Genomic DNA, 43137 nt, shown 5'->3' on the forward strand with positions numbered 1-43137 from the left:
TCTCTGAAACCAATCCGATTGCATGCTTTGTCGGAAAAATTGCGACTACTTTTCCATCGAACGGCGCAACGACTTTCCCTTCAATCGGATCAATAGCAAAACCTTTTCCTAGTGCTTCTGAAGCAAAAGCTTCGTCCTGTACTTCACTCAATGGAATAACTTGTCCTCTAATCGGACTGATCATCAACGTATCTTCTAAAATGACTTCTTTCATTTCTGGAATCTCAGGAATAAGCTCGTCCTTTTCAAATTTGAAACTCAAAATGTAAGTCAATACAGCCGTGGATGCTGCAGAAATCAACAAGGCAATCACGATGTTCCAGAAGAAGCGCATGGTATCATCGCCAATGTAAAGCAGGATCGCTGGTAATCCCGATGAGCCAGTAGCAAACCGATGCGTGTTGGTCAATCCAGCATAGAGACCACCTAATCCTCCTCCGATCATGGCGGAGATCAACGGATATTTTTTAGGTAAGTTCACACCATATAATGTCGGTTCAGTAATCCCCATATAAGCGGTGATTGAACCAGATGTGGCTAATTGGCGCATTTTTTTATCTTTCGTTCTAAAAGCAACAACTGCTGAGGCGGTCGCCTGTGCAATATTTGAACAAACACAGCCTGGTCCAAAAATACTATCGTAGCCAAGTTCCGCCATTTGCATGACTCCCAGCGGAGCAACGCCATTGTGAAGACCGAACATAACCATAATCGGTAAAAATCCGCCAATCAGAACGGCTGGTACCCAGCTGGCATTGACACTCAAGAAAGTAAAGAAACTAGCTAAATAGCCGCCTAGAATCCCACCGATTGGTCCTAAAACTGAGAATGCTAATGTCCCCATAACTAGAAAAGTCAGCATTGGTACGAAAACTAGTTCCACAGATTTCGGGATTACACGATTCAGGAATTTTTCAACATAAGATTGAACAAAAATTACCAAGAGAATCGGAATAACTGACCCAGTATACGTAGCAAGTGTAAATGGAATAATTTCAAAAAATCTGACTGGATCTCCCGCTGTTACTAGCGCTCCCCAGTTTGGATGCATCATCATTGCCGCTACTGATGCGGCTAAAATAGGGTTGCAGCGCAGTTTTTGTGCTTCGGTGAAGGCCAAAATAATTGGTAGGAAGAAGAACACCCCATCGGCAAACATATTCAACAAATAATACGTTTGTGATTCCGGCGAAATCACTTGAAATACCATTAATAAAGCCAGTACAGCTTTTACCATCCCCGCTCCAGACAATGCTGGAATCACTGGTTGAAATGTCCCGGCGACGAAATCAATAATCGCCGTTAAGGGTCCATTTTTCTCTGATTGAACTTGTTTGTTCGGATCAATTTCAAGATTTTTTTCAATTTCTTCAAAAACCTCTTTTACATGTGTCCCAATCACGACTTGATGCACACCCGCGTTAAAAATATATTTCGTCACACCAGTTAAACTTTCTAAACCTTCGATGTCGATTTTCGATTCATCAATGACTTTGAAACGAAGGCGTGTCTGACAATGATAACCCTCAGTAATATTCTTTTTGCCACCTAGCTTTGCAATAATATTATGAGCTAACCCTTCATATTTCTTACTCATGGGATTCTCCTTTCAGTGGAACAAGATGAATTTTTGATCGAACCGGTTAATCAAGACTTGTCTGTAATTGAACTTTATCATGCTTAGATAGCGTTTCCAATAGTTTGGAGTAACCTCAAAACGTATTCCGCTTTTTCTAAAATTTAGCTCTTCATTTGTGGAATACATTTCATGCATACAAAAAAAGAACATTCAACGGTAAGCCGGATAGGCTCAACAATGAATGTTCGTAGTTAAAATTGTTCTGATAGATCTTTAAGCGTGGTTTGTCGTTTATTCGATTCTAAGACTTTAGCATTTGCGATTTTATTTTTCTTATTCACCTCATAATCAAGCGAGTAAATTTTCGCAAAAAGAATATCTAATAAGAATAGAACTGATTCCTGCGTAGCAAAATTCGCAATCTTAGAATAAAGCTTCTCTTTACTTGAAATATTTAATACCACGTCGGAATAATCTCTGAGATAGTTTTTGCCGCCACTAGTAATACTAATGATTGGAACACCAGAACGCTTTAAAAGTTTCACGTTGCTAGTGGGATTTTCATCTGGATTATTTCCTGAGTAAGAGATGATTACAGCGCAATCTTGGTTGGTCAATGAATTAGAAATCAAGCCATTTTCACCTGACTTCGACATAAAGGCCTTTTTTTGGATCGTCAATAAATTTCGTTTGAACAGTTCCCCATAATAAAAGTTTGGACTGGTTCCATAGATGACGACATTATCAGCCTGGTTGATTAGTTCTGCCGCTCGATTCATATCCTCGACCGTAATATGTGAAACCGTGTCTTTGATGCTCTGCATTTTTAGTGTCATCAAATGCTCTACAATTTGCAGCGAGTCGTCTTCCTCAGAAAAAGGGAAATTTGGATCGACATCATCGTAGGCATTCTCATCATAATAGGCGACCTCGTGAGTAAAAGCATACATGAATTCTTTCCAACCAGAATAATCAAAATATTTGGCAAAACGAACCAGCGTCGGTTTAGAGGTAAAGGTCCTTTTGGCAATTTCATCCATACTTAAATCCTGCAGCTGATCGCGATTTTCAAGAATAAATTCGCCAATCGTCCGTCTCGCATCCTTTTGTTTGAATGCTGCCTCTTCAATTCTTTGGAACAAATACATCCCTCATCACCTCTTCATTAGATCTTTTCAGATACTGCCTTCATACCATTAGAAAACATTTGCTGTTCACACTCTTGAATCATGTGATCGTAGTTATCGAGCTTCTTTTCCAAACGATCAACGGTTCCATTGATCAATCTCTGCTTTTCTAATAATTTCTGGTATTCGTCCAGCAAAATCTTTTTACGTGCAACTAAAGTAGAATCTCCTTGCTGATATAACTCAGAATATTTCGCCAAAGAGTCGATGGATAATCCTGAATCTCGCATACATTTAATAAATTCGACCCAGTTCAGATCCTCTTCTTGAAAATCTCTGACTCCAGAATTATTTCTAGTGATTGGCGGAATCAACCCTTGTTTTTCATAGTAGCGGATGGTTGCTGGCGTCATTTCGAATTTTGTTGCAACTTCTGATATGTTCATGAACCCCACTCCTTTTTGCCTTCTTTTGTCCATTCTATCAGGATTTCTGCTAGAGTTAAAGTCGACTTTAACTCAAAAAAGACAAAGCCTTGTCCGCTTTGTCTCTTTGTTATTAAGGTTTTATATCTGTTAACCATTCTTCAACTACATTCGACAGGTTACTTTTATTTGAAGAAGTGATTTCTAATCCTTTACTGATGTTAGCTTGATTAAGCAGGTCTTTGTACCGTGCCATCGATTCATTGATGGGACTACTACCGCTCGTAAAGAAAGGATAGATTTTTTTATTCGACAAATCATTTTCACTAATCCATTTTTCAACTGGTAATGCAGGTTCGCCAAACCAAATCGGTGCTCCAATAAAAATACTGTCATATTCAGAAAAATCGACCTCCTTCGAAATAATCTCAGGCAATTCGTTGTTATTCCTTTGTGATCGGACAACTGCTAAAACATCGTCATAGACCTCAGGATAGGATTCTACCGTTTCAATTCTTAGAAGCTCACCATCCACTTGTTTATGGATCTCTTCAGCTACAGCTTCCGTATTTCCAGTTAATGAATAATATACAATGATTGACTTTACCATGTCGCCATCTCCTTTTGATTTTCTCGATTCTAAACGCACACTTGATTGACTATCTACCTTGGAATCGTCTGAATCAGAATTATTTGACCCGCACGCACTTAACAAAAAAATAAAAAGAACGAACAAAAGCAACTTTTTCATGCTTCCTACCTCCATATCATTTAGTCCAAGCATATAGGTTGAAGTACGCTTTAAGTCAAGCAAATTTAAAAAAGAGCTGTACCAATTGACTTGGCGCAGCTCCTGTTAAGACATTCTATTTTAATTGTGTCCAACCACTTTGTGCGGAATATACGGCTCTTCCAAATACAGAATATCTTCCTCTTTCAGCTTAAAATCGACAGCGTCGACCGCCGTTTCAATATGGCTCATTTTTGTTGCTCCAACGATTGGTGCAACAACTGGATCTTTTTGCAACAACCAGCCTAAAGCGATATTCACTCGATTCGTTTCATATTTATCTGCTAATTCGGCCACTCGATCAATAATAAGTTGATCCTTAGCCGCTGTTTCATCATATTTTGATTTTTGTGCCACATCTGTCGTGCTTCTCTTCGTTGCTTCTGAGCGATCGCGAATTAATCTTCCCGAGGCCATTGGGCTATATGGGGTCAAGGCGATTTTCTCCGACTGACAATAAGGAATCATTTCCCGTTCTTCTTCCCGATAAATCAGATTCAAATGATTCTGCATCGAAATAAATTTCGTCCAGCCATATTTCTCAGCAATGTTATTCGCCTTTTGAAATTGATAAGCATACATCGCTGAAGCACCGATATATCGTGCTTTTCCAGACTTAACCACATCATGCAAAGCCTCCATTGTTTCTTCGATCGGTGTATCATGATCCCAACGATGGATAATATATAAATCAACATAGTCCGTCTGCAGACGTTTCAAACTTTGATCAATCTGCGACATAATCGCTTTTCTTGATAACCCTTGACCATTAGGACCATCGAACATTTTTTGATGAACCTTTGTCGCTAAGACGATCTCGTCTCTTTTAGCATAATCCTTCAATGCTTGTCCAAGAATTTCTTCACTGCGCCCCAAAGAGTAAACATTTGCCGTATCAAAAAAATTGATTCCTAACTCTAAAGCTCTTTTAATCAAAGGCCTGCTGTCTTCTTCTTCCAAAACCCATTTGTGAATCCAGTTTTTCGGATCTCCAAAACTCATTGAACCTAAACAAATTTTCGAAACATCAAGTCCTGTGTTCCCTAGTTTTGCATATTCCATCTACTACACACCTTTCCTAGCTATTATAAGCATACACGTTAAAGTCCACTTTAAGGCAAGGGTTTTAATCAAAAATAAACTGACATAGTTTGTGAGTATTCAAAAAAGGTATTGCATATGCCTTTAATTATCTTTGATAATTATTAAATAGAAGCGATCTTATGAAAACAAAACTTTTTCAACATATGAACCGTTCGATTTATTTTGTGTATATTTATATGAACGTTATAAAAGAGTTTATCTATGGTATATTCGAACTTAACTTCTATTTTCATTTACTTTCGACAGCGTTAAAAATTTGAAAATCATGAGGTAGAAACATGAGATCAGCAATTGGTTTAGGAAATATCCTTGCATTTATCGTCTCTTATAGAAAATGGCACAGCATTCTTTGGGCCCTTTTTCATGGCTTATTTGGTTGGTGGTATGTTTTTTACTATGGATTTTTCTATTGGGGAAAATGAGCATTAAAAAAGCAGCGCGACCTTTACCATCTTTGGTCGCGCTGCATGACTATGTTTTATCTAACCTAAGACAATCCCCGCATCATTAATCGCAGCTTCAACAATCTCCATCACGATCTTACTATGTTCAAGCTGTTTTTTAACAAAAGTCATGTCTTTATTTTCAATTACTTGAGCAAACAATTTGAATTCATCGTACATCCGATGCGGATGGTCTTTGTGATCAAAGGTTTCAATTTCACCGGCAAGCGTCTGTGTACTATAGCTTTCCAGCGTATTTGTTGGTCCATTGACGATGACAGAACCTTCTGTTCCTTGAATAGTCGATCGAATCGTTGCCTCCGAGTCTTTCGCCCCGATACAGACTACCTTCACCTCACCATAATCCAGTATCAGCATACCGGAAGTATCAATCTCCCGTTCAATATTCGCAAAATATTGTACTCGATGAGGTTTTCCCAGCAGCCCTACGACTAAGTGGATGTTGTAAATATTGATATCCATCAATGCACCACCGCCCATTTTAGGATTGAAGGCAGGCAAGATTGTCCCCTCTTTAAAGGCATCATAGCGAGAAGAATATTGCGAGTAATTACATTCAATAATTTTTAGTTTGCCGATTTTTTTGCTGGCCTCTTTGATTCCTTGATAATTGGTTAAATACTGGTTCGTGATGGCCTCTACCAATACCAAATCGTTTTTCAAAGCTAGCTGCTCTAAATCCAGCAATTCCGCATGTTTTAATGTAAAAGGCTTCTCACAAATAACATGTTTGCCTGCTTCTAACGCCTTTTTGGCAAAACCATAATGCAAATGGTTCGGCACTGCGACATAGACAGTATCAAACGCATCGCTCTGCAAACACTCATCAATATCAGTATAAGATTCATCAATCCCATACTCTCCCTGTAATTTTTCAGTCTTTTCCTGACTTCTCTTTGTACCAAGTATAGCTTTCACTTGAATCCCAGGTAAATCCTTGATGATTGGTAAGAACTCTTGCACAATCTTTCCCGATCCTAAAACAGCTAATTTCACTCAGATCCCTCTTTTCTTTCACCGACTATCTAATAATTTGTTGGATACCTTTTTCCAACATCTCGATTTGCAGCAATGTTTCTTCATCTTTGACGGCTTTGGGTTTGCCATTAATTAATGTTTCATAGATATCTTCGTAGACACGGCTGTAATCTCCGATTTCCGAAACAACTTTCTCTTCATGATAAACACCTGCATCATCCATATAAGTCAGCGTACCATAATGTTCAGGCAAATCAATCCCGAAATCCTTGTTTTCTGGCATATAAAACATTTTTAAATGTTCTTCTTGACGATCTTTTGTCTCTTTAACGAAGACGCCTTTCTTTCCATAAACGACAAAACTTGGTCGTTCTTTCAAACGGAAATAACTCGATTTTACGGAAACCTTCATTCGACCATAGAAAAGATCCAAATCAAAGTAGTCATTCATTCGATCATTACCTAATAATTGGCGTACTTCGTAATGGACATCATCCGGTTGTCCGAAGTAAGAAATTACTTGATCCAATGTATGGCAGGCATGACCATAGAGATAACTCGTTCCGATCGAAAATTTCTCGACACTTTCAGGCACCTCTGGCCGATAGTAGTCATAGTGCATTTCTACTTCTAATAGATCTCCCAACACTCCGCTTTCGATTACTTTTTGAACAGTTAAAAAGTCTGAATCATAACGACGATTTTGGTAACATTGAATGAATAAGCCTTTTTCATCTGCCAAGCGGTATAACTCTTTAGCTTCCTCAGACGTTTCTGTAAAAGGTTTTTCAATCAAAACATTTTTCCCGTGTTCTAATGCCTCTTTACCTAGTTTGAAATGCAGCGGACTCGGTGTCGTCACAACTACAAGCTGAATTTCCGGATCACCATAGATTTCATTGATGTCTGAGGTATAATTGGTACCAGGATTTTTCTCCCAAGTAATCTTACCACTAGGTGAATAAATCGTTTTGACCTTAATTTTGTCGGTTAGTTTTGTAGAAATTGGTAAATGATAGCGATTGGTACTTTTTCCGTTTCCGATATAAGCGATTGTTAGCATAAATAAATTCCCCCGTATTTCATTTGATACTCTCATTATAAAAGAACTAGCCGGTTTGAACAGATTATCAAGTAAAACAGGTTATTTTATCCAAACAATCGCATCATCACTCCTAAATCCTGAACATTTATACCAAAATTTCCCGAAAAAAAGTAAAACATTTCTTCTGAAGTGCTCCAAATTAAGTTATCATAGTTGAGATATCAATTTTCACTCGCTGCTTTTAGCAGTAAAACAATCTCCGAAAAAATGATTCCATTAATACAAACTAGAAGGTGATGAAATGCTTTTAATCGACAAATTGCGATTGCAAAAGGATTTAACGAATACAGAAAAACGAATCGCGGACTATATCTTGCGAAATTTAACAACGATCCCTGCGATCAATGTCGCTGATCTCGCGAAAGATACCTACACTTCTCATTCATCAGTAATCCGTTTAGCGAAAAAGATGGGCTATGAAGGGTTCCGTGACTTTCGTGTTGCTGTTTCTGAGGTTGCCCATAGTGAACTCTATCGATCAAATCCAGTTGATGCCAATTTCCCTTTTTTGCCGCAGGATTCGACTAAGGAGATTGCTAAGAAAATTGCCGATTTAACAATCAATACCGTCCAGCGAACTTACGCGCAATTAGATGATACGGTACTTGACGAGACAGCAAATCTACTAGCTAAGGCTGAGCGCATTTTTCTATTTGCTCAAGGTGATTCGCAAATTCGGGCCCGTAGTTTTCAAAACAAATTGGTGAAGATCAATAAATTTTTGATTATTGCAGATGAATACGCGGATGAGGATTGGAACGCCGCAAGTCTTACAAGTAAAGATTGCGCCATTTTTATTACTTATCGCGCGAGGGTTCCGCAATATGAACGAATGCTAAAACATTTTATGAACGAAAATAATCCCTCCATTTTATTGACTGGTAATAGTCGCTCAAACTTGATTCCGCTAGCTACTCAATCACTCGTGTTTACTCAAGAGGAGATGGATTTCTTGAAGGTCAGCACCTTTTCTTCACAAGTTGCTTTTGAATATATTTTGGATACTCTTTTTTCATTACTCTACGCCAAAGAATTCCAGCGTAACCTGGCTGATTTAAAACAGAAAAATGAATGGATTGAAACCGGAATCTTATCGGACAAGCCAATTACAGATTAAAAAAGCTTTTCTATCTTCGAATTGAAGGATAGAAAAGCTTTTTCATTTAGCGGATACTAGCAAAATCATGATTGATGATTTCCAATAGTTCGAATTGATTCTCACTAAAAGCGAACTTCAAAATGCAGCAATTCGCTATTCGACCGTTCAATTCAACAGTACTTACATGTTCCCACTCACGCATAAATTGTCTGCACGAAGCTCCATGAGAAACCATTAGAATATTTTCTCCCGTATCTGCTTGCATCAGCTCAAGAATAGTTTGTGCTACTCGTGCACGAAAATCCTTTTCCATTTCACCGCCAAATGCCTCGAAAAAATCACCATACGGCAACGGCGGATTCAAGTACTCATGTTCCGCTTCCAAATCACCGAAATTCCATTCCTTTAAACCTTTGACTCGTGAATAATTCAAATCAGTTACCAGTTCCAACGTATCACAAGCTCTTTCTGAGGTAGAAGAATAGGCGCTATCTAACACAATTCCATTTTCGACAAAATATTCTTTTGCAATCTTGGCCTGTTTTTTTCCAAGCTCTGTTAAGGGTGAATCACACCAGCCTTGGATTTTTTTCTGTTGATTAAACAATGTCTCCCCGTGTCGCATCAAGTATAACGTTTTCATTTCATCGCTCCTTTTAATTCGTATATAAATGTTATCGTTGCGAAAATAATTTCGCAACGATAACTGCTACTTTAGATAGTTAGATCACTCAGCCATTTAATAACGGCGTCTTTGCTTTCGTCTACTTCATTGCGACTGACAGAATAGCCTTCTTCTATTATCGTCGCCTCGGATTCTTCTTTTTTAATTGAATCAATCGTACTAGAAAAACCGCTGCCTCCATGAGTATTAAATGGAATGATGGTTTTTCCAGCTAAATCCGTGTCATCCAAAAAACTATAAAGAATCATTGGCATGTCCCCCCACCAATTGGGATATCCTAGAAAAATAGTGTCATACTCATCCATATTTGCTACCTGTTCTTTCAATGCTGGACGAGCCTTCTCTTCTTGTTCCTTACTAGCTAAATCAACCAATTCTTCATGATCTGTTGGATAAGGCTTTTCCGGTTCGATTCGAAAAATTTCAGCTCCAACTTGTTCTTGAATCGTTAGGGCAACATATTGTGTATTCCCTAAAACTTTTCCATCAATTACAACTGCACTATTTTCTTCTTCTTCCGTCATATTTTCTGGTTTATCAGTTTCCGGCATCGAAAAATAGACGACTAAGGCTTTCCCGAACTTTTCAGTACCCTCCGCCTTCAATGCTGAACTTGCTGATTCTTTTCCAGTTTCACTTGAATCCTGTGTTTCATTTTCAGTATTGCCGCAAGCGGACAATACTGAAACCGTAAAAATTGTTGCTATTATCCCGAATAGTTTTTTCATTTGTATTCCACCTTCCCAGGTTCACCTTCACCGACGGATTTCATCACTCTTCCTTCAAATCGTTCTTGATCTTTAACTTTTCATTTTCATAATTAACCATATGGGTCTCAAAATTATCTAATTTGTATTTTAAATAGTCACGTGCTTCTTGCAGTGCTTTGATTTTTTCCTCCGCATTATCAAAATGCTCTTGCAAAATTGCTTTTCTAGCGCCTAATGTTTCACCGCCCTCACGCGAAAGACTAGCGTAATCAATCAACCCTTCAACCGATACGCCGGCATTCCTTAGCACCTTGGCAAAATATACCCAATTGAGATCCGTTTCAGAAAAATCACGATAACCATTTTTATCACGAGTAATCGGCGGAATCACACCGATGCGTTCGTAATAGCGTAAGGTATCAGGTGTAAGATCATATTTTTCGCTGACTTCTTTAATATTCATTTCACCCCTTTCTTACTTTGTCTTTCCAAAGCAAAAAACTTGTGTCATCAATCCTTTTTTCTATTGTACTTGTTTTGTCGGACGGATGATAACTTCATTCCATGCCGCATCTGCTGGCAAATCGATTGCCTGCTGAATCGTGGTTGCTACCCGATCAGCGGAAATCCCAAAATTTTCATAGAACTGTTCATAATTTTCCTTTAGTGCTGGGTCGGTCACTGAAGATAGCAGCTCCGTATTAATTGCTCCAGGAGAAACGATGGTCACTCGAATATTCGATCCACTTTGTGCAACTTCTTCTCGTAGTGATTCACTAATGGCCCGGACTGCCCACTTTGTTGCCGAATACACCGCGCCGCCAGCATGTGCATAGTGTCCAGCGACAGATGAAATATTAATGATCTGACCAAATTTTTGCTCATTCATATAAGGAAGCACCGCTCCAACACCGTACAATGTTCCTTTAATATTAATATCGATCATCCTGTCCCAATCCTGAATTCTTTTATCCTTGAGTAGTGAATGGGGCATTATTCCGGCACTATTGATCATGACATCGATCCTGCCGAAAGTAGTGATCGCCAATTTTACAAGACTTTCAACTTGTTGATTATTCGTTACATCGGTCACTTGATAAACGGCTTCACCATTATTTGACTGAATCTGATTCACTATCTCTTTCAAATTTCCTTCGCGGCGCGCGCCTAAAACGAGTTTATTGCCATTTTTTGCTAATAGCTTGGCGCTTGCTTCTCCGATTCCGCTGGAAGCCCCTGCAATAACGATTACTTTACTTTCTGTCATGCTATTCCCCTCCTGATGAATTAAGCATACACCTTGGAGTTCACTTTAAGGCAAGGAGGAATTTTGAATTTTAAACCAGAAATAGTTTTTGAATCAAAAAAAAGGTAAATACTTATCAAAGTATCCACCCTTTGTAATCATTAACTATTCATCATTTTTAATTTACTCATGCTCTTGTATCGTCACCCGATAACTATCGACTACACCGCCCTCAGCGATATTCACTATAACCGTGTCCATCTCTTCACGCTCGATCAGTTTAGGAAGTAAAAAGTTCTCGATCACCTCATCCTCAGTTATTCCTTTAGCAAAAAAATCGACTTGGAAAAATTCATTCTTCAAGACCTCTTTACTGGAATCAAATATATAATCTACAATGACTTGGTCATCCTTTTCACTATCTCTCGCCAGCCAATTTCGCCTCGCTAGGCTTTCTCCAAAGTTCCCCAACATGAAAACTATTTCTTCCTCATCATCCAAGTCCCATTCAAAATCAGGATTATTTTCATCAGAAAGATTTTTTATTTCCGTCAACTGTTCAGCCGATAAAGCGTATTCGGACATTTCATAGTTTTCGGTTTCTGGGGGTTCGGTAATTTTGTACAGCAGATTTCCAAACTCATCTATAATATTGAACTTAATCAATAACTCGTTCTTCAAAGTTACAATCCAAATGATGCGATTTGCTTGATAACTACCATAACTCTGCGGCCTTTTCAAATACTTTATCTTCACTTATTTTCTCCCTGATTCTCATTTTTTACTGATACCATGCATTTCGTGCTAAATAGCATCGCAAAAATGTAAATCGCTTACATTTTTAGTCTCAGTATAAGATAAACTACGCCATCTGCCTAGATACTTTTCAAAAGTTAAAAAGCTACTTATAAAAAAATCGTTTTATTATTACACAAAAGGCTGTAACCTCACTCGAAGGTTACAGCCTTTTTCTCTATTTTGATCTTCCTAAAAAGAAAGAAACGATTAAAACTAGAATGATCGCACCAATAATTGATGGTACTAATGCCATACCAGCTAATGACGGTCCCCAAGAACCTAACAGTGCTTGACCTAAGGCCGAACCAACTAAACCTGCGATGATATTCGCGATCCAGCCCATGCTGTTTCCTTTACCTGTGATAGCTCCGGCGATTGCCCCGATGACTGCTCCTATAATTAATGACCATAATAAACCCATGATAATTTCCTCCTACAATATAATTAGTTTACTCGTGTTTCTTGATTGTCTTCGATCTTCTCTTGTGCCTTATCCGCACCACGACCGATAGCATCTTTCGCTTTATCTGTTTGTTTCGAAGTAAATTCGCCGGTTGTTTTCGCCGCGCTCGTTACTTTATCTTGAACAGTTTCGCTGTCTTCTTCAAATTCGGCTTTAGTTTTGATATCCACCACATGAATATTCACTTCGATCACTTCTAAATGAGTCATCTTGGCTACTTCATCGCGAATCACTTTTCTAATTTGAGCAGCAATTTCTGTAATATCCTGACCGTATTCGATCACAACATCCATATCAACCGCTACCTGTTTTTCCCCCACTTCCGCTTCGATCCCGGAAGTAACATTTTCAGTATTAACCATTTTCTCCGCCAGATTGGAGAAGAAACCGCCGTCTACCGTCAATAATCCATCAATTTTCTCCACTGCTGTACCGATGATCTTTTGAATCACCTTATCTTCATAAAACACATCACCTTGGACTTCTGAAGTGTTGTCGCTATGAATAGAACCCGAATTATTCAGGTCTACTTGTCCTGAGACTGCTGTCTTTTCATCTACATTTTTGTTTTCGTAATTGTTTTCCATTATAAAGTCCTCCTATATTAATCTTCATGAAATACTGTTGATTACAAGATATAAAATAACCTGTACTTATTCTCTAGAGAAATAATCAATTTATTTTCCATTCATGTTTACATTAAATAGCATAACTTATTTTATTTTGTATGAACAATAATCTGCTTATAGCGTCACAATCCATCATTAACTATTCCGATTTTTGCTTAAAAATATTGAAAGAAACATTCATAGAGAAAACGCCTCAAAGTTAAATTTCCCGAGAGTCTTTCAATTACGATTAAAATAACAGATATCAAGGATTCCATTTTCAATCACACCGCTATTACATGTTTTTTTCTTCTATTATAAATGGAAGAAAATCAGCAGCCATTCTAATAGACAAACAAAAAAACACCTGAGATAGATTCATTTTAACCATGAATCTATCTCAAGTGCTATTCTATGCCTATAACTGAGAGTGCTAAAAACTAGTCTTCTTTTTTGTTTCTAGCAAGCCCAAATAGTCCGGCAATTCCTACAATTAATGCACCTAGTAACCCAAAGTGATTTTCTTTTTCACCAGTTTGCGGATAAACCTTTTCCGAGGTCTTCGCAACCTGTTCTGAGCCCACTTTGCTGATTGTCATTTCTTTTGCAGAAACATCGTTAGTATTATTCTGAGTATTACTTTCAACGTTAGTGCCTTGCAATTGATGGGGCTGATCATTAGGAGTTAGAATTGATGTCTTGTGACTATTTGTTGCCGTAGCTGGATGTTTAGCAGAAATAATTTTTATAACACCTGGAACAACTGAAATATCGAAGTTCTTAGATAATTCAGTTAAACTGAATTCTTTTCCATTAATTATATAAGTTCCTGTTTTTGGTCCAACAGACTTAATACCCATTTTTTCAAGCATTTGATTCAACAATGGATTATCAACTGTGTATTTGACTGGTACTTTTTTACCATCTTCTACATGTTCGAAAGTATCAAATTTCACAGAAGCTTTCGCTTTGTCGATTACCAATGATCCATCTTTCACCGTCACTTTGTAGTTTTTATTTTCTCCTGCAGTTACTTTAATGGCATAGGTTCCAGCATCTTTATCCTGACTGATGTCAGAGAAACTGTAATTGACTTGATCTCCCTTAACAAATCCAGTAAGTACAGGGTTCAATTCTTTATTGTACGACTGTCCATCATAAGTTTTGCGGACATTTGGACCATCAATCGTAGCTGTTGCAGGAGTAATAATTAATTGGCCCTTATGAACAGTTACATCATAGTTCTTATTTTCTCCAAGAGTCGCATTTACTTCGTACGTCCCCGCATCTTTGTCTTGGGTCAAATCTTCTACATTGTAATTCAAACTATCACCGGCAATTACTCCCGTAATACTTGGGGTAACTGGATTGGTGTACCCTTTGCCATCGTAAACTTTTGTTAGATCACTTGGAACAGTTAGATCAGCCTTTGCTTTATCTATTACTAAAGTACCGTCTTTCACCGTTACTGTATAGTTTTTATTATCGCCTGCAGTGACCTTAATCGCGTAGGTTCCAGCATCCTTGTTCTGACTGATATCTGAGAAGCTGTAGTTGATTTTTTCTCCATTGACAACACCTGTCAATGCTGGAGTCAATTCTTCATTATATGCTTGACCATCATAAGTTTTATGGATATGCGGACCTTCGATGGTTACTGTAGCCGGAGTAATAACTAATTGCCCCTTGTGAACAATCACATTATAGTTCTTGTTTTCACCGATCGATGCATTTACTTCGTAAGTCCCGACATTTTTATCCTGGCTTAAATCTTCAACAGTATAATTCAGAGTGTCACCGGCAACTACACCAGTGATGCTTGGAGTAATTGATGTGGTATATCCTTTGCCGTCGTAAACTTTTGTTAGATTACTTGGAACGGTTAAATCAGCTTTCGCTTTATCAATTACCAATGATCCGTCTTTCACCGCTACTGTATAATTTTTATTATCTCCCGCAGTGACTTTAATGGCATAGGTTCCAGCATCTTTATCCTGACTAATGTCGGAGAAACTGTAGTTGACTTGGTCTCCTGCAATGATTCCAGTGAGTGTAGGAGTCAATTTTTCTTTATACGCTTGGCCATCATAAGTTTTATGGATATGTGGACCTTCGATGGTTACTGTAGCTGGAGTAATAACTAATTGCCCCTTATGGACAGTCACATCATAGTTCTTGTTTTCACCAATCGATGCATTTACTTCATATGTGCCAACATTTTTATCTTGGCTTAAATCCTGAACCGTATAGTTCAAGCTGTCACCAGCAATTACGCCTGTAATACTTGGAGTAATCGGCGTAGTATATCCGTTACCATCGTAAGTTTTTGTTAGATTGTCTGGAACGGTTAAATCAGCTTTTGCTTTATCAATTACTAATGACCCATCTTTCACTGTTACTGCATAATTTTTGTTATCGCCTGCAGTGACCTTGATCGCGTAGGTCCCAGCATCCTTATCCTGACTGATATCTGAGAAACTATAATTGATTTTATCACCATTGAGAACACCTGTTAACGCTGGAGTCAATTCTTCTTTATACGCTTGACCATCATAAGTTTTATGGACATCTGGACCTTCAATCGTAGCTGTTGCAGGAGTAATAACTAATTGCCCCCTATGAACAGTCACATCATAGTTCTTGTTTTCTCCAAGTGTTGCATTTACATCATATGTTCCAGCTTCTTTATCCTGGCTTAAATCTTCAACAGCATAATTCAGGGTATCGCCAGCAACTAAACCAGTAATACTTGGAGTAATCGGCGTAGTATATCCTTTGCCGTCGTAAACTTTTGTTAGATTACTTGGAACGGTTAAATCAGCTTTTGCTTTATCAATTACTAATACCCCATCTTTCACTGTTACTGCATAGTTTTTGTTATCGCCTGCAGTGACCTTAATTGCATAGGTTCCAGCATCCTTATCTTGACTGATATCTGAGAAGCTGTAGTTGATTTTTTCTCCATTGATTACACCCGCTAATACTGGAGTCAATTCTTCTTTATACGCTTGACCATCATAAGTTTTATGGATATGCGGACCTTCGATGGTTACTGTGGCTGGAGTAATAGATAACTGCCCCTTATGAACAGATACTTCATAATTTTTATTTTCACCAAGTGATGCATTTACTTCGTATGTCCCAACATTTTTATCTTGGCTTAGATCCTGGACCGTATAGTTCAAACTATCTCCGGCAACTACACCAGTGATACTTGGAGTAATTGGCGTAGTATACCCGTTACCGTCGTAAACTTTTGTTAGATTGTTTGGAACGGTTAGTTCAGCTTTTGCTTTATCGATTACTAATGTGCCGTCTTTCACCGGTATTGTATAGTTTTTGTTGTCTCCCACCGTGACCTTAATAGCGTAGGTTCCGGCATCTTTATCTTTGCTGATGTCAGAGAAGCTATAATCGACTTTATCTCCGGCAACGACGCCTGTTAATGTAGGTGTTAAGTCTTCTTTGTATTTTGAGGAACTGTAATCGTAATTGTTACTGCTTTACTAACTTGATTATCGTTACTATGGACAGTAAAATTGCTAGTAGGCGACACGTTTAACGAGTTTAAATCATTGGCGGATACATAAACTACCGAAGGATTCCACCAAACGGCCCCTTGGTTAGGAGCTGAAGTCGCTAAGGTAACTGCAAATGGTGAGCCAATTCCCTCAGTCAAATCACCAACTTTATTTTTAAAAGCAACTGTAGGTGCCGTTGTTACTGCAACATCATTCGTTGTCAGTTTCCCAACAAAATAAAATGAATTCCCCAAAATACTGAAGCCAGATTTACTTGTGCTAAACATACTAGGATCAACCGTGATCACAACGTTCGAACCAATGCCAGACTGCGTAATTTTGTAATAGCTATTGTCATATTGAACCGCTATTTTATTAAATTTTTCAGTTGCTGCAGTGTCCAGTTGATATCCTTTGGGAACCGGAATAGTATAAACAATACTTTCATAGGTGCTTGCATTCAAATGGCTTGATGAAAAATTGCCTGAATTATTGGCAACTTTAGATACGAAATTTTCGCCTACTTTTACTGGAACGCTTTGTCCAGTAGTATCATTCGTAGCTTCGTATGTAACATTTTGATCGTATAATCCGTAAGTAATTGCCGCAGAAAGTGTTTGTGCCACCTTATTGTTAAGTGTAAGTGTTACGTCTCCTGTAACTGTTTTATTGAAAATCTGTAGTGTATTCACTAATACATTCAGATTGAACACACCATTAATCCCCGATTGAGTAGCTGTATAAGTAATACTGCTGCCATCACCTGCAAGTGATTTAGTAAAGCCATTAACCTCTGGTCCATCTGAAAGACGGAAGAAATTAGGAACGGTTACCTTTAATACATCATTTTTATTAATATTAGAAAAGGTCACAGCGATTGTGTTGCTACTTGAGGTACCTTCCTTTGGTTGTGAATCTGCGTCATATTTTCCGGCATAACTCGTTTGTCCGTTAAATGTGATGCTATTTCTTTGATCTTTAGTATCAATGGAATCCAAGCTGCTTAATAATTCATTAGTCACAGCTTTTTCTTTTGTGGACTGAACAAGTTTCGTTTCATTGTTCGATGTGAAGGCCGAGTCTGCCTGTTTTGTCTCTCCAACTGTTTTAGAACTTTCATTCGAAGAATCCAATGAAGCTGCTGATTTTTCCTGTTGTACCGGAGTTGTTTCAGTTGCCGGATTTTGATCTGGTCGAGTTGTTGAATCTGCAACACTGTTTTGATCCGTTGTCTTTGTAGCATTTGCATCATTTTTAACAGTTGAATCATTAATAACTTGTGATATATTATCATTTTGCTTCTCTACCGCTTGAGACGAATTATCCTTGTCTTGAGAAGTTATTTGACTCGTTTTATTTTGATCATCTGCCTGTGGTTGAACAGTCGTGTGAATGGTACTACTATCTAAATTATTATTATCAGCTGTATTTGTTGTCGAATTCACTAATTCTGGTTGCACTACAGGGGTGGTCGTGTTCGAGCTAGATCCCTCCGTTGACTCTGCGGGAACCTGTTCTGAACTCTGTTTCTGCTCTTGACTAGTTCCATCCCTGGCATTATCCACCGGTTGTGCCAACGAATCGCTCTTTTGCTTTTCACTTATCGTTACTTCATCTGCGTGGACTTCTTGTGTGGTTATCTGGGTAGAAAAAATGATCCCGCTTGTCACTGAGATCCCTATAACGATCCATCTTTTCTTACGTTTCCTCATTTTATAGTGTACTTTAACATCCATCTATGTCACCCCTTCATGCATAGTATTTCGTTTGAACATTATTATACATTTTTTATATTTTATTAATATAATAACGTTTCGTCAGGAAATCCTTTATACTTCATTATTTCCGGTTATTTTGAATAAACATTTTCCACTTATATATCACTTGTTATATAAAATATTTGTTTCATAATCAAAAATAATAGACTAATATTTATGCATTATTAAATAAAATTATTGGGATACCTGACTCACATTCTATCCTTTTTTATTTGACGATAAATCTTATCACCTGATATTAATTCTAATTTACGTTTTTTCCCTACCATTCCTCATTTTTTTATAGTTTGAAGAATTAACGATTCTTTTCATTGGAACATGGCAATTATTTAATTTTCTCATTTTCTTCAATTTTTGATTTTTATCTATTGAAAGTGCTCTCTATGTTGTTGTTTTTAATTTCAACGAGGAATATAAATAACGATAATTTTCGATTATTGTTGATGATTACAAAATGAACGTCCCTCCTAGAGAAGGATGAGGCTTTCTTAAACTACATATGCATTCTTTATAAAATTTAACGCTGCATCATTGAACTAAAAAAAAGAGCCGTTATTACACGACTCTTCTTTCATAATTATTCAATTTTTTTATTATCCGCGTTTCAAACGACCAAATAGATTGAAAACAATCGTCCAAACAACTGCGCCAATTGCTGGATAAAGCGAAGTTTTATTAAAGAATAAACTAATAAAGATCGCTGCGAAAAAGCATAATGTCGCTGGACTTGTCACTCGATAAAAAGGCATCTTAAATCCGTCAGCCAAATAATCTTGTGAGGTTTTATATTTTCGATGTGAATAAACAGCCATTGCATAAACGATAATGTACATATCACTCGAAACAGATGTCACAAAGATGAAGGCACTTCCAATCTGAGGTATCAATGTAAGCAATGGCCCAATTAGCATCAAGGCTGCTGATGCCAATATCCCCCTTGCCGGCACACCGGTTTTAGAAATCTTATCAAAGCTTCTGAAAAAAGGCGCGCGTGCTTCAGATGATAATTGATAAAAATGACGCCCCGCTGAAAAAATTGCGCTATTTAGAGCGGAGGCCGCCGAAGTAAGTACAACGAAATTTATTATTGTAGCTGCTGCTGACAAACCTGCCAAAGAAAAGACTTGAACAAATGGACTTTCTGTTGGATCAATCGTTTGCCAAGGTGTAATGCTCATAATGATTACCATCGCGCCAATATAAAAGATCAAGATTCGATAAATAGTTTCATTAACGGCTTTTTTCAGTACTTCACGCGGATTTTTAGTTTCACCGATCGTGATACTGATAAATTCCATTCCTTGAAAAGCAAAGAACACTAGCGGAAACGAAGCGACAAATGTCTTCACACCATGAGGGAACATTTCAAATCCATGGAAAATATTCCCGAAGCTGGCGATATTTCCATCTGGTGATTTAAAACCCGTCATGACTAAAATGATTCCTGTGATAATCATCGATAGGATTGCAACAATCTTAATCATCGCAAACCAGAATTCCGTTTCAGCGAAGATTCGCGCAGCGATCAGATTCAAAGACGTCAATAGAACTAGAAAAACAAGTTCGATTAAACTAGCATTCAGATTAGGAAACCAGAACTTTATATAGGTAGCGATCGCGGTTAGTTCCGCCATTGCCAAAAAAACTAAACCAATCCAATAACTCCAGCCCGCAAAATTCCCTGCACGTTCACCTAAATATTTAGTTATAAACACAACAAATGTATGCTGATCAGGATCCGCATAGAGCATTTCTCCGATTGCCCGCATCATCAAAAAGAAAAAACCGCCGATGATCAAATAAACTAAAATGATTGAAGTTCCAGCTTTACTAATCGAATTTCCAGATCCTAAAAACAGGCCTGTCCCAATCGTTCCACCTATTGCTATCATTTGAACGTGACGATTTGATAATGTTCGTTTTGTTCCATCCTTATTCACTTCTTGGTTGGACATAATAAATCACTCCTTTCAACCCTTAGAAAATTATATCCGCCAATTTTGGCCTAAACCAATTCTAGACAACTTTAAAAATACGATGATAAAATCTTTTTCTCGATTAATTTTTATACAGCATATTTTCAATCTAAATAATTTATATACCTGTCTTTTTGATTTCGCAATTAATAAAACTCGGAAAAACGTGTCTGATTATTTTTAGTTAAAAAATTTTTATTCAATGAGAAAAAATCAAATAATTCTTTTTTTGGTATATTAGACCATTTTTCGTTGTTTAAACTACGTACTAATACAAAAAAGGTCTCGCATTGTTTAAAAACAATGCGAGACCTTTAGAATATAAAAATTGCTACAACGCCTTCACCGTATCCACAACACTTTCATGTTCCACATTAGTCACATCAAAATGCAGTATTTTAAACGTTGTTTCTAAAATAAAACTGATACCGAAAACTGAAATAACTGTTCCAATACCGATTTTTGCGCCTAATAGCCAGCCAATCAGCAGAACAGTCCCTTCAATTACTCCGCGAACGATACCGATTGGTACATTAGGCATCCGTTTGCCTAAAGCAACCATTAAAGCATCGCGTGGTCCACATCCCAGTGATGCACCAATATAGAAGTAACTTCCGACACAGATAGATACCTGGCCTAATAAAAGCAGCACAACGCCGGAGAAAAAATTAGTCATCTGCGGAATAATATTAGCTGCTTGAATCATATCTACAAAGGTTCCAATCAAGATCGTATTGAGAATTGTCCCAAAACCAATTTTTTCCTTCAAAGCCACGTCCACGACTAAAATGACCAAGCCACTAATGATCAAAATATTTCCGTACGTTTGATTGGTCAGATCCGCGATTCCAATACTAAACGCCTCCCAGGAAGCCAACCCAATATTTGCTTGAATAGTTAAAAAAGAGCCCAAAGCAAATAGAAACAATCCAAATACCAACTTAATAAGCCGAACACTATACCCTTTCATTTAACCCCTTCTTTCTATTCTCGATACATCAACATTAAGATTTTCGTTTCTTCATCTGACGTATTTGCATACTTATGATTACAATTGGCCAAAAATTGAATGGCCTCGCCTTCTTGCAGTTCAAAGCTTTTTTCACCAACTTGAATATTCAATAACCCTTGTGTACAAATGATATACTCCCTGATTCCCGCCTCATGATATTCCGACATCCGTTCTGAATGAGGAGCGATCACATGTCGAAGAATTTCGAATTTTTTATCGAGATCAAACTCAAACAAATTGTACGTATCGAAACCTTCTGAGGTCGAATAATGCTTCGTCGAATCATTTTTAATCACAGAAACTTTTGGCGTTTCAACATATGTTAACTGCGCCAAAGGAATATTGATTCCCGTACAGATTTTTTCCAACATCGAGATTGTAGGACTTTTAGTGCACCGTTCAATCTCACTCAACATACTTTTACTCACACCCGATAATCGCGCTAGATCATCTAAGGTTAAATTTCTTTCCTGCCGAATACGTTTAATGTTTCGACTAATCATTTCATTGGCTGAAATCATACAAACCTCCAAATTACTATCTTGGATAAAATCCACTATAGTGTAAAGCTACTGGAATTATTTAGACTTGTCAATAGAAAGAAAAAATAAAGCAGCATTTCTTCCTAAAAAAGAAATGCTGCTTTAGTCAGAACCTACCATCAATTGATAAACTTTCAATTTTTCAAGGAGAGATTCGCTTGTTTTGCCCAATCTGAATTTTTCATTATAGCGCGGCCAACACCAATCATATCCGCTTTTTCTTCACACAATAATTCTTCTGCTACAGCAGCATCCGTGATCCCACCTGTCAGTAGAACAGGAATTTCAACATTTTGTTTAATTGCTCTTGATAAGTCACTAAAGTACCCTTGCTCGTTTGTAGTTGGGTTGGTATAAAAATTGAACCCACCTGAAATATCCAATAAACAAATTCCGGCTTTTTCAAATTCTTTTGACGCGATGACACTGTCCTCGATCGTTGTACCACCATCCAAATAGTCACTTGCGCCCAAACGTAAGGCGATAGGAAATTCTGATCCAACGTTTGCTTGAATAGCTTGAATGATTTCCAAATGCAGTTGAATTCTTCCCTCAATAGAATTTCCGTGATAGTTATCCTGTCGTTTGTTCGTCAAAGGAGAATAAAATTGATTCAATAAGTATCCGTGTGCTGAATGGATTTCCACCCCATCAAAGCCAGCTTGTTTCGCTCTTAGCGCGGCAACAGCAAAATCGGCAATAACTTTCTCAATCTCTTTCTGGGTCATTTCATGCGGTAAATTTTTATTTCTTGTCGTCTTAGGCAACTCAACCGAACTTGCGCTGAGCGGGTCAAAGCCCGTAATTTCCTTTTTTGCCAAACCACCCGCATGGTTAATTTGCGCAAATACTTTTGTTCGATTTTGATGGATAGATGAAACTAATTTTTCGAGTCCAAGTACGTCACTGTCTTTAGCAATCGACAACTGTCCCTTACTTGCTTTGCCCTCTTGACTAACAAAACTGTGTTCTGTAATAATCAAGCCGATATAGCCGCCGTTCGATTTTTCGGCATAGTATTCACAGATCTCGTCGCTTACTTCTCCGCCTTTTTTGGACTTTGATGTTGCCATCGGAGGCATAACTAATCGATTGGGCACTGCTAAGCTTCCGATTTTGATGGGTGATGTTAATAAACTCATATTCAAACCTCCTTTTCCATTTCTTGATAGAGCCGTCCATTTCTACATACCTAAGTCTATCAGTTTAACCCTAATCCTAATAGTTCCGTTTAAAAAGTTGATGCCTATTTTCAAATACAGACTCACTCATTGAAAGTCTATTTCATTTATCGCTGTAGAAAACTAAAAAAAAAGAACCAAAATCCATTTATACAGGATTTTGATTCTTTCTGATTGAGAATATCTAAATAATAAAGTGAGTCTTCCGTAATCTCTTTCAGTCTACTTCTGAAATACGATCCGTCATTACTTCACACTAATCGTCTTACTCGAACCATTTGTCTGAGAAAAATCGAGTGTAAATGTTTGATCATTTTGATTGTAGACGATACCCTCGCTCATCGTTACTACTTCCGAAAAATCTTTTGGTATTTGAAGTGTAACTGATTGAACTTTTTGCGTAGGAGCAGAAATTACATAATCCGTTTGTTCTTTATTTACTTGTCGCATAAGCGCAATTGGTTTATCTGAACGAATACCTGCAACTTCGCCTCCTGATGATTGCCAAAAATTGATGCCTAAATAATTGTCTTCTTTTAATTCTACGGCTTGAATTTCTGGGGTATTTTTTAAAATAGTCACGGGTCTTTTTTGAGCATATTCTTTTAAGCCTTCCGCATTGATCCCGGGAAGCATCGCATAAGTATACGTTTCATTGCGCGGCTGATTTCCATGATTGATTAAAAGTTTTGCGTACTCACCCGTGTATAGTTCTTCACTCGGAAAAGCTTCGTTGATTTGGCTGTAAGTTCCGCTGCGCTGTTCTCGTTTTACAGTGACAGCCTCTTTTTCTGGAAAATAGTAGCCCATGGAACTTTGCGGCTGATCAGATTGCAGCAGCAACCAAGATCTGTTACTTGGCTTCTCCATTTCAGCATTTTCGTTTTGGTCAGATAAAATTTGATAGTTAAATTTACTATTCAATAAACGGTTATCTACAACCGTTTCAATCGAGGCCGCTGTATCTCCGGTAATCCCGGAACCTAACGCTATTACTTGTCCGTCTACGATAAACCACGATTTTTTTGCTTTAAGGTTCATTGGCAAAAGTACACCATTATTTTTTGTTCCAGATTTATTCAGTGCCATTCCGACTACGGCCTGACTTTGATTCGCGACACCGCCGACCCCATCTTCTGTAGAAACAACTGTTGTAAAAGCGGAAACCTCATCTTTTAAAGGGACCGTGTCAATCGTTGTTCCTGGCAAGCGATACGGATCAATCGTCGGCCAATAGGACTTGTTGAATTGTACTTCATCATCATTGTAAAGATAGAGCATTCCATCTCCAGTATGCCACCCGCGCTTATTCTCTTTATTCCCCGCCTCAAAGGAAGATATTCGGCTGGAATATAAACCTAAACCAAGTGTATAGTCTGGTGTGTGCTGAACAAATCGGTCCATTGCTGCGTACATTTTTGTTCCGGTAAAGGGTGGTTGATTTCCTTCAATAGAAGTATCAGCCATCAACGACTGAGTCATCAGCAAATCATTATAGTTCCTAATATTAGTAAAATAATAATCTGGATTTTCTTTCATCCAGTATTTAACTGCTTCCTTCAATCTCTTTTGACTTTCCGCGGGCGCAAACTTGGCAACAATCAATAAATTATAAAGCGTGGTCGAGCCATAGCCGTTTTTGGTTTTAGCTGGAGACCTTGAGATCGAACGTCCGTTAACGGTGGGCAGCATTTCTCCTTGATAAATCAATGGAATAAAAGCTTGTTCAACGTTTTCAACAAATTGCTGAATAACTTCAGGCGCCATTGCATAGGATGAATTCTGGGTAATCGCTAAAATTTTACCTACTCCGCTAATTAAAACATTCCCGTATGAGCCTGTGTAGGGAATCGTATTATGTTGAATAAAAGAGCCATCTTGATAGAATCCGTCACCTTTCGTCACTAGTTTGAAGACGTCGATGATACTGTCTGATGCTTGTTTGATTTTTCGTTCATCCTGCTGCAAAATACCTAAACCTAGTACAGTTTGAGCTAGGTCAGTCCGATTCGCGCCTGTTGTCGAAAAATTGGGAATGAAGGCTAAATCAATAAATGTTCCTTGTGGTTTTGTATATAGCTGTTTGAAAGGATCTGGTACATAACCGCTGATTGCAGAAGTATAAAGAGTTCTTTGCTCTGGATTTAGCTGGTCATTTATTACCATTAAGATACTAATAAATTTTTGCGGAACACCGATTTGCCAATCCCACCAATTTCCGTGAAATTTTTTCCCATCATATCCCTTTTTAGTTACCATAAAATCAAGTCCTGCTGTTACGGCAGACAAAATTTCAGAGTTGTGGTAACTGCTAGTTCCATTGGTTCCATAGGCAAAGGCTAATTGCTGCAAATTTGAAAATTGACTTGTAAAGTCGGCCGAAGCTGTATCACCGGGTTTGGGTGTCCAAAGATAGGCTCTGTCTGGTGCTTTATTCAAGGTTTGATAAAGTTTTTCGGCCTCTTCGGACAATGTATTAACATACTTTACAGTTGCAGGATCGGTTTCATCATACGTATCTGATACGAGTTCTTGCTTCCACTTTTTTTGCAACTCATGAAAACTTTCTGTCTCGTCCTCAGCCGCCTGTCCCTCCACAGTCAAGAGCTGTGTTGATACTCCGAGAAAGAAAATCAGTGCGATTAACCAGCCGCTAATTGGTAAAATAAACTTTTTGATATGCATAGTTGGCTTCCTTTCACTTCCTATTTGTTGATTATGCCAAGATTCCGAAAGCACTTAATACGATTGAAAGAAGCAAAATAATCCAAATCACTCGAGTTGAATTTAGTTTTTTCTGACCTAACATCCAGTACGTCAACAAGACTAGTAAAACTGGGACTAACGCAGGCAATATTGCATCTAAAGTGTCTTGAAAAACTAATTCAACCCCATCTTTTTTATAGACAAAGGGCACTGTTGCTTTCACAACTGAAGGAACTAAAGCCCCAATAACCGTAACTCCCAAAACAGTTGCCGCATTCGTAAAGGCAGATAACTGATCCTTTAGGGTGGTCACCAGCTTTACCCCTTGTTTATAACCCAAGGGCAATAAAGCCGCTCGCCCAAACAATAAAGCAATATTAGCGATAATCCAGATCACACACCCGACTGTTGAACCGTTCTGAGCTAAGGTTCCGGCAATCGAACCGAAAATCGTTCCCCAAATAACATGAAACAAGGAATCACCAACGCCTGCTAAAGAACCCATCAAAGCAGTCTTTAGCGCCACAATCGTATCTTTGGCCTTATAACCATCCTCTTCCTCAATTGCAACATCAATTCCCATGATCAAATTGCCAAAAATAGCATTCGTATTGAAAAATTGATTATGTGTTTGCAGCATCACTTGCAGTTGCTTCTCATCATGACCATAAAATTTTTTCAAAACAGGAAGAATACCATATAAGTAGCCAGAGCTCATCATTCGCTCGTAATTCCAGTTTAATTGGCTTCCTAAAATAAACCGCCAGCTAATGGCATTCAACTCTTTTTTTGTAATTTTTTTATTATTCATCGCCGCTAAATCCCCCTTCAAAGGTCCCAGTTGTTGTCACGTTTTGGACTTGAGATATCTTTTCACTGTCTCGTTTAAAAACGATCATCGCAGCAACAACTCCAATAATCGAAATACCTAACATCGGTACTTGCAGATATGCTGCCAAAAAGAAACCCAACAATAAATATGGAATGTATTGTTTCGTTGGTAAATAATGTAATAGGATTCCTACACCTACAACGGGCATAACGCCTCCCGCAGTCCGCAACCCATTCATCAGCCATTCGGGCATATTTTCAGTAATTGTAGTAACAGCCGCATCACCAACTAAAAGCATCAGTAAAATCGGAATCGCTCGCGACAATCCCCAAAGCAGCGAACCAGACAAAACCAGCCGCGGAATTCGATTAAGCTTCATCTGATCAATCGCTTTGTCAATGGCATGTAATAGATAAACATTGCAGAATCGAGCTACCACATCTAATTGCAGCATCAAAAGGGAGACCGGTACCGCTAGACCGATTCCATATTCTGCGCCTTTTCCAGAAATAACCGCAAAAGCCGTTCCCAAAACAGCTCCTGTAAAATAATCTGGAACAGATGCACCACCAAAAGCAGCGATTCCTAAGCGCATCAATTGTAAAGTCCCTCCGACCATCAAACCCGTTTTAAGATCCCCCATGATCATGCCGGCAATCATTCCAGCAATCGTCGGTTGCGTTAGAGTATTAGAGATAAGTGAATCATTAATTGCGATAAATGCATAAATAGTAATTAAAATAATTTGATATGCGGCTATGTGCATAATACGTTTCCTCCTTAATTAACCTCTTAGTTTCTTCATAAAATCTATTGCTGGCTCATTTGGTACCAATTGAGCAGTTAACTTCACACTTTTATCGGCTATTTTTTCAAAAACAGTGACTTCCTGCTCCATTACCTGGATACTTTTGGTCACTTCAATCGCCCCTTCTTTATAGCTCATATTGCCGACATTGACAGAATCAAGCTGACCGCCAGCCTCTAAATAATCAAGGACATCGGTTGGATTTTTGAACAACAAGAAGATTCGTTGATTGCCATACTTTCCAGCTTGAATATATTTAACGGCATTCTCGACTGATAAAACAGATAACCGCATCGAAGTTGGCGCAGCCATTCGTAAAGAGGTTTTCTGCAATGGATCACTAGCAGCCTCATCATTCACCACGATAATTCGTTGTACATTCAAACTGGTTGTCCAAATTCCAGCCACTTGACCATGAATCAAGCGCTCATCAATTCGAGTGTTAATGATATTCGCTTTACCGGCAAATTGCTGATAATCCGCAAGATTTACTTCCGTCGTTGCTCCTGTCGTATTATCGTCTTTCTGTGCCATCTTTGCTTTCACGTCAGATGCCTGACAGACTGTTGAGTGAAGTAATTCTTGGACTGTTGCTGCTTGGTTAACCACCGCTTCTATGACTAGCGGCAGAGACATTCCTGCGATTATCTCCACCTGTTCATCTTCTAAATAATTCTTTAGTGCCACGTTGCAAGGCGTCCCGCCTAATAAATCCGCAAGAATCAAAACGGGACCGTTAAGGGTTTTCATTTTATCCTCTAGATCATCAGAAAACTGCAAATTATCTCCATCTGGTTTTAATGACACGGTATGAACATGCTCTTGTTTACCAACGATCATCTCTAGACTAGCCTTCACGCCATCGGCCATCCCACCGTGACTGATCAATACGATGTTTCTCATTCATTTCCCTCCTAAATAGTGTTTTAATTTTTATGTTAACTTGATGCCCGAACAACTGAACTTTGAGCTTGTTTCGAAGGTGACGCTTTCATTTTGTAAACCAGCCAAATCTTTATCGCCTCAAAAAGATCGAAAAACCTTCAATATTAGTCCAAAGTAAGCAGCATCGCTAATTTCCCTTCTATTTAAGATCACTCTTAAAGGTATCGCGTCCAGTTTGGATTCAATAAACACATCAAAGCCTGCAGATAGAAGTAATCGCCCCACAGATTTGGTTCATCAATGCCTTTTCCTTCTGCATGAGCATAAACCCCATGTAAAAGCAGCCCTTCATTATTTTCCATGCCCTTTGTTGAATAGTATTCCCCCAATTGATAAATCATACCCTGTGCCAGTAATTTTGCTTGGGGATAGGCTTGATTTATCGAAGCTTCTAGTAAACCGCAAATCGCAATAGCCAAGGCAGAACTATCTTTATCTGATGGATTTTGGTCATTAAAGTCAAAATCCCAATACGGGACTAAATCCTCGGGCAAATGTTCAATGAAAACATCCACGATCGCTCCATAATTTTCAGGAAAAGGCGTTGGCAGAAAATTTTGATTCAATGGGATTCCCAAAATGGCCCAGCTTTGTCCGCGAGCCCAAATTGAGTTATCGCTGTGGCCTTGATGTGTAGCACCATAACTAGGATTTCCTGTTTCAGGATCAAAATAATATGTGTGATAGGTAGTCGCGTCTTCGCGGATAACCGTCTGCAATACTGTTTGATAATGTTTCAGAGCGGCCTCGCGATAGCATGTATTGCCAGAAAGATCCGTTGATTCAAAGAGTAAGGGCAAATTGATCAACGAATCTATAATCAGACGATATTCTTTTGGATCGCCATACTTTCCCCAAGCTTGAATAAAACTTCCTCGTTCTTGGAATCGAGCTAATAAGACATCGGCTGCTGCTAATAATTCTTCTCTACACAGGTCATTCATTGTAACCTTATAACCAGCTCCTGCGGATAAGCTGTACAAAAAACCAATATCATGATGATCTAATACAAAATGGGTGTCCAGCCGCTCCTTAAAACTCTGGATATTCTCCATTGCGATGATCAAAAATTTTTCTTTTCCAGTCCATTCATACGCCAGCCAAAGCATGCCGGTCCAAAACCCATTGGTCCAATCATCATTTTCTTTAATTCGATAGCGCCCATTAGTTGCACAGGCCGATGGAAATTTTGTTCCAAAACGATCCATATTCTGCTCTATTTTTTGAATGCAGTAGTCCATTTGTTCTTTCAGCCATTCTTCAGTCACCTTTTCGCTCAAACTAAGCAAACGTGCCTTCTTTTCTTCAATTGTCATTACGGCTCCTTTCGTTGTACTCGTTTTTAATTTCTCCATATTTACTGATTAAATTTGGTTCAATCCAAAAACTTCGATTTGGGTCAAAGCTGGGAATGGTGATTCGTCCGAAGCTTTTCGCAGATTTTTTAAAGTCAGGCTGGTGGTCTTTTTCAAAGGAAATTTAACATTTTGAAATTCTAAAGATTTAATCGTAGGTACGCAGAGATTATTTCCATCAGAAAATTCTATTGTCACGTTCGTCCAATAACTGTCGTGAGGATAATCTCCTCTAAATAATAGACGTACCCAATCAACCCGTACTTCTCGCCCAAACTCAATCGTCAGTTCGGCATCCTCTTGTTGATTGATTCCCCACGAAGTAAACGGATAAGAGCCGTGTGAATAATTTCCATATTTGCCATCGATGGCATTTTTTGCGTAAAAGATTGCTTCATCTCGAGTTTCCACGTTTGCTGTCGCGTGAGGATAGGCTCCCGTTGATTCCTTCTGATCGTGAGAATTGATTGAAAGATTTTGATATTGCATGATTTCAAAGGGATAGGCCTCGCGAACCATTAGGTGATGACGTTTTGACGAGAAGCTCGTTTCAATCGCCGCTTTCTTTTCCATTTGTTTATGTGGCAGCTGGTACTCCCACTGCGTACCAGCAAGATAAATCAGTGATGGCACCAATGTTTCATCCAACTGAACCATTAGGTATTGATTCGCCTGTTTACTCGTAATCACAAGCTTATCGCCAGGTTGATACAGATAGTCCTTAATGGCCAACACCGCTAGATCTTTTCCTACTACCTGATAAGTTTGCGTAACCTTTTCGTGATCAATTTTCCCTTGAATTAACTGATTGTCTTTGTTTCTAAGTTCAATCTTTATCATGTATTGTTTCCTCCTCGTAACAACCACCGACTAAACAAATCAGCCGATGGGTTCCAGGCATAATTTTTTGGGCCAAATAGGGTAAGCTCGTTCGTGGAAAAAATAATGACGTATTCGCTTCTGGTTGAACGATTTCTGCCTGAGCATATCCTTCAATTGCGACCATCGTAGAAGTTAACCGATCAGATTTGATCTTAACGGTCCTATCAGTCACTGTTGCATTTGCCTTTCTATTGATTAAGGGCAAACTAAAGCCGCCTTCTCGAAGATCCAGTGAGACTGCCGTTGTGATTTCATGAATCCGCACATGCCATTCACCTAACGGAAAAATAGTTGTTTCGATCTGAACATTTTCAAATGGTGCCCAGTTATAAACAATCTTTTCCTCACTCATAAAATAGTCTCGAACGTTCCTTTTGGGTCGGAAATACTGACCATCTATCGAAACCGCCAATACATTATCAAATGCGCCTTCCTCATAACTAACACCGGCTTTGGGCACACTGAAACCAAACCTAGTAGAATAAACAAATTTGCTATATTTCGCTTCAGCGTGCGCCTGCCCTTCAATCATCAGTCCAGCTGGAAAGCCAAGTACATGCTGACCGCTTTTTGCTTGAATAAGCAGCATGTTTCCTTCTTTTGTCAGCATTTTTGGCTTCTTAGTGATGGGTTCAGGTTCGGCCTGCCAAAACGGATGCGAATTTTTTGTTGCTAACAGCAAAAATATTTTTAATGCCCAATATGGCGATCCGGGTGCGTTATACCCTTCAGCAATCACTAAATTTTCATAGTGGTAACCAATTGACAACCGACCGTCAAAGGTGAAGATATCTTTAGCAAACCAATTTTTCATATGATTGGACAAAAGCATTTTCATCTGTCCCCAAGGAATTGCCTCCACCTCCGCAAATACTAATGCCGAGAAAAACGCTCCTTGAGCAAACCGATAAGTCGCGCTTCTACCGTAAGGGACTGCTTCACCAGCCGCATCAAAATAATAAATAAATGTTTGGGCAAATAGTGTAGCCCGTTCAATGAATTTTTGTGACCAGTCCGGCTCTTCCTCTTTCAAAAAGACAGCAACTATCAACCCATAAAAATGAAAAGCAAAAGGAATATAATAGTCTTTTTGTGTCTTCTTACCATCAAAATAACAGCCGTCTGCTAAGTACATTCCATCAATCAATTTCAAATGGCTAAGTAATAACTCACGATCTAATGCCTCACCGCAATGGTATAAAGCGACTTGAATCAACACTTTAAAGAAAGTCCAATTATTTTTAGGAATTTTGTGTTCAAGCGCTTGTTTCATCCAATTAATCACATTTTGCTGTTCCGCCTTCGTTAACTCCGACCATACATACTCCTGATGTAACAATAAGGTCAGTGACAGCGCCGCCATTTCAACAATATATTGATCGTAATCTTCTATCTCTCCCCAATAATTCTCACTTGCTGGATCGGTTCCTTTGATAAGATTCGCAACATAGCTGTCTCGCAAGTCATCCTCTTTTTTTTCGGTCCAATAGGGAGCAAGCCCCCAGAGTGGACGGATAAATGCTTCCATTTCCGCATGTCGCTGATCATAAACTGATCCGCTTCCGCCAACTTTTATTCCAGCTTTTGTTGTCTGCATAAGACTGGCGCGTAATGGTTGAATCAACTTCTCCAACGCGGCTTGATAATCTAGCTTTGACAAAAAATCATTCTTTTCGATCATATCCAAGAAATACCTTTCGGAGTTTTATTGCTGAAAATTTAACGTTTCGCATGCTTTCTATTTAAGGCTGTTTTCCAAGATAAGCCAAGATTCCGCCATCCACATAAAGGATATGACCATTCACAAAATCTGAAGCTTTTGAAGCAAGGAAAACTGCAGGACCTGCTAAGTCCGCGGTTTCTCCCCAACGATTAGCTGGCGTTCGGCCCAAGATGAATTCATTGAATGGGTGTCCTGGTTCGCGTAATGGTGCGGTTTGCGGCGTTTCGATGTAGCCCGGCCCGATACCATTACATTGAATATTGTATTGTCCATATTCAGAGGCGATATTTTTCGTCAGCATTTTCAACCCGCCTTTGGCCGCTGCATATGCGCTAACAGTCTCACGCCCTAACTCGCTCATCATGGAACAAATATTAATGATTTTTCCCCCGCCTTTTTTGATCATCTCTGGTAAAACAGCCTTTGCCATAATAAAAGGCGCGGTTAAGTCCACATCGATAACTTGGCGAAAATCAACTGCTTCCATTTCGATCATTGGCGTTCGTTTGATAATACCCGCGTTGTTAACTAAGATATCGACTGATCCGACTTCCAATTTAATCTTCTCGACTAGTGACTGTACCTGCTGTTCATTTGTAACATCACAAATATATCCCTTCGCTTCTATCCCCGCTTTCTTATAATTATCAATTCCCAAATCTACTGATTCTTGAGTTAAGTTGTTAAATACGATCCGTGCGCCTGCTTCAGCTAAAGAACAGGCAATTTCAAAACCGATTCCATATACTGCTCCCGTCACTAAAACCACTTTGCCGTCTAAACGAAAATCATTCATTGTAAAATCCATCTTTTCCCCCACGCTTTTCTCTTATTTAAGTTGATCCATTGAAATCATATCCATGTCGGAATAGGTAATGTTCTCTCCGCACATCGACCAAATAAACGAATAATTGCTAGTCCCAACTCCTGAATGAATCGACCAGCTAGGCGAAATTACCGCTTGTTCGTTACTCACTACCAAATGTTTTGTTTCATCTGGCTTGCCCATCATATGAAAGACACCAGTATCTTCCAACATATCAAAATAGACATATGTTTCCATCCGACGTTTATGAGTGTGACAAGGCATCGTGTTCCAAGCACTTCCTGGTTCCAAAATCGTATATCCCATTTGAAGCTGACAACTGTCACAAACATTTGGGTGAATATACTGATAGATTTTACGTTCATTTAATGTCAGATTTTCCCCTGCTTCTAAAGGTACTACTTCGTCAATACTGATTTTTACGTTTGGGTATTTGTGATGTGCCGGTGTAGAACTGATATAAAATTTAGCTGGATTAGCTGGATCTTCAGAAGAAAAAATAACTTCTTTCGTTTCCTTGCCGATATAATAACCGTCTTGCTTTTTCATGATTTCTTTTTGACCATCGATTTGAATCATACCCGGTCCGCCAATGTTGATGACTCCCAACTCCCGCCGCTCTAGAAAATAGGTCACTCCCAATTCTTGTGCCAACGTAACCTCCAATGGTGTATCAGTTGGAGTAATTCCACCAAAAATCATTCGATCATGATGGGTATAAGTCAAACAAATTTCTCCTGGAACAAAAATGTGCTCGACCAAATATTCCTTTCGTAATTGTTCTGTTGAATAATGACGAATATCCTCCGGACTATGACTATAACGATTTTCCATTTTTTGCATGACACTTGCTCCTATCTCTTAAATTTTTATGATTTGTTCAGTAAACTCTTTGATTGAAAGGACAGTATGATTTTAAACTCCTTAGGTACTGCCACTTCAAAAAATCTCGCTCTCATTAAATTTCTTATTTGGAAATATTGATTTACATTTAAGAAATTACATTCAGAGTATATCGATATTCAGAATAAATGTAAACACTTTCTTCAAGAAAATTAATATTCAATTTTCTTAAATTTAAAAACAAAAAAAAATCCAAATGCAATTGTCGAAAATTGCATTTGAATCTTTTTTAGGCTAAGTCTTTTTCAATTAGACGTTTTGTTTCCAAAATTTTCTCATTGATTAACTGTTTTTTTTCTGCGGTTACTCGGTACTTTGGCATACTGATACTAAAGGCGCCTATGATCTCATTTCCTTTTTTTAGCGTGACGCCGCTGCAAAAAATATCGCGCTCAACTTCTTCGTCATCATAAGCAATCCCGGTTTGACGAATAGCCTCTAGTTCACTTAACAACCGTGCGGAATCGGTAATCGTATGTTCCGTATAGGCAACTAGACTATGAGTAGCTATGTATTGCTCTACTTCAGCTTCTGTTAACTCCGCCAGAATAGCCTTTCCCATAGCAGAATTATAAAGAGGACGAGTAATTCCGACTTTCGAAGCCATTCGAATCGTTTGATTTTTTGGATCCAACTTGTTGATGTACAAAACTTCATTTTCATTCAAAACACCCAAATGAATCGTCTCGTCAATCGTTTGTTGGAGTTTATCAAAATAAGGTAAAGTGATTTCTGATAAATCAATTTGCTCAATGCTCTTATTAGCATAACGAATCAGCTTAATGCCTAAGCGATACGTCTTATCCTTACTTTTTTGAACATAATCGATCAAGACTAACGTATCCAAAATTTTAAGTGTGGTAGATGATGTCATTTCCGTTGCTTGTGCAATCTCCTGCAACGACTGATCTGGTGCAGCTGCTAAAAAATCCATTATTTTCGCGGCTTTTATCAGTACAGTTCCATAAGTTTTTTTCTCGGACATACGAACCTCCTTTATATTTAATGTTATGCAATCCTTCTCTAAGAATAAACGCTTCATTCTCATTTTTCAATAGAGAGAAAAATAAGATACCTCAAACGGGTATCTCAGTTTTCCTCTAGTAGGCAAATTATCGCTGCCCAGCTCACTTAAAAAAATAGCAATTTATTCGTTCCTCAAATCTCGAATAAAGAATACTGTATCAACATCCATCAAATGATAATCCGTTGGCATCTCTGTTTTTTCAATCAATTCGAACCCATTTTTCTTATAAAATTTTTGAGCCGCTTTTAACACTTCAACTGTCCCTAGATATAAATATTCATAACCCTGTTCTTTACAATAGGAAACCAGTGTATCCAACAGTTTTCTTCCAATTTGTTTTTCACCTCTAAAATCTTTAGTAACAAACATCTTCTTGATCGCACCACAATGATTCTGCAGCTTCACTAAAGCAATTGTTCCAATTACTTTGCCTTCAAAAAGTGCAACCCAAAAATTTCCGCCTGTATCGATGTACTCTTCCTTGATTCTCAATAGATCCGGCTGGTCCTCCACGCTAAGCATAATATTAAATTCATTTCTTTGAATAGGTATAATTAAGTCAACGACCTCTTGTGTGTACTTTTCCTCAAATGGAACAATTTTCACTTCTGACAATTAAAACAACTCCTTTAAATTATTTTACTTCAACAAGTTTTTCGTGCTATTCTTCTAGCTCATTTGGAACAACATTATATAAAATTTTCTCAATAGTTGCCATCGCAGCGACTAGTTCTTTATAACTTTTGTTGTCTAATGGCTCCAAAAGCTCTAGAACTTTTCTGTCCGACTGATCTTCAACGTATTTGTTCAATTCTACACCCTTTTCAGTGAGGTAAAGGTGTAAGCTTCTGCTGTCGTCAGGATTTTTTTCTTTAAAAATATAATTATCTCGTTCTAGCTTACTTAGTTTTCGACTTAAATAGCTTTTCTTTATGTTTAAACATTTCGTTAATGCATTTGCAGTAATACTTGGGTGTCGCCCTATTTCTCCTAAAATTCGCATTTCAATCATTGAGTAGTCTAGATCAAAGACCTTTTGATCGAATACACCTAAAATTCTTGTATAATACCGATTAAATTTTCGAACGTCATAGGTATCCACTTCGTATCACGACCCTTCGATTTTAGTTTACTTTATCAACTAAATTGAGTATAAAACATTTAGTTTACTTTATCAACTATTTTAATCGACGAAATGATTTCATTAATAACTTAGCTTTACAAGAAAAAAGACTTGTGAAAATTTGAAGAATCATTTATTCTTACTAAGTTGTGAATCACACAGCTTTAGGAGGAGATCATGATGAAAAAATCATCTTGTATCGTACGATTAAAGAACTATATAGCGCTCGATTAAATGATTAGTTCTTTGACGAAAAATCGATTTTTCTCAAAGAAAAGAAATGAGGAAAATGATGAATACAGAAAAATTAGTTATAGAACCTTATGAATATTGGTACTGCAAACAGCAAATCAGCGAACTTGTCAGTGCTTACCATTCGGTTAACGATAAATTGACTCTATCGACTTTACAATCACTTATAAAAGGGAAGACCGAAAACATTTTTGGGCGAGACCCATCATTAGAAGGTTATTGGAGCCAATTTCTCGATACTAGTCTTACGAGAGAAAAATTTGAAAAGCTTTTTGAAGAGATGAAACGTTTTGTAATACCTATGGATATTCCCTCCTCAAAACAGATTGATAAAAGTTTTCGAAAAGTTAAAAAAATGCAGTATCCAGAAATGCCAATGATCGACTTTCGTGAATTGAGCTTTTTAGGCTGGAATGATAGTGGAACCAATCGCAAATATTTGATACGCAAAATAGATGGCCGCTTTACTGGCGTTTATGGAAGTTTCAGTACGGATATTCAAAAAGGACATTGCGCCATATGCAATCAAATCGGTACGGTCGCCTTCTTCCTTGCGACTACTAAATCCTCTGGCGATGGCACATACACCAAAAAGGGCAACTATATCTGTACCGATAGCAATCAATGCAATCGACAAACAACACAATTAGAAACCTTAGAACGCTTTTGGGAGACTGTTACGAAATAAGTTATTGAAAATATTAATGCAAATAGAACTGGCCCAATTACACAACTGTAATTGGGCCAGTTTAAACATATCGATTGTTGCATTAGTGACATCCCGAAAGATACTCATAGTTACCAACTTACTTTACATTATTTTTCGTGATGTAGAAGAATTACCCTATCTATTTAATCAAGTGTCCATCTGAATAGAAATTATATTCTTTTCCATCAATGACAACTATCCCTTGCCACTACTTTATTACCATAGTAATAAAACCAATAGTTTTTCATTTTACCCAGTCCTTTGGCGTAATGGGTAAATCCTTCAAAAGAAAAAAGATCAAGCATAATTTCATGCTCGACCTTCCCTTTCTATACCAAACTACATAATGGTTCCCATCGAAACATTATGATCTTCATCTGTTGTTATCGCTGCTGCCACTGCAGCCGCTAAACCTTTAGCAATTGTTTCAACTGGCAAACTTGGTGTTCCAACTGGCAGATCTACAACTTGTTCTGGCAAGTAAGGAACGTGGATAAAACCACCCTTAATAGCTTTATTCTCTTTATCGGCCAAATATAATAAGCGATACATAATGTCGTTGCAGACAAATGTTCCAGCCGTGTATGAAACACTTGACGGAACCCCTGCTTCTTTTACTTTGCTGACCATTGCCTTAACTGGAATCGTCGCAAAATATGCTGTCTCACCATCATCATGAATTGCTTGATTTAATGGTTGTTGTTTTTCGTTGTCAGGAATACGTGCTTCCATCAAATTAATAGCTACTTTTTCAATTGAGATATCTGAACGTCCACCTGCTTGTCCGACACAAATAACAATATCAGGCTGTTGCTCTTCGATAGCCTTAGCTAGAACTTCGCCATCTTTTTTGAAAACAGTCGGAATTTCCAATTTATGAATTTCTGCTCCTTCAATTGTATCTGGCAATAATTTCACTGCTTCATAAGCAGGATTGATTGCCGCCCCGCCAAAGGGATCAAAACCGGTTATTAATACTTTCATTATTATCACCTTTCTTTTACTCTTCTATTTAAATAAAATCATATAGCAGATTTGGAAAACTAAAAAGATTACTGCTAGTACAGCCTGGTTTTTGATTACGCCAAAACGATCTTTCATTTCCAGCATAGCCACTGGCACAATGTTGAAGTTCGCTGCCATTGGGGTACATAGAGTTCCGCAATATCCGCAAGTCAACGCGACCATTCCGATCAACACTGGATCGGCTCCATAGGCTAAGACGAACGGAGCTCCAATCCCAACGGTCATTACAGTGATTGCTGCAAAAGCATTTCCCATAATCATCGTGAACAACATCATACCAATTGCGAATACAATAATTCCTAGATTTACATTTCCCTTAGGTATCACTTTCGCTACGAGGTCAGAAATAACCTCTCCGACTCCTGCCGCTGTAAAAATAGCACCCAAGCTAGCCAATAGCATTGGCAGCATACTTAACGGGCCAACCGTTGAAAGCATACGTTCCGCATCGTCCAAGAAAACTTTCGGTTTGTTTGAATTAGAATAGATCATCAAAATGACAATAGCAACTAAAACGCCGACACCCACACCGACTAAAGCACCTAATTGTGTAAAAACGGCAAAAATAATTGCAAAGATTCCCATGGCCAATGCTGGAATAAAGATCTTCATACCAATCTTATCAGCCATTTTTTTCGTAACTGCTTCGGTCGGAGCATTCTCTTTGCCTTTGCTGACCTTTTTGAAAATAGGCGGCAGTGTCATAATAATGACTAATACACCATTGATCATCGGCGGAATCCAACGACCAAACATCATCACAATCCCTAACGCACACCAAAAGATTGCTGTTCCGATCGGTGTTGCATTGCTTTTATCACGAGCATTTTTAATCCCGGTATAAATCGCTACAGCACCCATAATAATATAAATGATTTCAAGTAATTTCTCAGATAATAAAACTTCATGACTTAGAAAAAATGACATTTGCTTTCCTCCCTATTGATCGTTGCCGTAGTATTTTTTATATAATTTTCGGTCTTTTAAGAAGTAATAAACAATCGCTACGATGACGGCAAATAACGCAACAGGAATTTCAACCTTCGCTAAATCCAGCAAACTTGATTCGTAACCTAAAGACTTCAATGTAGCTTGTACTAATAGTGCACCTGGTCCGCCAACAAATAAGACTTGGAAGAAGAACCACGCGATATTTTCCATACCTGAAGACATCCCTTTTAACTCTTCAACATAATCTTCTTCAGGTTCCTTGCCTTTGGCTTCAATTGAGCCAATAACCATTGGCATAATGATCGGACGGACAAAACCTGCCACACCGCCAAAACTAATATTGAAAGCCGCAAAGATCGAACGCATGATTCCATAAGCGCCGATGACCGCTCCAGCAGAAGCATTTTTTATTTTTCCGATTAATTTCGCTGCCGATTCTTTCAAACCATTTCGTTCCAATGTACCGGTAACCAACATGATCAAGATAAAAATCGCCATCGAGCGGTTAGAAACGAAACTCGTTCCCAAGGTTGTCAACAATCCTTCCACTCCTAAACCACCTGTGATTGCTGTAACGACTGCTGCCACTAAGATGATTAGAATTGAATCTAACTTTAAGGCAAAGCCGATAATAACAATCAAAATACCTATCAATTTAACTAATTCCATACAATATTTTCCTCCTTATGTATATTCAAAATCGACCGAAGTCGAGTATGGCTAATATAATTATTCTGCTATTCCTGCCAATATCAAGTTTATCCATAACATTTGTTACGGCTTTTTGAATTTTCTGACTTTTCAGATTAGCATTTTTATCTACTGGATTTGTTTCGACATTATTTTTTAAATAATGTCCCAACTTCGCGCCCAGCCAAAATATCGAACAATATCCGTGGGCTTTTCCCATTTGCTAATACCATTGAAATGTTCATTGTCAAAGCACCGGTCGCTGTCTTGAGCTTACTGCGAATCCCGCCGCGGCTTAATGTCCCACTATGTGGCTCAGCTTCCTCGATTAATCGTTGATCGATCTCACTCAATTGATGGAACATCGTTGCTTGTTCATTAAACAAAGGATTTGCTGAATACAAGCCATTTACATCCGAAAGCATAACCAGTAAATCGGCTTGAACCGCTTCGGCCACTAATAACGACAATTCATCATTATCCTCAAACTTAGCCGCATGCCCCTCTTCATCTACAGTCACCGCGTCATTTTCATTGATGATCGGTAAGATTTGATGATCTAGAAGTTCATGGATGGTTTGAACAAATGCCTGTTGGCTCTTTGGAAAATCCAACACTTCACGGCTCAATAATAGCTGGCCGATTTTTTGATTTTGCTGGTTAAATGCCTCTTCATATAAACTGGTTAACAGCCCTTGTCCAACTGCCGCTGCAGTCTGTTTTGAGACTTCTCCTAATTCAGTAACCCCAGCACCAACTGCTCCAGAAGAAACCAAAATCGGCTTTTTACCCATAGCAATCAATTCAGATAACACACTAGCCAATTGTGGAATAGCCGTTTCAATAATTCCTGTTTCTGGCGATACTAATAAACTCGTTCCAACCTTTATTACGATGACTGTTGCTTTTTTTATTTCTTCTCTCATACATTACACCTTAATTATAAAAAACAAACTCAAGGGTTTAATAAAACCCCATTCGTTTATTGCACTTTTATTATTTTTGGCTAATCATATCACAAATTTGTCCGCATGAAAATATTTTATTTTTTTAATCAAAATCCTCTTTCGTCAAAACGCTCTATATGCCAACAGTCTTTTTGCAGTTATAAACAAAAATTTGAAGAATATTAAATTTTACTCATTTAGTTATTTCAACTTGAATAATTGAGACACAGTTAATTTAATATTCAAAATTTAAAGAACAGGTATCGAAATGATAAATAACTAAAAAGATCATCTGTGAATAATAGCGCTAACATCTAGCCGAAAAATGACGGTTATTTTTACAAAAAAATGGACCACCCTTATTTTTAGTAAAGGCAGCCCAGTTTCTTAGACTCATTCGTTCGCTTCATATGACTGTACTTCACGTGCATACTCTTTGCTTGATTCATACATTGAAATAGCCTGTTTTCGTCTTTCTTTGTGATTAACGATCGGTTTTGGATAGTCTTTATCTAAAACCACACCGTATTCTTCTTGCTCTTCCTTTGTCATTTTTTCTGGCTGATGAATCAATTTCGCAGGTACTTTATCTAGTTCTGTCACATATTTTTTGATGAATTTCCCTTGTGGATCAAATTTTTGTGATTGGGTTGCGGGATTGAATACCCGAAAATAAGGTACCGCATCTGTTCCTGTCGAGGCGGCCCATTGCCACCCGCCGATATTGCTAGCAGGATCGTAATCGTTCAATTTCTGTTGAAAATATCGTTCTCCCCATCGCCAATCGATTAACAGATCCTTAGTTAAAAATGATGCTGTGATCATTCTTAAACGATTATGCATCCAACCTGTTTGGTTCAGTTGACGCATCGCCGCATCTACAATTGGAAAACCCGTTTTTCCTTCTTGCCACAGCTTGAACTTTTTTTCATCATTTTCCCAATCAATAAATCGAAACTGCGCTTGAATAGGTTGCTTTTTCTGATCTGGAAAATTCGTATAAATCATGTTATAGAAATCCCGCCAACACAGTTCCTTTTGAAATGTGCTGCGCCCTTTTGAGACAGTTTCTTCTTGCAGTGCTTGCCAAACAGTCCGAATCGAAAGTTCTCCTGTTCGCAAATACTGTGATAAATGACTGGTTTGATCTAAGATTGGAATATCTCGTGCCTGCTCATAGTTAGCTACTGAATTTTTGACGAACTTTTTCAATTGGCGTTTGGCTGCATCTTCTCCAATTTTTGCTTGCTTTGGAAGATTTTCTACTAACTGTTCAAACTTCTTTTCGTCCTGCGGAAATAGCATCTCTGAATAAACTGAATCTGATTTGAACTTGACGTTAACTGGTGTTTCCTTAAGAATATCTTTCCATTGGTTGTAATACGGGGTAAACACTTTGTAGGGATTTCCTTGCTGGTTTTTGATTTCTTTTGCACCGTGCAGATAATGATCCTGATAGCAGAAATATTCGATAGCATTTTGAGCGAAAAATTTCTTTACCGCCTGATCTCGTTTAACCCCATATCCGGTAGTATCTTCATTGAAATATATTTTATTCCAGTCTGGCATAGTTTTCTTAAGCTCGCTAAATAACTCCAAGGGATTTCCGTACTGAATTTGAAGATGAGCTTTCTCATCAATTTTTTCCTTGAAAAACGCCACACTTGTGAAAAAGGCTTGATGATTTGCACTATTTTCAATAAATTGTTCCGGATTAACCTGAAATAGCAGAATCAATTCGTCCTTATCAGATAACTCCTTAAACGCATGATAGAGCCCCTTGTTATCCTGTATTCGTAAATCACGTCGAAACCATACCACTGTCTGCATCAAACAAACCTCCCATTTTGTATATCTATTCTCTTCGAAGCTACCATATAATCATCGAAAAGGCATTTTATTGGTTTGGATTGATCATAAATTATTATGGAAAATTTCCAAAAGCCCTTCGTATGCAATCATTTCTGAGGTCTCCTGTCAGCTATTCAATGACCATTTGACAAGGCTAGCTTTTACTAGTATATATGTTAGTGAATGTAGTTCAATTCATATATATATGATAGTAAATATCAGTTGGTTGTTAAATAATTCAAAATAAAGGCTTTTGACTACTCTTTGTTTATAATAAAAAGACTTCTAAATCAGGAGATATCTTCTTGAAATAGCGAAAGGAAGGAACGACCGATAGCGTAAAATATTTTGTGTAAATAGAATTTTTGAGTAGAAAAAAAGAAAGTCCAT

The 43137-nt window shown here is 38.1% G+C and carries 40 protein-coding genes (1 of these 40 cut by a window edge); 3 read left to right on the plus strand and 37 right to left on the minus strand.

The genetic code is table 11. The features are described 5' to 3' along the window. From PGP85_RS03100 to PGP85_RS03120, 5 genes are all read right to left on the minus strand, one after another. Positions 1–1597 carry the 5' portion of a beta-glucoside-specific PTS transporter subunit IIABC gene (locus PGP85_RS03100; RefSeq protein WP_270326071.1) on the minus strand. The gene continues 260 nt to the left of window position 1, outside the view, so the window shows 1597 of its 1857 coding nt (coding positions 1–1597); the start codon lies at positions 1595–1597; its stop codon lies beyond the left edge, outside the window. 233 nt (positions 1598–1830) lie between these two features. Beyond that, complete coding sequence (locus PGP85_RS03105; protein WP_270326072.1) at positions 1831–2727, minus strand: MurR/RpiR family transcriptional regulator; 897 nt, start codon at positions 2725–2727, stop codon at positions 1831–1833. 17 nt (positions 2728–2744) lie between these two features. Next, on the minus strand, positions 2745–3152 hold the full coding sequence (locus PGP85_RS03110) for a MerR family transcriptional regulator (RefSeq protein ID WP_270326074.1): 408 nt from the start codon (positions 3150–3152) through the stop codon (positions 2745–2747). 112 nt (positions 3153–3264) lie between these two features. Beyond that, the gene (locus PGP85_RS03115; RefSeq protein WP_270326075.1) at positions 3265–3882 is read right to left on the minus strand and encodes a flavodoxin family protein; all 618 of its coding nucleotides are present in this window, start codon (positions 3880–3882) and stop codon (positions 3265–3267) included. Positions 3883–4002: 120 nt separating this feature from the next. Then, positions 4003–4983, minus strand: a complete 981-nt coding sequence (locus PGP85_RS03120) for an aldo/keto reductase (protein WP_270326077.1) — start codon at positions 4981–4983, stop codon at positions 4003–4005. A gap of 320 nt (positions 4984–5303) precedes the next feature. On the opposite strand from PGP85_RS03120, the gene PGP85_RS03125 reads away from it, so the two are divergent. Continuing rightward, positions 5304–5447, plus strand: a complete 144-nt coding sequence (locus PGP85_RS03125) for a hypothetical protein (RefSeq protein ID WP_270326078.1) — start codon at positions 5304–5306, stop codon at positions 5445–5447. A 60-nt stretch (positions 5448–5507) separates the two neighbouring features. Here PGP85_RS03125 and PGP85_RS03130 read toward each other — a convergent pair whose 3' ends face one another. Next, on the minus strand, positions 5508–6485 hold the full coding sequence (locus tag PGP85_RS03130) for a Gfo/Idh/MocA family protein (protein ID WP_270326079.1): 978 nt from the start codon (positions 6483–6485) through the stop codon (positions 5508–5510). Positions 6486–6510: 25 nt separating this feature from the next. Continuing rightward, positions 6511–7530 (minus strand): Gfo/Idh/MocA family oxidoreductase, encoded by a 1020-nt coding sequence (locus PGP85_RS03135; protein ID WP_270326081.1) that lies wholly within the window; start codon positions 7528–7530, stop codon positions 6511–6513. Between the two features lie 283 nt (positions 7531–7813). Between PGP85_RS03135 and PGP85_RS03140 the strand changes: the two genes are divergently transcribed. Then, on the plus strand, positions 7814–8689 hold the full coding sequence (locus PGP85_RS03140) for a MurR/RpiR family transcriptional regulator (RefSeq protein WP_270326082.1): 876 nt from the start codon (positions 7814–7816) through the stop codon (positions 8687–8689). A 46-nt stretch (positions 8690–8735) separates the two neighbouring features. Here the strand turns inward: PGP85_RS03140 and PGP85_RS03145 are convergent, their stop codons facing one another. The 25 genes from PGP85_RS03145 to PGP85_RS03270 all read right to left on the minus strand — a co-directional run bounded on the left by PGP85_RS03145 (position 8736) and on the right by PGP85_RS03270 (position 36300). After that, a complete protein-coding gene (locus tag PGP85_RS03145) occupies positions 8736–9314 on the minus strand; it encodes a histidine phosphatase family protein (protein ID WP_270326083.1) in 579 nt (192 codons plus the stop codon). A gap of 71 nt (positions 9315–9385) precedes the next feature. Next, positions 9386–10084: a flavodoxin gene (locus PGP85_RS03150; protein WP_270326084.1), complete on the minus strand. Its 699-nt coding sequence runs from the start codon at positions 10082–10084 to the stop codon at positions 9386–9388. Positions 10085–10127: 43 nt separating this feature from the next. Beyond that, positions 10128–10529, minus strand: coding sequence for a MerR family transcriptional regulator (locus PGP85_RS03155; RefSeq protein WP_251867794.1), 402 nt, complete (start codon positions 10527–10529; stop codon positions 10128–10130). A gap of 60 nt (positions 10530–10589) precedes the next feature. Continuing rightward, on the minus strand, positions 10590–11333 hold the full coding sequence (locus PGP85_RS03160; RefSeq protein ID WP_270326086.1) for an SDR family oxidoreductase: 744 nt from the start codon (positions 11331–11333) through the stop codon (positions 10590–10592). A 162-nt stretch (positions 11334–11495) separates the two neighbouring features. After that, positions 11496–12068 (minus strand): hypothetical protein, encoded by a 573-nt coding sequence (locus PGP85_RS03165; RefSeq protein WP_270326087.1) that lies wholly within the window; start codon positions 12066–12068, stop codon positions 11496–11498. Between the two features lie 217 nt (positions 12069–12285). Then, complete coding sequence (locus PGP85_RS03170) at positions 12286–12531, minus strand: GlsB/YeaQ/YmgE family stress response membrane protein (RefSeq protein ID WP_251867796.1); 246 nt, start codon at positions 12529–12531, stop codon at positions 12286–12288. A 23-nt stretch (positions 12532–12554) separates the two neighbouring features. After that, positions 12555–13160 (minus strand): Asp23/Gls24 family envelope stress response protein, encoded by a 606-nt coding sequence (locus tag PGP85_RS03175; protein ID WP_270326088.1) that lies wholly within the window; start codon positions 13158–13160, stop codon positions 12555–12557. 461 nt (positions 13161–13621) lie between these two features. Then, positions 13622–16534 carry an MBG domain-containing protein gene (locus tag PGP85_RS03185; protein ID WP_333490238.1) on the minus strand — a complete coding sequence of 971 codons (2913 nt, stop codon included), beginning with the start codon at positions 16532–16534 and terminating at the stop codon, positions 13622–13624. Positions 16535–16635: 101 nt separating this feature from the next. Further along, positions 16636–18438 carry a KxYKxGKxW signal peptide domain-containing protein gene (locus tag PGP85_RS03190; protein WP_270326089.1) on the minus strand — a complete coding sequence of 601 codons (1803 nt, stop codon included), beginning with the start codon at positions 18436–18438 and terminating at the stop codon, positions 16636–16638. A gap of 635 nt (positions 18439–19073) precedes the next feature. Continuing rightward, entirely contained in the window at positions 19074–20435 is a 1362-nt protein-coding gene (locus PGP85_RS03195; protein ID WP_270326090.1) for an amino acid permease, read from the minus strand. 352 nt (positions 20436–20787) lie between these two features. After that, entirely contained in the window at positions 20788–21426 is a 639-nt protein-coding gene (locus PGP85_RS03200; protein WP_090405745.1) for a YczE/YyaS/YitT family protein, read from the minus strand. 14 nt (positions 21427–21440) lie between these two features. Then, a complete protein-coding gene (locus PGP85_RS03205; RefSeq protein ID WP_270326091.1) occupies positions 21441–21989 on the minus strand; it encodes a helix-turn-helix domain-containing protein in 549 nt (182 codons plus the stop codon). A 155-nt stretch (positions 21990–22144) separates the two neighbouring features. Continuing rightward, positions 22145–23152 (minus strand): NADH:flavin oxidoreductase, encoded by a 1008-nt coding sequence (locus PGP85_RS03210; protein ID WP_270326092.1) that lies wholly within the window; start codon positions 23150–23152, stop codon positions 22145–22147. Positions 23153–23437: 285 nt separating this feature from the next. Next, positions 23438–25876: a polysaccharide lyase 8 family protein gene (locus tag PGP85_RS03215; protein WP_270326093.1), complete on the minus strand. Its 2439-nt coding sequence runs from the start codon at positions 25874–25876 to the stop codon at positions 23438–23440. 31 nt (positions 25877–25907) lie between these two features. Beyond that, the gene (locus tag PGP85_RS03220) at positions 25908–26708 is read right to left on the minus strand and encodes a PTS system mannose/fructose/sorbose family transporter subunit IID (protein ID WP_251867615.1); all 801 of its coding nucleotides are present in this window, start codon (positions 26706–26708) and stop codon (positions 25908–25910) included. Continuing rightward, positions 26701–27495: a PTS mannose/fructose/sorbose/N-acetylgalactosamine transporter subunit IIC gene (locus PGP85_RS03225; protein WP_270326094.1), complete on the minus strand. Its 795-nt coding sequence runs from the start codon at positions 27493–27495 to the stop codon at positions 26701–26703. The genes PGP85_RS03220 and PGP85_RS03225 overlap by 8 nt, the downstream gene beginning before the upstream one ends. A gap of 18 nt (positions 27496–27513) precedes the next feature. Beyond that, positions 27514–28440 carry a PTS mannose/fructose/sorbose transporter subunit IIAB gene (locus PGP85_RS03230; RefSeq protein WP_270326095.1) on the minus strand — a complete coding sequence of 309 codons (927 nt, stop codon included), beginning with the start codon at positions 28438–28440 and terminating at the stop codon, positions 27514–27516. A 197-nt stretch (positions 28441–28637) separates the two neighbouring features. After that, the gene (locus tag PGP85_RS03235) at positions 28638–29798 is read right to left on the minus strand and encodes a glycoside hydrolase family 88 protein (RefSeq protein ID WP_270326096.1); all 1161 of its coding nucleotides are present in this window, start codon (positions 29796–29798) and stop codon (positions 28638–28640) included. A gap of 48 nt (positions 29799–29846) precedes the next feature. Next, complete coding sequence (locus tag PGP85_RS03240) at positions 29847–30677, minus strand: discoidin domain-containing protein (RefSeq protein WP_270326097.1); 831 nt, start codon at positions 30675–30677, stop codon at positions 29847–29849. Further along, a complete protein-coding gene (locus tag PGP85_RS03245) occupies positions 30664–32400 on the minus strand; it encodes a DUF2264 domain-containing protein (protein ID WP_270326128.1) in 1737 nt (578 codons plus the stop codon). Before PGP85_RS03245 ends, PGP85_RS03240 begins: the two co-directional genes overlap by 14 nt. Positions 32401–32461: 61 nt before the next feature. Beyond that, positions 32462–33250, minus strand: coding sequence for a gluconate 5-dehydrogenase (locus tag PGP85_RS03250; RefSeq protein ID WP_270326098.1), 789 nt, complete (start codon positions 33248–33250; stop codon positions 32462–32464). A 21-nt stretch (positions 33251–33271) separates the two neighbouring features. Beyond that, on the minus strand, positions 33272–34111 hold the full coding sequence (gene kduI, locus PGP85_RS03255; protein WP_270326099.1) for a 5-dehydro-4-deoxy-D-glucuronate isomerase: 840 nt from the start codon (positions 34109–34111) through the stop codon (positions 33272–33274). 289 nt (positions 34112–34400) lie between these two features. Further along, positions 34401–35156 carry an IclR family transcriptional regulator gene (locus PGP85_RS03260; RefSeq protein ID WP_270326100.1) on the minus strand — a complete coding sequence of 252 codons (756 nt, stop codon included), beginning with the start codon at positions 35154–35156 and terminating at the stop codon, positions 34401–34403. Positions 35157–35318: 162 nt separating this feature from the next. After that, a complete protein-coding gene (locus PGP85_RS03265; protein ID WP_270326130.1) occupies positions 35319–35804 on the minus strand; it encodes a GNAT family N-acetyltransferase in 486 nt (161 codons plus the stop codon). 55 nt (positions 35805–35859) lie between these two features. Next, entirely contained in the window at positions 35860–36300 is a 441-nt protein-coding gene (locus PGP85_RS03270) for a MarR family winged helix-turn-helix transcriptional regulator (protein ID WP_251867622.1), read from the minus strand. A gap of 313 nt (positions 36301–36613) precedes the next feature. Between PGP85_RS03270 and PGP85_RS03275 the strand changes: the two genes are divergently transcribed. Continuing rightward, on the plus strand, positions 36614–37261 hold the full coding sequence (locus tag PGP85_RS03275) for a FusB/FusC family EF-G-binding protein (protein ID WP_270326104.1): 648 nt from the start codon (positions 36614–36616) through the stop codon (positions 37259–37261). Between the two features lie 360 nt (positions 37262–37621). Here PGP85_RS03275 and pcp read toward each other — a convergent pair whose 3' ends face one another. The 5 genes from pcp to PGP85_RS03300 form a co-directional block, all read right to left on the minus strand. After that, a complete protein-coding gene (gene pcp, locus PGP85_RS03280; protein WP_090405787.1) occupies positions 37622–38266 on the minus strand; it encodes a pyroglutamyl-peptidase I in 645 nt (214 codons plus the stop codon). 24 nt (positions 38267–38290) lie between these two features. Beyond that, on the minus strand, positions 38291–39235 hold the full coding sequence (locus tag PGP85_RS03285; protein WP_010742315.1) for a DUF979 domain-containing protein: 945 nt from the start codon (positions 39233–39235) through the stop codon (positions 38291–38293). Between the two features lie 12 nt (positions 39236–39247). After that, entirely contained in the window at positions 39248–39928 is a 681-nt protein-coding gene (locus PGP85_RS03290; protein ID WP_010742316.1) for a 5-oxoproline transporter, DUF969 family subunit, read from the minus strand. Positions 39929–40098: 170 nt separating this feature from the next. Further along, positions 40099–40875, minus strand: coding sequence for a glutamate 5-kinase (gene proB, locus PGP85_RS03295; RefSeq protein ID WP_090405789.1), 777 nt, complete (start codon positions 40873–40875; stop codon positions 40099–40101). Between the two features lie 414 nt (positions 40876–41289). Next, positions 41290–42726, minus strand: a complete 1437-nt coding sequence (locus tag PGP85_RS03300) for a cryptochrome/photolyase family protein (protein ID WP_270326106.1) — start codon at positions 42724–42726, stop codon at positions 41290–41292. Between the last annotated feature and the right edge of the window lie 411 nt (positions 42727–43137).

It is taken from the genome of Enterococcus malodoratus (genome assembly GCF_027659535.1).
Taxonomy (GTDB): Bacteria; Bacillota; Bacilli; order Lactobacillales; family Enterococcaceae; genus Enterococcus_A; species Enterococcus_A malodoratus.

Bases quoted from the DNA above. Each gene is read 5' to 3' on its own strand.
- PGP85_RS03230 (WP_270326095.1), bottom strand. From the start codon at position 28,440: ATGAGAAACATCGTATTGATCAGTCACGGTGGGATGGCCGATGGCGTG.
- PGP85_RS03120 (WP_270326077.1), bottom strand. From the start codon at position 4,983: ATGGAATATGCAAAACTAGGGAACACAGGACTTGATGTTTCGAAAATT.
- PGP85_RS03110 (WP_270326074.1), bottom strand. From the start codon at position 3,152: ATGAACATATCAGAAGTTGCAACAAAATTCGAAATGACGCCAGCAACC.
- PGP85_RS03300 (WP_270326106.1), bottom strand. From the start codon at position 42,726: ATGCAGACAGTGGTATGGTTTCGACGTGATTTACGAATACAGGATAAC.
- PGP85_RS03105 (WP_270326072.1), bottom strand. From the start codon at position 2,727: ATGTATTTGTTCCAAAGAATTGAAGAGGCAGCATTCAAACAAAAGGAT.
- PGP85_RS03150 (WP_270326084.1), bottom strand. From the start codon at position 10,084: ATGAAAAAACTATTCGGGATAATAGCAACAATTTTTACGGTTTCAGTA.
- PGP85_RS03175 (WP_270326088.1), bottom strand. From the start codon at position 13,160: ATGGAAAACAATTACGAAAACAAAAATGTAGATGAAAAGACAGCAGTC.
- PGP85_RS03220 (WP_251867615.1), bottom strand. From the start codon at position 26,708: ATGAATAATAAAAAAATTACAAAAAAAGAGTTGAATGCCATTAGCTGG.
- PGP85_RS03235 (WP_270326096.1), bottom strand. From the start codon at position 29,798: ATGACAATTGAAGAAAAGAAGGCACGTTTGCTTAGTTTGAGCGAAAAG.
- PGP85_RS03195 (WP_270326090.1), bottom strand. From the start codon at position 20,435: ATGTCCAACCAAGAAGTGAATAAGGATGGAACAAAACGAACATTATCA.
- pcp (WP_090405787.1), bottom strand. From the start codon at position 38,266: ATGAAAGTATTAATAACCGGTTTTGATCCCTTTGGCGGGGCGGCAATC.
- kduI (WP_270326099.1), bottom strand. From the start codon at position 34,111: ATGCAAAAAATGGAAAATCGTTATAGTCATAGTCCGGAGGATATTCGT.
- PGP85_RS03215 (WP_270326093.1), bottom strand. From the start codon at position 25,876: ATGCATATCAAAAAGTTTATTTTACCAATTAGCGGCTGGTTAATCGCA.
- proB (WP_090405789.1), bottom strand. From the start codon at position 40,875: ATGAGAGAAGAAATAAAAAAAGCAACAGTCATCGTAATAAAGGTTGGA.
- PGP85_RS03290 (WP_010742316.1), bottom strand. From the start codon at position 39,928: ATGGAATTAGTTAAATTGATAGGTATTTTGATTGTTATTATCGGCTTT.
- PGP85_RS03200 (WP_090405745.1), bottom strand. From the start codon at position 21,426: ATGAAAGGGTATAGTGTTCGGCTTATTAAGTTGGTATTTGGATTGTTT.
- PGP85_RS03285 (WP_010742315.1), bottom strand. From the start codon at position 39,235: ATGTCATTTTTTCTAAGTCATGAAGTTTTATTATCTGAGAAATTACTT.
- PGP85_RS03125 (WP_270326078.1), top strand. From the start codon at position 5,304: ATGAGATCAGCAATTGGTTTAGGAAATATCCTTGCATTTATCGTCTCT.
- PGP85_RS03275 (WP_270326104.1), top strand. From the start codon at position 36,614: ATGAATACAGAAAAATTAGTTATAGAACCTTATGAATATTGGTACTGC.
- PGP85_RS03145 (WP_270326083.1), bottom strand. From the start codon at position 9,314: ATGAAAACGTTATACTTGATGCGACACGGGGAGACATTGTTTAATCAA.
- PGP85_RS03155 (WP_251867794.1), bottom strand. From the start codon at position 10,529: ATGAATATTAAAGAAGTCAGCGAAAAATATGATCTTACACCTGATACC.
- PGP85_RS03210 (WP_270326092.1), bottom strand. From the start codon at position 23,152: ATGAGTTTATTAACATCACCCATCAAAATCGGAAGCTTAGCAGTGCCC.
- PGP85_RS03250 (WP_270326098.1), bottom strand. From the start codon at position 33,250: ATGGATTTTACAATGAATGATTTTCGTTTAGACGGCAAAGTGGTTTTA.
- PGP85_RS03140 (WP_270326082.1), top strand. From the start codon at position 7,814: ATGCTTTTAATCGACAAATTGCGATTGCAAAAGGATTTAACGAATACA.
- PGP85_RS03240 (WP_270326097.1), bottom strand. From the start codon at position 30,677: ATGATAAAGATTGAACTTAGAAACAAAGACAATCAGTTAATTCAAGGG.
- PGP85_RS03205 (WP_270326091.1), bottom strand. From the start codon at position 21,989: ATGATTTCAGCCAATGAAATGATTAGTCGAAACATTAAACGTATTCGG.
- PGP85_RS03225 (WP_270326094.1), bottom strand. From the start codon at position 27,495: ATGCACATAGCCGCATATCAAATTATTTTAATTACTATTTATGCATTT.
- PGP85_RS03160 (WP_270326086.1), bottom strand. From the start codon at position 11,333: ATGACAGAAAGTAAAGTAATCGTTATTGCAGGGGCTTCCAGCGGAATC.
- PGP85_RS03170 (WP_251867796.1), bottom strand. From the start codon at position 12,531: ATGGGTTTATTATGGTCATTAATTATAGGAGCAGTCATCGGGGCAATC.
- PGP85_RS03190 (WP_270326089.1), bottom strand. From the start codon at position 18,438: ATGGATGTTAAAGTACACTATAAAATGAGGAAACGTAAGAAAAGATGG.
- PGP85_RS03135 (WP_270326081.1), bottom strand. From the start codon at position 7,530: ATGCTAACAATCGCTTATATCGGAAACGGAAAAAGTACCAATCGCTAT.
- PGP85_RS03260 (WP_270326100.1), bottom strand. From the start codon at position 35,156: ATGTCCGAGAAAAAAACTTATGGAACTGTACTGATAAAAGCCGCGAAA.
- PGP85_RS03115 (WP_270326075.1), bottom strand. From the start codon at position 3,882: ATGAAAAAGTTGCTTTTGTTCGTTCTTTTTATTTTTTTGTTAAGTGCG.
- PGP85_RS03245 (WP_270326128.1), bottom strand. From the start codon at position 32,400: ATGATCGAAAAGAATGATTTTTTGTCAAAGCTAGATTATCAAGCCGCG.